Annotated in this window: 37 protein-coding genes and 1 tRNA gene; 24 read left to right on the top strand and 14 right to left on the bottom strand. The window is 53.3% G+C overall.

Annotation, left to right across the window (positions count from 1 at the left end):
• Nucleotides 1-76: 76 nt before the first annotated feature.
• The 4 genes from Pla22_RS06065 to Pla22_RS06080 form a co-directional block, all read right to left on the bottom strand.
• Nucleotides 77-2,464 (bottom strand): ribonuclease E domain-containing protein, encoded by a 2,388-nt coding sequence (locus Pla22_RS06065; RefSeq protein ID WP_146515262.1) that lies wholly within the window; start codon nucleotides 2,462-2,464, stop codon nucleotides 77-79.
• 271 nt (nucleotides 2,465-2,735) lie between these two features.
• A complete protein-coding gene (locus tag Pla22_RS06070; RefSeq protein ID WP_242631829.1) occupies nucleotides 2,736-3,377 on the bottom strand; it encodes a hypothetical protein in 642 nt (213 codons plus the stop codon).
• A gap of 203 nt (nucleotides 3,378-3,580) precedes the next feature.
• Nucleotides 3,581-4,276: a PAQR family membrane homeostasis protein TrhA gene (gene trhA / locus Pla22_RS06075; protein ID WP_165440537.1), complete on the bottom strand. Its 696-nt coding sequence runs from the start codon at nucleotides 4,274-4,276 to the stop codon at nucleotides 3,581-3,583.
• 118 nt (nucleotides 4,277-4,394) lie between these two features.
• The gene (locus tag Pla22_RS06080; RefSeq protein WP_165440538.1) at nucleotides 4,395-5,228 is read right to left on the bottom strand and encodes an alpha/beta hydrolase; all 834 of its coding nucleotides are present in this window, start codon (nucleotides 5,226-5,228) and stop codon (nucleotides 4,395-4,397) included.
• Nucleotides 5,229-5,506: 278 nt separating this feature from the next.
• Here Pla22_RS06080 and Pla22_RS06085 point away from each other — a divergent pair, with 278 nt between their 5' ends.
• Nucleotides 5,507-6,838, top strand: a complete 1,332-nt coding sequence (locus Pla22_RS06085; RefSeq protein WP_146513820.1) for a hypothetical protein — start codon at nucleotides 5,507-5,509, stop codon at nucleotides 6,836-6,838.
• On the opposite strand, the gene Pla22_RS06090 is transcribed toward Pla22_RS06085, so the two are convergent.
• Nucleotides 6,807-7,613, bottom strand: a complete 807-nt coding sequence (locus Pla22_RS06090; RefSeq protein ID WP_146513821.1) for a tRNA (5-methylaminomethyl-2-thiouridine)(34)-methyltransferase MnmD — start codon at nucleotides 7,611-7,613, stop codon at nucleotides 6,807-6,809. The two genes, Pla22_RS06085 and Pla22_RS06090, sit on opposite strands and share 32 nt — an antisense overlap.
• 312 nt (nucleotides 7,614-7,925) lie before the next feature.
• Here Pla22_RS06090 and Pla22_RS06095 point away from each other — a divergent pair, with 312 nt between their 5' ends.
• The 3 genes from Pla22_RS06095 to Pla22_RS06105 are packed head-to-tail and all read left to right on the top strand — an operon-like array spanning nucleotide 7,926 to nucleotide 12,395.
• Entirely contained in the window at nucleotides 7,926-8,855 is a 930-nt protein-coding gene (locus tag Pla22_RS06095) for an AAA family ATPase (protein ID WP_242632022.1), read from the top strand.
• Nucleotides 8,856-8,883: 28 nt separating this feature from the next.
• Entirely contained in the window at nucleotides 8,884-10,146 is a 1,263-nt protein-coding gene (locus Pla22_RS06100) for a DUF58 domain-containing protein (RefSeq protein WP_165440539.1), read from the top strand.
• Nucleotides 10,143-12,395 carry a transglutaminase-like domain-containing protein gene (locus Pla22_RS06105; protein WP_146513823.1) on the top strand — a complete coding sequence of 751 codons (2,253 nt, stop codon included), beginning with the start codon at nucleotides 10,143-10,145 and terminating at the stop codon, nucleotides 12,393-12,395. The genes Pla22_RS06100 and Pla22_RS06105 overlap by 4 nt, the downstream gene beginning before the upstream one ends.
• Before the next feature lie 165 nt (nucleotides 12,396-12,560).
• On the opposite strand, the gene Pla22_RS06110 is transcribed toward Pla22_RS06105, so the two are convergent.
• Nucleotides 12,561-14,333 (bottom strand): FHA domain-containing protein, encoded by a 1,773-nt coding sequence (locus Pla22_RS06110; RefSeq protein ID WP_146513824.1) that lies wholly within the window; start codon nucleotides 14,331-14,333, stop codon nucleotides 12,561-12,563.
• A 197-nt stretch (nucleotides 14,334-14,530) separates the two neighbouring features.
• On the opposite strand from Pla22_RS06110, the gene Pla22_RS06115 reads away from it, so the two are divergent.
• The 10 genes from Pla22_RS06115 to Pla22_RS06160 all read left to right on the top strand — a co-directional run bounded on the left by Pla22_RS06115 (nucleotide 14,531) and on the right by Pla22_RS06160 (nucleotide 28,484).
• The gene (locus Pla22_RS06115; protein ID WP_146513825.1) at nucleotides 14,531-15,559 is read left to right on the top strand and encodes an AAA family ATPase; all 1,029 of its coding nucleotides are present in this window, start codon (nucleotides 14,531-14,533) and stop codon (nucleotides 15,557-15,559) included.
• Nucleotides 15,560-16,077: 518 nt separating this feature from the next.
• The gene (locus Pla22_RS06120; RefSeq protein ID WP_146513826.1) at nucleotides 16,078-17,400 is read left to right on the top strand and encodes a homoserine dehydrogenase; all 1,323 of its coding nucleotides are present in this window, start codon (nucleotides 16,078-16,080) and stop codon (nucleotides 17,398-17,400) included.
• A 311-nt stretch (nucleotides 17,401-17,711) separates the two neighbouring features.
• Entirely contained in the window at nucleotides 17,712-18,299 is a 588-nt protein-coding gene (locus Pla22_RS06125) for a hypothetical protein (protein WP_146513827.1), read from the top strand.
• Nucleotides 18,300-18,310: 11 nt separating this feature from the next.
• Nucleotides 18,311-19,771, top strand: a complete 1,461-nt coding sequence (locus tag Pla22_RS06130; protein WP_146513828.1) for a sodium:solute symporter family transporter — start codon at nucleotides 18,311-18,313, stop codon at nucleotides 19,769-19,771.
• A gap of 137 nt (nucleotides 19,772-19,908) precedes the next feature.
• A complete protein-coding gene (locus tag Pla22_RS06135; RefSeq protein ID WP_146513829.1) occupies nucleotides 19,909-20,994 on the top strand; it encodes an aspartate/ornithine carbamoyltransferase family protein in 1,086 nt (361 codons plus the stop codon).
• A 78-nt stretch (nucleotides 20,995-21,072) separates the two neighbouring features.
• Nucleotides 21,073-22,992 (top strand): asparagine synthase (glutamine-hydrolyzing), encoded by a 1,920-nt coding sequence (asnB, locus tag Pla22_RS06140; protein WP_146513830.1) that lies wholly within the window; start codon nucleotides 21,073-21,075, stop codon nucleotides 22,990-22,992.
• 11 nt (nucleotides 22,993-23,003) lie between these two features.
• On the top strand, nucleotides 23,004-24,233 hold the full coding sequence (locus Pla22_RS06145; protein WP_146515264.1) for a Zn-dependent hydrolase: 1,230 nt from the start codon (nucleotides 23,004-23,006) through the stop codon (nucleotides 24,231-24,233).
• A gap of 3 nt (nucleotides 24,234-24,236) precedes the next feature.
• Nucleotides 24,237-24,992, top strand: coding sequence for a cysteine hydrolase family protein (locus tag Pla22_RS06150; protein WP_146513831.1), 756 nt, complete (start codon nucleotides 24,237-24,239; stop codon nucleotides 24,990-24,992).
• Between the two features lie 451 nt (nucleotides 24,993-25,443).
• Nucleotides 25,444-26,235 carry an ATP-binding cassette domain-containing protein gene (locus tag Pla22_RS06155; RefSeq protein WP_146513832.1) on the top strand — a complete coding sequence of 264 codons (792 nt, stop codon included), beginning with the start codon at nucleotides 25,444-25,446 and terminating at the stop codon, nucleotides 26,233-26,235.
• The gene (locus tag Pla22_RS06160; protein ID WP_146513833.1) at nucleotides 26,232-28,484 is read left to right on the top strand and encodes an ABC transporter permease subunit/CPBP intramembrane protease; all 2,253 of its coding nucleotides are present in this window, start codon (nucleotides 26,232-26,234) and stop codon (nucleotides 28,482-28,484) included. Before Pla22_RS06155 ends, Pla22_RS06160 begins: the two co-directional genes overlap by 4 nt.
• Nucleotides 28,485-28,660: 176 nt before the next feature.
• Here Pla22_RS06160 and Pla22_RS06165 read toward each other — a convergent pair whose 3' ends face one another.
• Together Pla22_RS06165 and Pla22_RS06170 are read right to left on the bottom strand one after the other, a co-directional pair.
• Nucleotides 28,661-30,247 (bottom strand): vWA domain-containing protein, encoded by a 1,587-nt coding sequence (locus Pla22_RS06165; protein WP_146513834.1) that lies wholly within the window; start codon nucleotides 30,245-30,247, stop codon nucleotides 28,661-28,663.
• Between the two features lie 11 nt (nucleotides 30,248-30,258).
• Nucleotides 30,259-31,377, bottom strand: coding sequence for a lysylphosphatidylglycerol synthase transmembrane domain-containing protein (locus Pla22_RS06170; RefSeq protein WP_146513835.1), 1,119 nt, complete (start codon nucleotides 31,375-31,377; stop codon nucleotides 30,259-30,261).
• A 286-nt stretch (nucleotides 31,378-31,663) separates the two neighbouring features.
• On the opposite strand from Pla22_RS06170, the gene Pla22_RS06175 reads away from it, so the two are divergent.
• Nucleotides 31,664-33,292 (top strand): AI-2E family transporter, encoded by a 1,629-nt coding sequence (locus Pla22_RS06175; RefSeq protein ID WP_146513836.1) that lies wholly within the window; start codon nucleotides 31,664-31,666, stop codon nucleotides 33,290-33,292.
• Nucleotides 33,293-33,444: 152 nt separating this feature from the next.
• On the opposite strand, the gene Pla22_RS06180 is transcribed toward Pla22_RS06175, so the two are convergent.
• Complete coding sequence (locus Pla22_RS06180) at nucleotides 33,445-33,858, bottom strand: hypothetical protein (protein WP_146513837.1); 414 nt, start codon at nucleotides 33,856-33,858, stop codon at nucleotides 33,445-33,447.
• A 324-nt stretch (nucleotides 33,859-34,182) separates the two neighbouring features.
• Here Pla22_RS06180 and Pla22_RS06185 point away from each other — a divergent pair, with 324 nt between their 5' ends.
• The 3 genes from Pla22_RS06185 (at nucleotide 34,183) to Pla22_RS06195 (ending at nucleotide 39,689) form a co-directional block, all read left to right on the top strand.
• A complete protein-coding gene (locus Pla22_RS06185; protein ID WP_242631831.1) occupies nucleotides 34,183-37,572 on the top strand; it encodes a PVC-type heme-binding CxxCH protein in 3,390 nt (1,129 codons plus the stop codon).
• 192 nt (nucleotides 37,573-37,764) lie between these two features.
• A complete protein-coding gene (locus tag Pla22_RS06190; protein WP_146513838.1) occupies nucleotides 37,765-38,097 on the top strand; it encodes a hypothetical protein in 333 nt (110 codons plus the stop codon).
• Nucleotides 38,098-38,258: 161 nt separating this feature from the next.
• The gene (locus Pla22_RS06195) at nucleotides 38,259-39,689 is read left to right on the top strand and encodes a DUF389 domain-containing protein (protein WP_146513839.1); all 1,431 of its coding nucleotides are present in this window, start codon (nucleotides 38,259-38,261) and stop codon (nucleotides 39,687-39,689) included.
• A gap of 87 nt (nucleotides 39,690-39,776) precedes the next feature.
• On the opposite strand, the gene Pla22_RS06200 is transcribed toward Pla22_RS06195, so the two are convergent.
• Complete coding sequence (locus tag Pla22_RS06200) at nucleotides 39,777-40,385, bottom strand: lysophospholipid acyltransferase family protein (protein ID WP_146513840.1); 609 nt, start codon at nucleotides 40,383-40,385, stop codon at nucleotides 39,777-39,779.
• Between the two features lie 136 nt (nucleotides 40,386-40,521).
• Here Pla22_RS06200 and Pla22_RS06205 point away from each other — a divergent pair, with 136 nt between their 5' ends.
• Nucleotides 40,522-42,000 (top strand): cellulase family glycosylhydrolase, encoded by a 1,479-nt coding sequence (locus Pla22_RS06205; protein WP_146513841.1) that lies wholly within the window; start codon nucleotides 40,522-40,524, stop codon nucleotides 41,998-42,000.
• 43 nt (nucleotides 42,001-42,043) lie between these two features.
• On the opposite strand, the gene Pla22_RS06210 is transcribed toward Pla22_RS06205, so the two are convergent.
• Nucleotides 42,044-43,771, bottom strand: a complete 1,728-nt coding sequence (locus Pla22_RS06210) for a hypothetical protein (RefSeq protein WP_146513842.1) — start codon at nucleotides 43,769-43,771, stop codon at nucleotides 42,044-42,046.
• Nucleotides 43,772-43,932: 161 nt separating this feature from the next.
• Between Pla22_RS06210 and Pla22_RS06215 the strand changes: the two genes are divergently transcribed.
• Nucleotides 43,933-44,006, top strand: a tRNA-Arg gene (locus Pla22_RS06215).
• 516 nt (nucleotides 44,007-44,522) lie between these two features.
• On the top strand, nucleotides 44,523-46,196 hold the full coding sequence (locus tag Pla22_RS06220) for an apiosidase-like domain-containing protein (RefSeq protein WP_146513843.1): 1,674 nt from the start codon (nucleotides 44,523-44,525) through the stop codon (nucleotides 46,194-46,196).
• A 76-nt stretch (nucleotides 46,197-46,272) separates the two neighbouring features.
• Here the strand turns inward: Pla22_RS06220 and Pla22_RS06225 are convergent, their stop codons facing one another.
• Entirely contained in the window at nucleotides 46,273-47,640 is a 1,368-nt protein-coding gene (locus Pla22_RS06225; protein WP_146513844.1) for a carboxypeptidase-like regulatory domain-containing protein, read from the bottom strand.
• Between the two features lie 626 nt (nucleotides 47,641-48,266).
• On the opposite strand from Pla22_RS06225, the gene Pla22_RS25165 reads away from it, so the two are divergent.
• A complete protein-coding gene (locus tag Pla22_RS25165; RefSeq protein WP_165440540.1) occupies nucleotides 48,267-49,988 on the top strand; it encodes a DUF4886 domain-containing protein in 1,722 nt (573 codons plus the stop codon).
• 52 nt (nucleotides 49,989-50,040) lie between these two features.
• On the opposite strand, the gene Pla22_RS06235 is transcribed toward Pla22_RS25165, so the two are convergent.
• A complete protein-coding gene (locus Pla22_RS06235) occupies nucleotides 50,041-52,710 on the bottom strand; it encodes a carbohydrate-binding protein (protein ID WP_146513845.1) in 2,670 nt (889 codons plus the stop codon).
• 685 nt (nucleotides 52,711-53,395) lie between these two features.
• Here Pla22_RS06235 and Pla22_RS06240 point away from each other — a divergent pair.
• Complete coding sequence (locus tag Pla22_RS06240; RefSeq protein WP_146513846.1) at nucleotides 53,396-54,724, top strand: PQQ-binding-like beta-propeller repeat protein; 1,329 nt, start codon at nucleotides 53,396-53,398, stop codon at nucleotides 54,722-54,724.
• A gap of 57 nt (nucleotides 54,725-54,781) precedes the next feature.
• Here the strand turns inward: Pla22_RS06240 and Pla22_RS06245 are convergent, their stop codons facing one another.
• Nucleotides 54,782-56,239, bottom strand: coding sequence for a sulfatase (locus Pla22_RS06245; protein WP_146513847.1), 1,458 nt, complete (start codon nucleotides 56,237-56,239; stop codon nucleotides 54,782-54,784).
• A 343-nt stretch (nucleotides 56,240-56,582) separates the two neighbouring features.
• Here Pla22_RS06245 and Pla22_RS06250 point away from each other — a divergent pair, with 343 nt between their 5' ends.
• On the top strand, nucleotides 56,583-57,647 hold the full coding sequence (locus tag Pla22_RS06250; protein WP_146513848.1) for an alpha/beta hydrolase: 1,065 nt from the start codon (nucleotides 56,583-56,585) through the stop codon (nucleotides 57,645-57,647).
• Nucleotides 57,648-57,671 lie beyond the last annotated feature (24 nt).

The following is a 57,671-nucleotide window of genomic DNA, read 5'->3' on the forward strand; positions in this document are numbered from 1 at the left end:
AAAGAAAGCCCCGCAGCGTTTTCACACTGCGGGGCTTTCATGTTCCTCATGTCGAAAACGACATGGGAGAGCAAAACTAGTTGCCGCAGCTAGTGCAGCCAGCGCCGGTTTCCATTACAGCACCTTCGCTGTAACCGCTGTCCATGATGACTTCGCCACCATAGCTGCCGCCGTCACTGATGATTCCGCCTTCGCTGTAACCTTCGGTGCCAGCAGGAGCTGACATGATGGCTGGTGCTGCGTTGCCGTAGACCGGGACCGTGACGGTCGTCGGAACTTGCTTGCAGACCTGAACCTGAACGGTGCGAGTCGATTGAACAGGAACGCACACGGTGTAGGTCTCTGGTACTTCTTCGGTAACGTTATCGTAAACGGTAACATTGTACGAACGAGTACGAGTTTCAGGAACGTTGACGGTGAAGTTCACTTGACGGCTTCGCGTTTGCGATTCCATGCGAGTGCGTTGAACCGTACGGGTACGTTGCTCGGTCGTCATGGTTGTTTGTGGAACCATGCGAGTGCGAGTTTCCAAGCGAGTGCGAGTTACTGGCACCATGCGAGTACGAGTTTCTGTCGTCATCGTGGTAACAGGAACCGTTCGAGTGCGAGTCTCTTGACGAGTCTTTTGCACTTGGTACGTACGAGTACGCGTTTCTTGGCGTGTTCGTTGAACATTGACCGTTCGCGTACGAGTCTCGGTATTCATGACGGTGTAAGGAACCGTACGAGTACGAGTTTCGGTGCGAGTGCGAGTCACTGGAACCATACGCGTGCGGGTTTGCGTGGTCATCGTGGTCACAGGAACTTCGCGGGTGCGAGTTTCCGTGCGGCAACGTTGAACAGCAACCATACGGGTACGAGTTTCGGTGCGGTACTTGGTGACGGTGTAGTCACGAGTACGTTGCTCGGTACGGCAGCGTTGGACTTCAACGGCACGGGTGCGTTGCTCGGTGGTGTACTTGGTCACGTTGACGGTACGGCTACGAGTTTCGCTACGAGTGCGGGTTACAGGAACCATTCGCGTTTGCGTTTGGGTCGTGTAGCTGGTCACGGTGTAAGTGTAAGGAACTTGCTCACACTGGACTTGGTACGTCGTGCAAGGAACCTGTTCGGTTACCAAGTTCGGGCACCACACTTTCTTGTAGCAAACCGTTGGGCACGAAACGACTGGAGCACAGCCACAGCTTGATTCGCATCCGCCGCAACTGTCGCAGGACGATCCACAGCTCGATCCGCCACCGCAACCACTGCCACAACCGTGGCCGCCTTTGCAACCGAGAACTCCACCCAGTAGTCCGCCGAGAACGCCACGGCGAGCACTGCCGCCACCGTATGCGCTACCGCTGCTGGTGCCGCCACTGGTAACAGCAACCGTTTGGTAACTGCCTGCGTCGCGGGTCACTGTTCGCATGGTTGTCACAGGAACTCGCTTGCTAACGGTACGGTAAGCGGTGCGTTGTTCTTGGACAGGAACTCGGACAGTGTAGTTTTGAGCGACTTGCTCGGTGTAAGGAACTTGAACGGTGTAGTTCTGAGTTACTTGCTCGGTGTAAGGAACCGTTACCGAATACGGTTGTTCAATCGTTTCGGTGTAAGGAACGTTGACGTTATAGGTTTGCGTCATCGTTTCGGTGTAAGGAACCTGAACCGTGTAGTTCTGCGCAACTTCTTCGGTGTAAGGAACGCTCACTTGATACGACTCGGTGCGACTCGAGGTCACAGGAACTTGAACCGTGTAGGTTTGCTCAACGTTCTCGGTGTAAGGAACGCTAACGGTGTAGCTTTCTTCGCGAGTTTGCTGAACTGGAACTTGCACCGTATAAGCTTGCTCAACTTGCTCGGTGTAAGGAACCGTCACGGTGTAGTCTTGAGTCATCGTTTCGGTGTAAGGAACGCAAACGGTGTAAGTCTGTTCGACTTGCGACGTCTGAGGAACCTGCACCGTGTACGTTTGAGCGACTTGCTCGGTGTAAGGAACCGAAACTTGGTAGGACTGTTCGACTTGCGTCGTCACAGGAACCTGTACCGTGTAAGGAACTTCCTCGGTGTAAGGAACAGCAACCTGAACGGTGTACTCTTCGGTGCGAGTTTGAGTCTGCGGCACGTTGACCGTGTACTGCTGCTCACGAGTTTCGACTCGAGCGACTTGTCGAGTGACACTTCGCATGCGAGTACGAGTCTCTTGCTGATAGCTAGTCACAGGAACTTCGCGAGTCTCGGTGACCATTTGCGAACGCATCACAGTGCGGGTCTCGTAGGAAACCGATGGACCACAAGCTCCACCAGCACCCAAAGCACCACTGCCGTAACCGCTGTCGCTTCCAAGAACAACGCCAGAGCTAGCCGAAAGGCCAGCGCCGCCGCCGATGCATGCACCCGATCCGCTTGAACAGGGGGCGCAATTGCAATTGCCTGCTGCGCTAACGCTAGCAGTGGTCAGCACGAATGCCGACGCGTAGAACATTTTTGAAATCCACTTCACAGTAGAAATCCTCCTCGAGGGGACAGAAAGAATATGAGATGTGCTTTGGCCCGTGCTAAATACGTGCTCCAGCCTCCGCATCCCCCGAGCGGTTAACCGATACTAGAACAAAGGGATCGTAATACAACTTTGTTCAGGTCCGATTCCAAAAAAAAATCGGCAGGCCGTTTTGGCCTGCCGATTGAAGTGATTGATCGAGGATGAAAGGTGGCTTTTTTTGCCATTTCACCCGGTTTTCTATGCGGTTTTGAAGTTACCGAGTTCGGAACACCTGACCAGGCTGGATGTTGGTGGGGTAGCCTTGGTTAGTGATGGGTGTGCCAGTGGTGCTTCGGGTGGCCGAGCTACGAGTTGTGGTGCTGCGAGGGGCTGGGGCCTTCTCTTCGACCTTCTGGTTGACCAAGTTCCAACGCTTGCCATTGAGGCCCGATGCTGGATTCCAGTCCAATCCAGGAACAAACATGATCGAGGCAATGTTGCTGCCATTGATGGTGGCGGTGCCCCATTCGGTATCGACAGTGACCAGCTTGACATCGGTCGCACCGGTGATCGAGTCACCGTTTAGCATCACGACGGTGGTGCTGGCGTTCTCGGCCGAAGCAAAGCGGATGCCGGCAACTTCTGAAAGTGGAATGCTGGCTCCGCCGAACGAAGTTTGCATTTCAAGTGTCGTGGTGTCGGTCAGTGTGCCTTCGAGGCGCGTTTTGCTGAGCAAATCAACGGCAACGCTTAAAGGACGAACGGCTGGTGCTTTGGCACTTGAAGTAGCGCGAGCGACAGGCTTCGCCTTTGGAATTTCTTTCTTCGCTTCTTCTTGAGCCGAAACATTGCTGACCGTCAGGGCTGCAATGGCGAGTGCGGCAACGCAACTGCGGAGGGAAAACAACGATTTCATAGGTAGACTCTCTGTAAGGTGAGAACTGCGGTTTTCAAACATGGATGTTTCGAACGATGGCAAGACTCTGCCTTCGATGGATTCGACACTAGTTCGCAGTCCAACCTCGCTGACACGAATGCGATCGTGATCGAGCAATATTCCAGAGAGGGGGCGTTATAGTCGGCATAGCTTGTACAGCCCGACGATTCCCGTGGTAGAGGCTACGGCGTCAATGTGGCTGGCGCGACGTGGTTGAAGATCGTCCAGTAATGAGAGAACGCCGCGGTCATCACCATCAGGTGCCAACCGGCGTGCAGGTAACGGACTTTGCGATCGTTCACTAATAGTACGACCCCAAGCGTGTAGAAGATTCCGCCGATGAACATCCAGGTCACCACCACCGAGGGAACTTGTCCGAACAGCGGGATCGCAGGTAGCCAACCCAACAATAGGTACGAGATGGTTCCGCTTGAATTGACTCGGTGCTTCATCGCGACCTTGTGAAAGAAGCCAGCACCCGCGGCAATCCAAATCGCCCACAGCAACCACGTGCGGGTGCCATCAGTGGCAAACCGATAAACGATGGGGGTGTAAGTGCCCGAAATCATCGCGTAGATCATGGCTTGGTCCCAAGATCGCAACACGTTCAACAGCGGGCTGGGTTTAACCAAATGAGAAAGCGTCGAGAAGAAAAACGTCCCAAAAACCGAGGCAATGTACGCGGCACAAGCGATGGCCATTCCCGTGCTTTCCTGCTGCGCTCGCAGTACCAGGAAATAGCCCAGAACCAGTGTCGCAATTGCCGCGATGCCGTGCGTGATCGCATTGGCCCACTCTTGGCCGGCTTGCCATGGTGGTTCGCCAAATTCGTCTACTCGTTCAAGTTCGATCAAGGGAGAGGCTTGGTCGGTCGGCACAGGTAGCTTTCGTGAAGGCGTTGCGAATACAGTTGATTTGATGGCGATTGAACTAACTTCCAGCCTGGAATGTTGAAATCGCAGGCTGGAAGCTTACGCCTCTTTTCAAGTACGGCAACTATGGCGCGATCGCAACCGGTCGTGCCCAACCACGACTTCGCAACCAAGTCGCACACAAATCTGGCCAAGCGTCAGTCGGTTTGCCATCGGTGCGTCCACCAAATCCATGACCACCACTACCGAAGACATGAAGCGAAGCGGGAACCTTATTTTGGTGAAGTGCCGTGTAAATTGCCACACTGCTGAGCGCGCTAACATTGTCATCGGCGGCATGAGCAAGAAACATCGGTGGAGTGTTTTCGTTAACGCTTAGCTCATCAATCAAATCAGTTGTGCCTTCGCGGTTAAGCCACGCCGGATAGATTAAAACGCCAAAGTCGGGTCGTATCGAAACTTCATCAGACGAATCGATCGGTTCATAGTGTCGCGTTTCTGAGAATGCTGCTCTCGCCGAAGCGTTGCCGCCTGCCGAAAATCCTAATACGCCCACCGTCTTGGCTTGAACTCCTGAAATTTGTCCACTACGGACCAGGCTGATACTGCGTTGAATGTCTTGAACGGGAGCAAGCCATTTGACTTCCTCGCGTTTGGTGGGCACTCGATACTTCAAGACCGCCGCGGCCACTCCGATCTCGTTGAGCCACTGAGCGATCTCGGTGCCTTCCAAATCCCAGGCAAGGATGTTGTAGCCTCCGCCGGGGGCAATCAACACGATGGTATCGCTGGAACCGTGTTGAGGGATGTAAACGTGCAATTGAGGAACGGAAACGTTCCCGAGCCGAATCACGCTTCGCCCGGCAACATTGCGACCGTCGGGGCCCGAAGTGTCTTTTTCAGCTTCCGTAGGTGCATTCCATTGAGGCGGCGAATCAGGCCAAATCGGAATGACCATGTCGGCCTTTGGTTCGGTTTGACTGTTTGCCGTGGACGGTTGATCGGCTCTCACACTGCCGAAGCAGCAAGCACCAAGCATGAGTACGAAGGCAGGGAATCGATTTCGGTGGGATAGCATTAGGTGGGCTCAAACATAGGAGTTTCGGTTGGGTCTCGTACGCTCTCTTATTGTTGGTAGCACCACGGAAGGCACGCAACCCACCGACTTAACCAATTGAGATAAACTATTGGCTGCGAACATTTGAAGCGAAGCACGCGATCGTCCGGGGGGACGTCATGTCAAAGCATGAATTGGAGCGACGAGGGCGAATCCTTGCGTTGGACAAGGAATGGGGCAAAGAAATAGTGGTTGACGATCCCAAGGGCTGGCTTTCGACGCAGCGGCCTTGGCTCGGCATCACCAGTAGTAGACTGGGGCACGATGGCGAATTGCATCAACGTGTTTGTCGCTTTCTTAGTCGCTGCATTCTTGACGCCCGGTCCCGAAACGCTGTCCTGGTGATTGCCAAAGGCTCTGCGATTGAATCATGGGCGACTCGCGCTGCGGAGCTGTGGGGCGCCGACCTCATTCGTGTGTGCTGCGAAGCGAAATGTGTTTGTGTGTCCTCCGATGCACAGGCCAGAACATTGGATTTCTCGGGCTGTTGTGACGCCGAAGTGCATTTGGGGCTAAGGAAACCTGGCGATCTCAATCGTGACCAGTGTTTGATTGGTGTCGTCGATCGACTTGACGCTGTGTACGTTCGCACAGGCGGGACAATTGCCGCTTCCATTGAAGAGCGTTTAAGAGCGAGTCGAAACGGTGACGTCCGAGTGGTGATTTCGGGCGAAGGGAAATGCGCTGGCGCTGGCTTGCTAGCCGCAGGAGCGGTCGGGTGGTATTCGCCAAATGGAACGCAGCCCGATCGTTCAGAAAGTCTGGGTTCCAACCGCGCAGCGAGTCAGGGGGCAAACCTCGTAGTAAAAGGGACGTTGGAACCGTGGGCTGATACGGTCGGTGAGTGGTTGATCCACTGCACCCGTGGGCGACGCGGGCCTTGGCCCGACGAAACCGAGTCCCAGTATCGAGATCAAGTCATCTTAGGTACTGCCGAAGCCATCCGGCGTGGGCCGCTCGACGCACTCATTCGAATCTTGCGGACTGGACGTTTAACGGCATCGGCGGTCACGAGTGCAAAACTGTATCCGGTCGTTTGCTTCACGGCCGTTAGCTTGAATGAAATCCTTTCGCGGCGCTGCTTTCGTTCACACCTGAGCCGTTGGGATTATGAACCCTACGGCATCGCCATCCGCATGAATGCTGCTCTTGCGCTGGGTATGGAACCGGTCATCTATGGCCGAGCACCAGAACGCAAACTCATTGCAGAGCACGACCGGTATCGCTTTCATCCCATTGGCAATTCACAAGTCTGGCGACAAGAAAAAGAATGGCGTTCGCGTGAGACGATCGAACTCAACGATCTTGATGTGAAGGATGTCCGAGTCTTTGTCCGAGATTCTGAGGAAGCGAGACGTCGTTTGACGAATGTTCCCTTCGCTATCACGTGGATTGACCAAGTCGCGAATCCAGCGGACATCAATCCACCGGTGGCCAAGCCTTCGACTTAAGGTTCGCGTTTCCCACGGAACCAAGCTTGGTTTTGCTGGCCACCATGACTTGTCGTTTTCCACCGTGCGGTCCCGGAACGCGATAAACATCGAACCCGGACTGGGCGAATGTGTCGCGAACGTTCCGGTTGACGCAGTAAGTGGTCAGGTAGCCGTCGTCGGTGAGTAATTCGTTCGCGGCATCAGTGATCGCGGGCGTCCACGCTTCAGGACTTTCCGCTGGATCGAAGGGGTCAAAGTAAATCGCTTCGAAACGTTCGTTGGAAGAAACAAGCGACGAGACGGCAATCGCGAAGTCGTCAATCACGATATCGATTCGGCACTTATCATCGACGTGCCAAACGTGCCTTTGACCAGTCGTCCAATCACTGATGCTCGATCGCCACCGCGAGTATTGCTGGACCAAGTCCTTCTTCGCGAGACTTTGATCAAGGATTAACGCGGGCAACACGTCGGCCGATAGCCAGTCCCGGTCGATGGCGACGTACGTCAGTGGGGCATTATGGGACATCGCAACGTCCAGCGTCATGAACATTGCCATCCCGGTTCCCAGGCCAAATTCCAGCACTTGAGTGGGTTTTTGCAAGCCTAAACGCGTGGCGACCATCGAATTGTTCAGGTACACATGCCTAGTTTCGGCAATCGCACCGCACCCACTGTGGAAGGCGATCTGCGTGTCTGGATCCACCAATGTCCGGCTGCCATCGTCTGTAACCAGGACCTTGAGCGCGGGATGGCGCGACGGATATGTTGGTCGAATAGGTATTTGATTCATTCGCGAATTCGCCCGAAGGTTGCCTGGCAGCTTAAACTGCAGTCGGGATCTCGTTTCACTCCCGTGGTCTCTTCTCTTCTTTTATCTTCTCTACCGTTCGCACCCAGGAAGATCCGCGTGTACACACGAAACCAGTCCGATGAGTCGGGCACGATTGATGGCAGTGCTACCGAGGCTGCGACGGAGCTATCTGAATCGCATTTTTCGTCTCATACGGTTGCTGGTAACACCGCCGTTGGCACTTCGCTCCCTGGCACCAATGTATCTAAAGTCGATTCACAAGAAAATTCCTTTGATACATCGTTCAAGAAGTTGAATCTCGTCCGCGAGCGTTTGCAAACGATCATTCGCGGCAAGGTTGATGTAATCGACTTAGTGTTGACTTCGATGTTGGCCGGCGGGTCTGTTTTGCTTGAGGATGTACCCGGAGTGGGGAAAACCACGCTTGCGAAGTCATTGGCGTCATTGATCGATCTGAAGTTCGCTCGCGTGCAATGTACGCCAGATCTTTTGCCTGCGGACATTTTGGGTGGCTCGATCTTTAAGCCATCGACTGGTGAGTTCGAGTTTCGCCCGGGCCCGATTTTTTGTGACCTGTTGATTGCTGATGAAATCAATCGAGCTTCACCGCGAACGCAAAGTGCGTTGTTGGAAGCAATGGCCGAACTGCAGGTCACCATCGAAGGACATCAATACGATTTAAGGCAACCGTTCCTGGTGATCGCAACGCAGAACCCTAGTGGCTTCGAAGGAACATTCCCGCTTCCCGAATCGCAACTTGACCGATTCTTGCTGCGTCTTTCCATGGACTATCCGGACACCAATAGCGAGATTGATTTACTTGTTGACGATGACGGTCGTGGAGATGGCGACTTGGGCGATTCGCCTGCACCCTTGCAGCCCCTGATGAGCCGCGACGACTTGCTGACGTTGCAAACAGCCGTCAAGCAGGTCAAGGTCGATCGTAAAGTTGCGTCGTACATCGTTGCGATCGCGGATGCAACGCGTCACGATTCCAGAATCCGCGTTGGTTGCAGCCCGCGAGGGTCGAAGATGCTCTTGCGAGCTGCGAAGTCACGAGCCGTGTTGCAGGGGCGTTCGTTTGTCATTCCCGACGATGTGCAAATGCTGGCGGGACCAGCGATGTCGCATCGGATGTCGACACGTTCAGGGTCGGGCACCAATGAAGAGTGCCGAAAGATCATCACCGAGATCATTCAACGTACGGAAATTCCAGTTTAGTTTCGCCACCAACCTTCGGAGTGTTTCGATGTTTCGACGATTCGCGAAGATGGTCGGACGAATCTTGTGGTCACCGTTCTGGTTGATCTACACGATTCGGGGGTCAATGACCGGTGCTTCAGCAACATTGTTGCTTATCGCCATCATCTCTTTGAACATTGTTTGGGGGTACCCATGGCTGGGCATGTTCTCGGCGTGCGTGACGATGTTTGTCGTCGGCTTTTTGCTCAACCGCCTGTTTCGTCCCCAGGTGGATGTGGACTACGTATTGCCGCTTTATGTGCATGTGGGAAATGAGTTCACGCCGACCATCCATTTGACCCACCGCGGTAGTTTGGCAACGTTTGATCTTCACGTTGCGGCGGAACAAAAGCGTCGGCGATTTAGAAAGGTAGTTGCGACGAACAGCCCCATCACGATCGAATGCTCGGGGCCTCCGATTGCGATGATCAGTGGCGGCGAACGAGCGGACACGTCAATGACGATGAAGTCACATGTCCGTGGAATCCACAGGCTGCCTAAGTTCCAGGTCGTATCTTCGTTTCCCTTCAATTTGTTCCGGTGGATCTCACGCATTCACCCGAAAGTGAAGATTGCGGTTGCGCCTCGTCCGATTTCCGAAGACGATCGCAACGGAAGCCGGTTGACGACCGATCAGCTTGATCGTTGGACCAACCGCTGGTTGGCGGGCGAAAGTTTTGAGTACGCAGGCAATCGCGACTACGTGATGGGCATGGCCGTAAGACGCTGGGACTATCGGTCTTGGGCTAGGCTGGGACGACCTATCGTGCGTGAATTTCAAACACCCACGTTGCACGTCGCAAACATCATTGTCGACGCGGCGCTCGACCCATCGGTGTCACGCAGCGATGCGGACGCTTCGTTCGAGCTGATGCTAAGGTCCGTGGCAACCGCCATTGAGAACTGGCAGAAGCAATCGATCAACTCACGCATCTATGTGACCAGCGAGTCCATTGATTCATTCTTAGCCAACAATGATACGGGAAAGTGCGATCCATCGTTGTCGTTCGTTCAATTGGCTGGGGCCACAAACGTTGGCGGCAAAGTGAGTGATGGTCGTATCGTTGAGGCGGTTGAAGCGATCCGAGGAAGTCGAACGCTCGTATTTACCACACGCCAACTAGATTCCGTCGCGATCCAGCAAACCGGTGACATCCACGTAATGCGTATTGATCTTAAGGATCATGAACTGGCGGACTCTGAAACCGAAGGTGAATCGGATGATTCAGATCGTCTGCAAGAAGCATTGTCGACGGAGGTGTCGGCATGAAGTCGCTTGATTCACGATTCAAGCTTTCGTCATTCAGCCGAGTCAGCACTGTGCTTAATTCGGGCGAGACAGCACATCATGGTGTTTTGACATTGGCAGGGTTGTTGATTGCCCAGGTCGCTTTCGTATCCAACACCTTTCGGGAATGGCATTCGGTTGGACTGATGTCGTTGGTGATCATCATTGCCGTCGTCGCGAGAGAGTTTTCGAGCGAGGAAGTTGCTACTCCTTTTGACCGTCGTTTGCCATCGAACTTCAATATCACCGTGGGGATTTTGGTGGTTTTAGTTTTGGTCACTCTTTGGCGTTTCCCAAAAACGTTAAGCGAGAATCCAAACTACATTCAAATCGGTGTTGACCTGCTATCGCATGCGTCTTTGTTTTCGTCCCTGTTGATCTGGGCGATGTATCCTCGCCGTGGGCACGTTTCGATACTGTTTCTCGGAATGTTCCAAGTCCTTTTGTGTGTTGCTGCTGGGGGTGTCAGTCGATCGTTGGCGGCTCAGACGACGGTTGGTGTGGTGTCGTGTTTAGGGTTCATCATCGGATCGCGAATCATTGTTTCAGCGGACTACTTGCGAACTCTTGATTCAAGCACGACGTCGCAGTGGGGAACCAGCGCAGACATCTTGGCTCGTCGTAAAGCCGCCTCAGAGAAGCGAACTCGCGCTGGTATCGCTGCGGTCGTGTTGCTGGCGATGACGACCGGAGCGGTGGCTAGCGTGACCGAGAAGATGCTGCCAAATATCCAAGAGCAATTACAGACGCGTTTACAGTCGTCCATTGAGGCTGCTACCCGACAATCGTTTGTCGGTGGAATGGGATATGTTCGTGGCAGCGAGCTTGGTGCAATTCGCTCGCACTTGGTCGACAATCCTCGTGGGATCGCGTTGCGAATTTACGCGGAACAGAAACCCGGCTACTTGCGAGGCACCATCTTTGATCGCTATTCGAATCGAAAATGGTCATCGGAAAGCGTTCGGTTGGGGCCGGAAGGTGATGACGTAGATTCATCGTTGCACGATCATCGAATCGAAGATGTCGGATTTGGAACGACAGAACTTCAGTCGGCATCAGGGACAAATCTGCGCCGTTTCAATCTTCGCCAACCCACTTCGGAACGTGTGACTCCCCTGGAAATTCGCGGTGATCCAATGCGGGGCACTATTGTTTTCTTGCCACTGGCGACGCGCTGGCTTGAAGCAAGTGGTCGTGAATTGACGTTGAACCACCATGGTCAGGTCAAAATGGGTGTCAATGGAAACGCACCGTATGTTGCAGGCGCAACGGTGCTGCCGCCACGTGAACAACTCTCTGAAGCGCAAAAGCAACGCATGCTATTTGTGCGAAGAAAACAGCGCGAGCAACTGACTCCTTTGGCGGAAGAACTTTGCCGAAATGCCACGACGACTCGTGACAAAGCTTCCGCGATCAGCAACTACTTTCAACGCGAGTTTACCTACGGCACGGATCTTCCCGAGCGGGCCGAGGAAGAAGATCCGCTAACGTTCTTTCTCGACACAAGGCATCCAGCTCACTGCGAATACTTTGCGACATCTACCGTGTTGCTGCTTCGATGTGTAGGCGTTCCCACTCGCTACGTCACGGGTTACGTGTCCGACGAGTTCGCGGATGTGTCAGATATTGAGGATCCGTGCTGGGTTGCTCGAAACCGCGATGCTCACGCTTGGACGGAAGCCTACGATGAAGTCTCGCAAACTTGGTTCGCCGTCGAGTCGACTCCTGGACGAAGTTATCACACCGTGGACCCAGGCTCACTGAATTCCCAAGTGGTAACCAATGGCGGCAAGAGCAACCGATCAGAAGTCGAAGAGTCCGAAAGTTGGTTGAGTCGAGCGATTGGTTGGGTCTTGTCTTCGCGGACCACAGACGTCTTCTTCACCACGTTTCGCTACTTGCAGATCGTGGTGTTGGTCGGACTGGTAGTGTGGTTGATTCGTCGTTATCGAAGTCGAGCCGATTCGGAGATTAGTTTGGTTGACCGCCAAAGTCGACGTATGCTGGCAAAGGTGGATCGCGTTCTACGACGTCGCGGATTCATTCGAGCCACCGATGAATCTCTTTACCAGTTTGCGGATCGATTGGCGGGTGAAGTAGAGGTCTCAGAAAAGTTAAAAGCGCACGAACGCAACTACCTTGAACAGGCTGCGGTGTGGATGCGGGCGTTCGCCGATGCCCGCTATCAAGGGCTCGTGCCACCTGGCTGGGAAAGTAACAAAGCTCAATGAGGCTTTGGTCGGCGCTTAGCTATCGCGTGCTTGATTCTTGGTCGGCGCATGATCAGCAGGGTATCAACAGGTGACGGGCGTGCCATTCACTGGACAGTACTGGTTGTGAGCGATCACTTGTTGATCAGCGACATAGGAATGGCCAACGTCTTTCTTTCGACGTTCTCAACCCAGTGTTTCGCGGAGTGCCAAGTCGGATGCTTGGGTGCCTCTTGGAGGCAATTGCAGGCGGAAGCAGGTGCCTGATTCATCCGCAATGTCAACGATCGAAATATCGCCACCGTGCTCTCGCATGATCTTTGCGCTCACGGGCAGTCCTAGCCCGGTGCCTCGCATGCCCTTACGAGACTCAAACAGCGAGAAGATTTTTTCGCGATCTTCGGGTAGCACGCCCAGCCCATTGTCCATCACATCGACTCGCCATCCATATTCGGAATCAAACTGAGTCCGGACACGAACATGCGGTTCCACGGACGTTGCGCTATCGGCGTCGTCGACGTCAAAATCTTCTTCGCGAGTCAGTTGACCCGAAGCGGCGTCGATCGCATTCGTGATCAAATTCAGCACCGCACGGTGCATGGCGTCTGGGTCGAACCATGCCATTGGCATAGATTCAGCCAATTCAGCAACAAGGCGGACGTCGCACTGTGATGCTCGCGTTTGCATCAAGTCCACGGCATCTTGTACTGTCTCGTTCAGATCGGCTTCCACCTTCTCGGGTTCGCGCTCCTTACTGAACGTGAGCATGTCCATCACCAGATTCGAAATTCGTTCCTGGTTGCGATCAACAATACCCCAACCTTTGCGAACGGCGTCGGTGTCGTCACGTTTAAGCCCAGCCTCGATCAAATAACTTCCGCCGCTAATTCCTTGCAAAATGTTTTTGATGTGATGAGACAGCGTCGCAATCGTCTGTCCCATCGCTGCAAGACGTTCGCTTTGCACCAGCGCCGAGTAGTACGTCGTGTCTTCGATCGCTAACGCTGCTTGATGTCCAATCGCAGTGATCAATCGTAAATGGTCATCGGTAAATCTTTGTTTGTGGCCGCTAGCTATTAATTCGCCCGGCGGTGTGTACGTATCGATGTACATGGCCCCCACAATTCCATAGCGGCCTTGCAAAGGCACGCACAACGCTTCGCGTACACCGGCGGTCACGATCGAAACGGCGGCGTCGAATCGAGTGTCACTACGAGCATTGCTCGTTCGCACTCCTTCTTTATGTTCCATCACATATTGCAAAATGGTTTGGCTGATGGAGATTGGTCGCGTTTCATGACGATCGTCGGATGTTTTGTCGCCCGCCTGAGTAGAATCACATCGAGCCGCTGGTCGCAATCGCCCCGATTGTTGGTCCTGCAGCATCACGCATCCTCGATCGGCTTCGACCCAGTCAAACACCAAACGCAGCACACGTTGAAGCACTTCACCAAGATCATCGGTGCGACCTACCGCGATGGCAGTCAAATACATCACTTCAAGCGATCGGTCCGCTTCTGAAATCCGCGCCTCGGAAGAATTAGAAACCACGACCGCGGGCGACGATTCGCTGGCGGATTGGGATAGCGAAGAAACGATACGACTGCCATCGTCGAGACTCTTTTCAACGATGTCGACGCCATGCGCGGCTTCGATCGCCTTGGGTTGATTGGTACCGGTGAAGATTAGCAGTGTTGAACCGATCTCGATTCGGTCACCGCTGCTTAAAACTTCTCTGCTGATACGGTTGCCGTTGACCCGAGTGCCGTTGCTGCTGTCGAGGTCAACGATTTCGATCTGACCGTTGTTGCCACGGTGGAGTTCGGCGTGGTTGCGAGATGATTCCGAATCGAGCAACTGAATGTCGCAAGTGGATTCGCGGCCAATGAGCAGAGTACTTTTTTGCAGATGGAAGTGTTTTCCTTGATCTCGCCCGCGGACCACAAACAGTGAAGCCATCGAATGTTCAGTCGTTCATGGAAGAAATAAATGGATGGATTCCCGAAAACGCATGCTTGGTTAACATCCTGATTCTGCATTTGTACTCAACGCAGAATGCAGATTGGAGGCTAACATAGATGACGTCGCGAGACTAAGTGACCATAATAGCACGGTCCCTGACCGGCCGCTTCACGAGTACTTTCACGAGAATTACCTTGGTTCAACCACCCCCCATCGAATCCCAAGACGACCTGCAAGCCGCTAAAGAACTCGTCGATGCCTGCGAACGAATTCGCCAACAGGTGTCTCGTGTGGTCGTCGGCCAAGACGAAGTCATCGAACAACTTTTGATTGCGATTCTTTCACGCGGACACTGTTTGCTTGAAGGTGTTCCCGGGTTAGCCAAGACGTTGATGGTGCGTTCGCTTGCCGAGTCGATGGATTTGACATTCAAACGAATTCAGTTCACGCCTGACTTGATGCCCGGCGACATCACCGGAACGGACATTATCCAAGAAGATCCTCAAACGGGGCATCGGCAATTCATCTTCGAAAAGGGGCCCGTCTTCACCCAGATGTTGTTGGCGGATGAGATCAACCGTACGCCGCCAAAGACACAGGCCGCCTTGCTTGAAGCGATGCAGGAACACGAAGTCACTGCGGCGGGCAAGACTTACCGACTCGATGAGCCATTCTTTGTCTTGGCGACTCAGAACCCGATTGAGCAAGAAGGGACGTACCCTTTGCCCGAAGCTCAGCGCGACAGGTTCTTGTTCCACGTGGTCGTTGAGTACCCTAGTCGGGATCAGGAAGCGGAAATCGTCGACCGGACCACTTCCACGTTTAACTCGGCGATTGAGCCAGTGGTCACGGGTGAAGAAATCATTCGCTTCCAACGAACCGTTCGTCGCGTTCCTTTGCCACCGCACGTCAAAGACTGGGTGCTTGATGCGGTTCGTTCGGTTCGTCCGAAGGAGGCTGATTGCCGACCGTGGGTGCGCGAGTTGGTGGAATGGGGACCTGGTCCACGAGCGAGTCAGCAACTCGTTTTGGCAGCCAAGTCGCGAGCTCTGCTAAAGGGGCGAACTCACGTCACGCTTGACGATGTTCAGGCGCTTGCCCATCCCGTTTTGCGTCACCGGATCGTTCCGACCTTCGCCGCCGAAGCCGACGGCATTACCGTCGATGATCTGATCACGCGAATGATCCGCGATCATGCCGGCGCACCGGCTAAGGTGCTGTGATCTCAATGGATTGTGATCTCAATGGATCAAGTGCTCAGTGTTCTTCGCAATGTCGTTCCCCGTTGACTCGTTCTTCGTGAAACGATGAGTGGCAAAGGTCATCCAAAGATTTGGCTTGGACACGATTTGACGCATGATGCTAGAGTCAGAGCGATGTGTAACACGCGTACCTTTGTAACACGCGTACCTTACGGTGCTCCATCAGAACTCTGAACCGCTGATGCGTTTGTTATGACGGACTCTCAATTATTGAAGTGATTGCTTCAACTATTCTGATGGAATCGCAACATTTTTCCAGGCTCGCTTAAGCGTCACTTTGTTTCTGCGAGGCGATGCAGGACACAGCTTCTGTCTATCTTCCAGCAACAGCAAGGTCGCTTTCCCGTAGGCCGAGAGTCCCGTGTTTTGCAGCAGCACTCCGCTGTCCATGCTGCTGTCTACGCTAGTTTTGCAAAGCCTTGTTGAATGACACGTTTCTTCGTCTAGTAGAGTTTGCCTCACTGAATTAACATCCTGGCATGGAAAAAACAAACGTTGCAATCGTGGGCATGGGAACCGTGGGTTCCGGCGTCGCCCGTCTACTTCTCGATCATGGTGACCGAACGTCTCGTCATGCCGGGCGAACGTTGTGGCTCAAGAAAGCGGTGGTTCGCGATCTTGCCAAGCCCCGCGACGTCGAATTGCCCGACGGCGTGGTGACCGATTCGATCGCCGATGTGATCAATGATCCCGAGATCGCTGTCGTGGCACAGTTGATCGGCGGCCTCGAACCCGCCCGCACGATCATGCTGGACTTGATGGAAGCCGGCAAAGACATCGTCACTGCCAACAAGGCTCTGTTGGCTCAGCACGGTCCAGAGTTGTTCACGCGGGCTCGAGAACTCGGTCGCACGATCGCATTTGAAGCCTCGGTGGCTGGCGGGATTCCGATCATTGCTAATATCAGCCAATGCCTTTCGGCGAATCAAATTCTTTCGCTTGAAGGAATTCTCAACGGCACCAGCAATTTTATCGTCAGCCAAATGGACGAGAAAGGTGCGTCCTATGACGACGTGCTCAAGAAGGCGCAAGACCTCGGCTATGCTGAAGCCGACCCGACAATGGACGTCGACGGTACGGATGCGGCTCAAAAGTTAGCGATCTTAGCGCACCTTGCGTTTGGTGCCACGGTGGATTGGTCGGACATCCCGCGTGAAGGTATCGATGGACTCAGTTCGCTCGACTTAGCTTATTCCCGCAAGCTTGGTTATCGCATCAAGCTGCTTGCCGTCGCAAACTTGGCTGAAGACGGTTTGGAACTGTCCGTTGGCCCGACGCTCGTGAAGTGCGGCACCCCGTTGGCCGAAGTGCGTGATGCGTTCAACGCGATTCGTGTGATTGGCGATGCCGTTGGTCCGGTGTTCTATCACGGCTTAGGCGCCGGTCAGATGCCTACCGCATCGGCTGTCACTGCCGACATCATTGACACAGCCGTGGGACGAACACGGTTGACCTTTGAAACGCTCGAGTACTTTTCGGTTGATCAACCGCCTCGCGTCAAACTTCGCGATGTTGACACATTGCAAGGTCGCTACTATTTCCGGCTGACCGTCGCCAATCATCCCGGCACCCTCGCGGCGATCACGAAAGCACTGGCCGAGGACAGCATTTCGATTGCTTCGGTAATCCAGCATGAACCGGAGAACGCGGATGTCGAAGGCCAGGACGCGGCCGATGAGACGGTTCCGTTGGTCGTGATGACTCATGCCGCCAGCGAAGGGGCTGCTCGATCAGCCACCGAGAAAATCGAATCGCTTCCCTGTGTCACCGGACCCGTCGTGCGATTGCGAGTGAAGCAATAGCCGGGGTATGGACAGGGACCCTATCGGACAGAAATCGCCGGATTTACCGGGCGTACTGGCTTGATTACCGGCGACGCGAGCCCGTCTGGTTTCGACAGAGCCGGTAACATGTTAATTTCTAGGGACAGCTCAAATGTGATCGCAATCGGTAGCTTTCTTGGCAATTGGGGTGTTGTTTTATTCCCCGCTAAAATGGCGATTATTCGCTGGGCGAATTTCGCAAATCCGAACACACGTATTGGAGACTGTAGTTTTTCCCGTCGGCCGTATAGGCGAACTAGCCATGACGGGCAATTCTTGACAATGATCGCATGCATTGTTCTTACTCTCGCCAGTCGACTTTGTTTTTGTGTCAGGTGGTGGCGTTTCTTGGCCACTTCACACTTGTCTCGGTGCCAGGTGTCTCGATGCCAAGCGTTTGGGCTCAAGATGTCGGGGACCAAGGTATCGGAGCTCAAGGTGTAGCGGATCCTTCATCGGAATCCCCACCTCCGGTTGCAAGCATTTCTTTTGTGCAATCGAAATTCGAGAACGTTCGAGAAGGCTATCAAGCACTTCAGTGGAACGAGATTGATGGAGCGGCCCGATATGAGGTTATCAATGCGGAAGGTGTGTCGTACTACGACGGAGCTCAGGCAGAGGCGTTCATCTCGGGTCTGCCGGACGGTCGCCACGTCTTTGACGTTCAAGCGTTTTCAGATGACGATGTTTTAATGGGTGCCAGCCAAAGCCCAGCAGTAATCGACGTTGAACATTGGTCGATGACTCAGGCGTGGGTTTCCTTTGGCGTAGGGCTAGCCGTGTTCATCTCGCTGATTGGCACGATCGCATGGGGTTCGCTCAGAAGTTTACGCGTTGGAGAACCGAGATCCGTTTCGCAGTCGGAGCCTAACTCATGATTTTCAATTGCATGACTTTATGTTTTGCTTCGACCGCTATTTTGTCACCCACCGCCGGCTATGTGATGCTAGCCTGCTTTAGCGTGCTTTGGATTGGTCTGGGCATTTGGTGGGGAAGACGAGCGAGCTCTTACGATAGTTTTGCAGTGGCAGATCGCAACGTCGGAATGGCGTTGGGGACGGCAACGGCCGTGGCTACATGGATTACCTCGAACACGACCATGTTAGCCCCCCAGTTTGCGCTGCAACTTGGTGTTTGGGGAGCGCTTGCTTATTCAACGGCAAGCTTTGGGTTGTTCGCGTTTGCGCCGATGAGTGGTCGGATCCGTCAATTGATGCCTAAGGGGTACACTGCTGTTGAGTTTGTTCGCCGCCGCTATGGATCGCTCGGTTCAGTCCCGTTCCTGCTGATTTCGATTTTCTATGCGTTGACTTGGTTGATTTCAATGTCGATGGCTGGCGGAAAACTCTTAGAGGTTCTGTCAGGCATTCCCTATCCCGTGGGCATGTCGGTCGTGGTTTCGGTTTGTGTTATCTACACGCTCTTTGGCGGGATGTATGCCGTGATCGGGACGGACTTCATCCAAAGTTTGATCATCTTGGTTGGTTTGGTGGTTGTCGCAGTCGCGGTCTTAATGCGAATCGATATTGCTGATGTGCATTCCAAACTAGAAACGAACCGACCGATGCTGCTGTCTTATTTGTTCCCTGCGGCATTGATGGCATTGTTCAACAACATGTTGTTTGGGTTCGGTGAAATCTTTCATAGCAATGTTTGGTGGAGTCGCGCGTTTGCGATGCGAGAAGGTGTCGGACCAAAGGCGTATGCACTCGGGGGCGTGCTATGGTTGCCAGTTCCAATCGTGGCCGGGTTTCTAGGTTTGGCTGCACCGGCACTAGGGATCGGCATTAGTCAACCCGATACGGTCGGGCCGTTCGTAGCAGCGACATTGTTGGGGACCGGTGGCGCCTTTCTAGTCTTTGTTGTCGTATTTTGCTCGCTGGCGTCCAGCATCGACAGTTTGCTAGCCGCGACAGCGGATTTGATCGTCAATGACATTGTCGAGCCGATTTCTCGCAAAGTGACGGTGACCGAACCTCCGACGCAGCTGTCGGATTCAGCAAAACGCCAAGCATCGACCATTGCCATCATTGCCCTTGGCGTGTTCGCGTGGGCGTTCGCTTTTCCCAACGTGGGAACGCTGGCGACAGTTTTGTTTTTTGCTGGTCCAATGGTTGGTAGTTGCGTGTGGCCGATTGTGGGCGGTTTATATTTTCGCAGTCCAGGACCGTTGGCGGCGGGGGCGGCGATGGTGTTCGGTACTGCGAGTGGCCTTTGGGCCTACTTTGCGATTGGATGGTTCGTCGCCTCGCTGGTGGGGGCAAGTGTTTCGGGCCTAGTGTTCGGCGTGATCACTTGGTTGTCGCCGAACAATTTCGAGTTTGAGAACCTCGCAAATGAGGCAACGTGAGCGGTGTTTTCCCTGTGGTTTCTTCAAGTATTGGTGATTGGTGCGATGGTGCTGATGTGTGTCGGCGTAGTCGCTCTAATCGTGTTCCTCTTTATTGATTCCCGTGATCAGCAAATCTGGTGAAAGCGTCGAGCAAAATGTCAGATCAAGTAGCAAGAGCGATCGCGTTGTCGGCCGCCGCAACAAATTCCAAAGGCCAGCATCTCAGTCCGACTGAGTTGCTGAACAGTTTTGATGGAAAGATTGACCGAGACGCGTTGAAGGAACTGGCTGGACAGTCAATTCTTGAGCCTCGGCAATTCGACCGTCGAACGGTCGTCGCGATCGCACAACTCTCGGCTCTGTTGGAATCCCGCAATGTCGAGATGGACAAACCGTTGGATGGCAAGATTGCCATCACGGCATTTTTCGAAGCCAGCACAAGAACACGATTGTCCTTCGAAAGTGCTGTCTTGCGACTCGACGGAAAGGTTCTATCGGTGCCCGACGGCCAGGTAACGGGTATCGCGAAAGGAGAATCGCTTGCCGACATCGGCGAGATGTTTAACACGTACGGTGACGTCGTGATCATGCGGCATCCGGACACGAATTGCATTGATGAGATTCGAAAGAATCTGCAGCGACCATTGATCAACGCTGGAAATGGATCCGGGCATCATCCTACGCAAGCCTTGATCGACTGGTACGCATTATTGAAGTGGCGGCCGGAATTGTGCAGTCCGAATTGCCCCGAGGAAAAACGAGTACACCTGGGAATCATCGGCACACCGGGATCAATGCGAGCGGTGAAAAGTTTCGTCCGACTGGCGCTTCTATTTACCGGCGCGGTGAAAAAGATCACGGTGATATCGGAGCTTGCCGATCCGGTTGGATTGGATCTGAATGAACCATTGGAAGAGTCTCCCATCCCGACGGAAATCGTTAATGATGTGCGTGAGGTCTTGCCGCATCTGGATGTGATCTACGTGAACTCAATTGCGTTCTTGGGTGACAGCTATCGCAACTTGGATACGCGATACAAGTTGGACCAAGACAGCGAGTTGAAGTCCGATGCGGTTATCTTGCACCCTCTGGCACGCAATGAAGAACTGAGCGAGTCATTGGATTGCACCGATCACAACCTTTACTTCGCTCAGGCTGCCGGTGCCGTCTTTGTTCGCCAGGCTTTGCTGGTATCCGTGCTCGATCGACTGGACCAAATTTCCGGCATCAGTACACCGTAACCGGCCGTTGGTCCTCTGCAAAAATTTGCAACTGAAACGTTCTTTCCCAATCCGATTCTCTCACCCTTCCCTTCATTCATGTGCGGCATCACCGGCTTTTGGAATCCTTCGCGAACTAACGAACGAGATCTTCGGTTTGCTCTCGATCCTATGCTCGACGTTCTAGACCATCGTGGACCTGACGAGCGGGGCAGTCGTTTCTATCGCGAAGAAGGCGTTGCGCTGGGGCATACGCGTTTGTCGATCATCGGATTGGATTGCGGACACCAACCAATCGAGACAAAAGACGGTGACTACGCGGTGACCGTCAACGGCGAACTTTACGGCTACAAGAAGGTTCGCACACAACTGGCGTGCGAGCAGTACGTTTGCGATGGCAAGAGTGACAGCGCGATCACATTGCCGATGTACCTGAAGGACGGATTAGGTTTCGTTGAAAAACTGCGTGGTGAGTTCGCGATCGTTCTCTACGATCGACGCGAAAAACGTTTGATCTTGGTCCGTGATCGCTTCGGAATTAAGCCGCTTTACTATCACGCTAGCGATTCCGGCTTGGTCTGGGGATCAGAGGTGAAGTCGATTCTTAAGCATCCCGATGTAACACCACGGCTTTGTCCCAAAGCGACGGTGCACCAGATGATGCAAGTGATGGTGCCCGGTTCGACAGCTTTCGAAAACGTTCACGCCATCAAGCCAGGTCATATGTTGATTGCCACTTTGCGTGGCGATCGCTTAGAGATTCAAACTCGCCGGTGGTGGGATATGGATTTTCCGCAGTCACATGAAACAGGCGTCGATCCTGCTGAGTACGTGCAGGGTGTTCAGGATCGTTTGATAGATGCGGTAGCCACGCGATTAGAAGCAGACGTACCCGTCGGTTGTTATCTGTCTGGCGGAATTGATAGTTGTTCAATTCTCGGCCTTGCTACTCAGTTGCAGCAATCTCCGATCAAAGCATTCACGATTGCGTTCGATAGCGATGAATACGACGAATCCAATATCGCTCGTCGGATGGCTGAAAGAACGGGTGCCGAACAAGAGCTCTTGCGATTAACTGAAAAGGAACTCTACGGACCTGCATTTGAGCGGGCAACATGGCATGCTGAACGTACTTTCTACAACACACTGGCAGTCGCTAAGTGGCATATGAGTCGCCGAGTGCGTGCCTGCAATTACAAAGCAGTGATCACGGGCGAAGGATCGGACGAGTTGTTCGGGGGCTACGCGTTTTTTAAACGAGATTGGCTTGGTCGCGACAAGGGCGATGCCATCTTGGCCGGTGCGATTTTGGCCGAAGAAGATCAAGTCCATAGTGCCTGGGAGGACCTCTGCGGTTTTACTCCCTCGTGGATCCAGCCTTGGATGATGGTTCTTGACCGGCTTAAACCTTTGCTGACTTCGGCCATGCAAGACATGCTCAACACCTATGATCCCGTCGCAGAAGTGGCTGCAGCGATTGACCCGAGCATGGTGCGAGGACGCAATCGTCTTGACATTTCGCAGTACACGTGGAGCAAGACGATGTTGGAGGGCCAGATTTTGACGTGGGGTGGAGACCGCATGGACATGGCCAATTCAATGGAAGCGCGACCTGCGTTCTTGGATCACCACGTTGCCGAGTACGCCACAACCATTCCGCCGGATGTTCGCATTCGCAACGGGGTGGAAAAGTGGGTGTTGCGAGAAGCAATGGTGAATGTTCTGCCACGCGAATTGTACGAACGCAAGAAGTTCGCATTCATGGCTCCGCCGGCACACACTGATCCGGTCAAGCGGGCGGCGGTTCAAGAGATGATCGATCACTGGCTGACGAAGGATCGTGTTGCTGCCGTCGGGCTGTTTAACTACGAGAAACTTCAGACTTTCGTAGCGGATGCTTGGAACGAGACGGACAACACGATCGCGCGACGAAATGACATTTTGATCAATCACACTTTGCAAATTCACATGTTGCACGGCCAGTACGTGGAAGGACTGCCGCTTCCCGCGGTGGATTGAGAATGGAACCGCTGCAAGTCAACCTACAACGCATCAAGTCAGACATCCTTGCGCTTGCTGAGATTGGACGAAACCAGACGGATCATGGCATTTACCGAATGGCGTTTACCGATGCCGATATGGAAGGCAAACGTTGGTTAAAAAGTCAGATAGAGGATGCAGGGCTTCCGTATCGGATCGACGGTGCTGCCAATGTCTCCACCAAGATCCAGGGCACTGAGGACGGACCTGAGATCATGGTCGGATCCCACATCGATACCGTGCCATGTGCTGGCGCGCTCGATGGAACGTTGGGTGTGATCGTTGGTCTAGAGTGCTTGCGTTGCATCAGCGACGCTAAGATCTCGCTCAAACGCACGATCGAACTGGTCGCCTTTAGCGACGAGGAAGGGCGATTCGGCGGAATGTTTGGTTCTCAGTCGATCTGCGGCGAAATCAATCCCGAGATGTTAGCCACGATGACTGACATGAATGGCGTTAAGCTGGAAGATGAGCTCCGACGACATGGGCTTGATCCGCTTGATGCTCTCGACGCGGCACGTGATCCTCATTCGATTGGGGAATACTTAGAACTGCACATCGAGCAGGGACCAGTGCTCGATCGGATGGGAAAGTCGGTCGGTATCGTCGACGAAATTACCGGTCTATTCACTTGGTCAGTGCGTTTTAAGGGCGAAGCGAACCATGCCGGAACAACGCCGATGGAGATGCGTAACGATGCGTTCATGGGATTAGCCGACTTTGCACACGAGATTCCTCGGATTCTGGACGAAAACGGCAGTGATCGCAGTCGAGCGACGATTGGGAAAGCGCAAATCCTTCCGGGTGCCACCAACACAGTTCCTGGTTTAGTGGAATTCTCGTTGGATGTTCGGGATACGTCCGATCAAGTTCTCGAAGAACTCGCGACCGCGTTTCGAAAAGCATTGTCAGCGATCGCCCGTCGACGCAGCCTGATCTTTGAATTCCAACAAAAGAGTTTCATCGCACCGGTTCACTGCAGCAAAACAATGATCGAATCGCTGCAGAGACAAAGTGACGTTCTTGGCTTAGAATCCAATTTGATGCCCAGCGGTGCAGCGCACGATGCACAAATCATGGGCAGAATGGTTCCGGTAGGAATGATATTTGTGCCCAGCAAAGGTGGGCAAAGTCATTCGCCGTCAGAGTGGACCGCTTGGACTGATATCGAAGCGGGCGCGAACCTGATGCTTAACACTCTTATCCAACTGGCAAGTTAAACGATGACATTCAGCGACGAGCAACCCAACCCTCAACTTGATCCGTTGTGGAACGCCTATCACGAATCTTTCATCGACAACCCGAAGCACATCGAGTTCTTAGCCGAACGTAATACCGCGTTGTTGTGCATTGATCTTCAATACCTCGATGCGGCACCCGGTTGCGGTGTTTTTGCTGATGCCGAGGCAAGCGGCGTGGCGCCAGAGGCGCAAGCGTATTACTTCGATCGACTCGAAAAACTCGTTTTGCCCGGAGTTCGTCAATTGCAGGATGCGTTTCGTCAGCATGGCTTGGAAGTGATTCATACTCGAATTCAATCATTGACCCAGAATGGTCGCGATCGCGGCAAGGGACATAAACGACTGCAGTTACTCGCATCGCCAGGATCTCGCGAGGCCGACTTTTTGGACCAGGTCGCACCTAGCCAGAAGCATGACGAGATCGTTATCAACAAGACGGCCAGCGGTGTTTTTTCATCCACCAACATTCATTACGTTCTGAAGAACCTTGGCATTGAGTCATTGTTCGTGGTCGGTGTGTATACCAACGAGTGCGTCGAAACTACGATTCGCGACGCTTGTGACTTGGGCTACCTCGTCACCGTTGTGGAGGACTGCTGCGCCACTGTGACGCCTGAACTGCACGAAGCGTCGTTGGCAACTTTGCGAGATCGTTACGCTCGAGTATTGACCCTGAAGCAAACGCTGGGCAACGTCGAACGGATCGTGTCATTGGTGGATGAGACTTCGGGGAAGTAAATCGGGCAAACGATCGGCCTCACATCGCCGCGATAAACGGCGTCACGGTCCCCAGTACGAAGCCGCTCATCCGACTTGACGCCGCTAAGCTTCAGCGCTTTTGAGGTCGTGGCTCTATGGGCCGTTGCAGGAAATGGACAGGCGGGCGGGGCAGCGAACTTCGCGGGTTTAGAATCGTTTGAAGCAAACCGATGCCTCGCCGATGCTCTACCCGTTCGGGAGATAACGGTTACGACGGGGGGGGCTTGGCTTTGCAGTGTGGTTCGTAGCGTTGAGTGGACTCCTTACCCGGCCCGCAAGCTAACTTCTGTTATTGGCGCAAGGTCTCTCACAAGGAAACTGCGCCCTCAATATCGTTATTTTCGGATTGTTCCGATCCACGGGCGGCTGTCACCATCAGGTGCGACCGGTCGTGTGTCGTTGCATCCGGTTCACGCATTAGCAGAAGCCAATGATCCACGTTCAACACCTCACCAAGACGTACGATGATTTGAGTCGAGGGAAATTCGTTGCCGTCGATCGGGTTTCGTTCACCGTTCGACCCGGCGAAATTTTTGGATTGCTTGGCCCCAATGGTGCTGGCAAGACAACCGTGCTTCGCATTCTAAGCACCGTATTGGCACCAACTTCGGGCATCGCTTCGGTCTCTGGCTACGACGTTGTCGCTGATCCCGCGGAAGTCCGTCGCCACATTGGTTTTGTCAGCAACAACACGGCGATCTACGACCGGATGACGGCTTGGGAAATGGTTGAGTATTTCGGGCGTCTGCACGGGATGACAAAGGAACACGTCAACGGTCGTCTGGAAACGCTATTTGAACAACTTCGGATGAACGAGTTCCGTGATACTCCCGGTGCCAAAATGTCGACTGGCATGAAACAAAAGGTATCGATCGCCCGTGCAATGGTTCACGACCCTCCGGTGCTAATCTTTGATGAAGCAACACTGGGATTGGATGTGTTGGTTGCACGTAACCTTCTTGGTGTGATCCGCGCTCTGCGTGAATCCGGAAAATGTTTGATCTTTTCAACACACATCATGAGCGAAGTGGAACGCTTGTGCGATCGAATCGCGATCATGCATCGAGGAAAAATTTTGGACACGGGAACTTTGTCCGAGTTGCGTGCTCGTCACGATCAACATGACTTCGAAGAACTGTTCTTCGGATTGCTAAGCCATCATGAACAAAATGAGACGGATGCCATCCCGGCTTCGTCACTAGCAGCGGGAGGAGTTCGATGAGCGAAAGGTCACAAAGATTACGCCGTGAGGCTAAGCAAGCCAACCAATCCCGATTGTCAGTGATTTGGATGATATACGCTCGCGAAATGCGAGACCAGCTTCGCGATCGACGAACTTTGTTCACGATTGCCGTCCTTCCGATCTTGCTTTATCCGCTGGTTGGTATGTTGCTGTTGCAGATTGCGCAGTTCACTCAGCAGCACCCAACGTCTGTTTGCGTGGTGGGAACAAATCACTTGACCGAAGGAGTTCCGCCGTTGGTGGGCTCGGAAGCCTTTGCCGATGAATTGGTTGAGAACCACGAACGCTTAGAGGTACTTTGTTATCGCTGGGATGATATCGGGCGTATTCACAATCACGGCAACTCGCTCGAGGACGTGCAAAAGACGACGACCAATTGGGTGCGGACGGGTGTCTTCGACGTGGTGTTGGTCGTGCCACCGAAGTTTGCGGATCCGGGATACCGAAATTCCGATTCGGAAGCTTCGATGCAATTGCTTTATAATGTTGCTTCGGACCAATCGATGGTCGCACGTGATCGGATCAACTCGATCCTGACGAACTGGCAAGCCGGTTGGGTCCGCGAACGCCTTGATCAAAATGGGGTGGATGTTGCATTGCTTTCGCCCTTCAAGCTTTCTGATATCGACATCGCGCCCGAGAGCACTCGTGAGGCCGCGTTCTGGAGCAAGTTGTTGCCCTTCATCATGCTAGTGTGGGCGATGACCGGCGCGTTCTATCCCGCGATTGATCTTGTGGCTGGTGAAAAGGAACGAGGAACGCTCGAGACTCTTTTGTGCAGCCCAGCCCTGCGTGGCGAAATTGTTTGGGGCAAGCTAGGTGCCGTGACCACCTTTAGCATGATGACGGCGATCCTAAACGCGGGCAGCATGCTGGTGACTAGTTCGTTCGTCTTTAAACAGATGGGAGTTGGTGGCGGAACGATTGGATCGCCGCCGATCGTGCCGATGCTTTGGTTGTTAGTGGCATTGGTACCTCTTTCGTCTTTGTTCAGTGCATTGGCGCTGGCAGTGGCCGCGATGGCCCGAAGCAGCAAAGAAGGGCAATATTATTTGATGCCGTTGATGATGGTGACGTTGCCGTTGGTGCTATTGCCGATGCTTCCAGGAACCACATTGACCGGCGGTACCAGCTTGATTCCGGTAACGGGAATGTTCTTGATGGTACGGTCATTAGTGGAAGGCCAGTACATGCACGCGATTTGGCATTTGCCGATGGTTGCGGGAGTTACTGCAGGATGTTTGTGGATGGCAGTAACTTGGGCTCGACGACAGTTCGAAGATGAGTCGGTTTTGTTTGGTGGTGGAGACCAATGGGAATTAAGCCAGTGGGTGAAGCATCTTTGGCGTGATCGTCAAAAAGCCGCCACTCCGGCTCAGGCGTTTGCTTGTGGCGCGATTATTTTGGTCGGTCTGTTCTTCGGCAAGCTCGTAGTAACGGAAATGCCAGACTCTCTAGCGGGAATTGCCAAGCTGATACTGTTGCCGCAGTTTGGATTGATCCTAGCGCCCACATTGATGATGGCGACCGTGCTCACTACCTCGCTGAAGACTTCGCTTCGAATTCGTTTGACGCATCCTGCAACATTGCCGATCGCGGTGCTATTGGGAATTTCACTGCATCCAAGCTACGTGATGTTGGCGGGGTGCATCAGCTATGCGTACCCGATCAGTGAGCAGGCGATGGCGGCCATGAAACCGTTCACCGACCAGATTAGTGCTGCACCTCTTGGCACCGTGATTCTATTGATGGCGGTCGTTCCGGCGATTTGCGAAGAACTGGCTTTCCGTGGATTTATCTTCGGAGGCCTCGTCCGCGATCGAGGTCGTTTGCGTGCCGTGATTGTATCCGCGATCATGTTTGGGATTTCACACGGCGTTCTTCAGCAATCAATTGCAGCCAGCGTTATGGGAGTGTTGCTCGGGTACGTGGCGCTTCGGACTGGTAGTGTTCTGCCAGGCATCTTGATTCACGTGACCAACAATGCGTTGTCAATCTCGATGGAACGAATCGCCGAGAGTACTCATCCGGTCACGCAGTTTATCGTAACGTCGACAGAAACCGGTCCAACGTATCAACCGATTTGGATTGTCGCGAGCATCGCAGTGGCGACTACGTGCCTGCTGTACTATGCAGCGTTACCAAGCGGTGACGAAGACGCAGAGGCCGATCAAATCGACAGTGAAGAGTTGATCTTGGATCCCACCGCATCGTTGTCGCCAGCGTGATCAAACGTGGCAGCTCAATAAAACGCGTAGCCCAAAAAACGTGGCTGCCCATTGAAGCTTGGGGGGCCAGTGAAGTTTGGACGCCCAGCGAAGTTTGGACGCCTACTGAAGTTTGAAAACCTTGAAGCGTGAGAACCCAGTGAAGCGTGGCAATCGTAGTGCGAATAGCTCTCGTGCTACGGTTTGGGAATGTGCCGGTACTGACCGCTGTTTTGTTTGGCAATGCGACTCATGATGCTAGCGCCTTCTTTGCTAAAGTAGCCAATCGTGTGCACGATGCTGACCGGCTTGCTTTCACCAAACAAGTTTTCGACTTGGTTTTCTTCCTTTAGCAGATTCAAAATTCCTTCCGGAAATTCGCCGTCGGAAAGCAGGAAAATCACATCCGGTTTTAGGCCCAACGCAAACTTAAGCGGGTCGTACGGAGCCTTACCGCGATCCATCTTGATACGCATTGCCCATCGCCGCAAAGCCGCTTTGTTTTCCGGCGTTGCATAAACGCTATTAGGTTCGTCCACACCGGGATTGCTGATCCGCATGAAGTCAGATTCCGCATCGAAGAACACAACGTAGAACCGTTGCGTCGGAGTGAGCACGTCGATTGAGGAAAGCAGAGCTTGGCGAGCTGATTCAAATCCATCGCCCATGCTTCCCGAACTATCAACCAAGTAGACAAAGTGGTTGCCACCGCCTTCGACTCCGCAGAATTCCATCTTCGAGTTGGAATTCGATTTCAGCGACATTGACGACGAAGACGACGATGCACCACTTGCCATCGAAGATGCGATCGAAGCCGCCGGTGCCGCTATGGAATCGGGCGAGATTTGGGCGACCTTCATCGTGCCGACCGGACTGAGTTCGTATTCAGTTTCGCTGATCGTCGGCTCGACGACTTCTTCCGGTTCAGTTTCCAATTCTGTGGTTTCGATTGAAAACGATTCCATCGCCACTTCGCTGGTCTCAGATGTCGATGCCGACAACGAAACTTGATCTTTGGGGCGATGGTTTTGAAGTCCAATCGCGGCCAGCAGCAACAACACCAGTACGTGGGTCGCAGCACTGACGAGCAATGCAATCGGTCGGCGCTTTTTTGATGATGGTTCCTGTTCATCATCGACCCAATCCGGCGAAATCTGGTCCGCTAATTCAGCATCGCTGACGTCAAAGGTCGGCTTGGTTGCCTCGCCAAGATCAAGTAAGCCCGCTGCTGCGACCGCGGGGGCAACGCTGGGTTCAACCGTATCGTCTCGATCCGGATCCGCGACGCTTGATTGGCTACCTGGCGACTTTGTGTCCGTCGGCGATCGAGACGACCGAGGCGCTGGCACCGATGGATGTTGATCATCGACTCGGAACGTCAGCGAATCTTGTCCGGGCAACGAATGTTTGGTGGGTGACGAATGAAAGTCAGTCGACGATGTAGTTGGCGAGTGGTGTTGCACACCATTGGTCGGAACGTCGCGAGAAACGCTACCGGATTGTGCCGATCGCACATCATCCCAACTTGCGAACGACTGCGTAGACTTTCGAAGATGACGCACTGGTGATGCAGGTTCCGAAGGGTCGGCTCGCTGCACTGTTGCATCTGGACTCTGGTGGCGCAGGTTGCGCATCAAGATTTCGATCTCGGCTGCTCTGGCTTCCAAACGAGCAGCGGAGGCTTCGTTGCGAGTTTTCTGTAGCTCCAATTCGAGCATCCGCCGCAAGTCTTCGCTATTGGCGCTGTCGGATGATGAGTTGCCAGGAGTGGCTGAATCGCTCATGAATTTGCCCTTCAATGCTTCCCATCGTAACTGTTATGGGCGTCTTTGCGTAACCATATCCAACTGACAATCGCTAGAAGTCCTTCGACGATGATAAAGATCATTCGCGCGGCGATCGCAGCAAGCAAGGCTCTCGTCGGATCGATTGAGATTCCCAAGATCGTGATCAGCACCAGTTCTCGTACGCCCGCTCCACCAGGTAGTAGTGATGCAAAGCCCAAAGCCATGGCCAAGCCAATTGCGGAAAGCGCAAGTGGATAGAGTGTCGAATCATTCGGTAATGGTTGCGAACCGGGCATCGCTGCAACGGTAATCGCGAAAGAAGCACCAATGAGCAACCAAGACGCGATTGAAAAGGTCCATACAGATGCGAACCAAGACCAACCCATTTGTCCTTTTGCCGTATCAAGTTGATCGGGTGATCGATCGCTCGATGGCGGGGGGGATCCGACCCGAGCGATCACGATCTTCATGATCGGTGGCAACGTGGGCGCGGTTGCGGCAATCGCCATCGCAAGCGCAGTCATGTTGATCCAAGAGGGGACAGGAATTTTCAGCGTGACGATTCCCGCGATCGCTGCACCCACGGCCATCATCATGAAGGTCTCCGCGAAGACACTAACGGTGCCAGCTAGCGGTTTGATTTTGTCGCGTCGCAGTGCACCAACACGCAAAACGACGACCATCGCCTTTCCAGGAACGTACTTCCCAACGTGGCCAAGCAATTGAGACGCGATCGAGGTGCTCCATCTCGGTCGAGGTCCAAATAGACCGCAATTCGTTCGCAGCACTGCCGCCGGAGGAAGCAAGCCAATCGCGTATATCAAAGCCGCCATCAACAGCAGGTCGATGCGGATGTTCTTCCATTCGGGTAACTGCGATTCGAGCACGGACCTTTGTTGTCGAAGGTTGTGTTGAGCATCAGGATCGGACTCGAGCGAAATTTGTCGGTCAAGTGTTCCGATCTCAGTTTCGATTCGTTGATGCTGCTGTGACCAGTTTTCAGCAGCCGATCGAGCCGCAAGCACTAGCCCGATAGCGACAACGATAGCGATCACAACTTTGGTGAGTTGCATCAGTAACGCACGACGTCGCGTCTTCGCCGATGGTGCAGTTTCGCGAGCGTTCATAAACTTTCTTGCTTGACGGTCGGTCGCGCCTCATTGGGCGGCATTGTGGGCCGTACTGAGTTGCTTCGCTGTTTCGTTTCGTTGAGTTGTTTCACGGGGCTGAGTCGCCGTAGTGTGTCGCTGGGCTGAGTCACGACATTAAATCGCTGGGTTACGTTCTCAATTACCGCGGACACTTTGATGCGTGGAGGCATGCGACGCGGCACTCTAGCGAACGCAGTCGAGGGCGAGCGGCGAGCTCGAGCAAGACTATTCACTGACAACTGCATGAGCCACAATAGCGACCATGACGAACCGAAAAAGAAAAAAACAGCACAACGATCCTGAATCTTCGCGTCCAACATCGGAAATGGATTCAGATAAGACGCGTGAAACGACGCCAGCACCCGCTGTCGATTCAGCACCCGCTGTTGATTCGACATCTGCTAGTGCCTTGTCGCCTACGGTTGGAATTTTGCCACCGCTTTCTCGGATCCTTTCCGTGGTGATGCTAATCCTGGGCATCTTGGTTGTTGGTGGTTTGTTTTTGAAGGTCATGGCCGGCTTCTTTGTGCCATTATTTTTAGCGGCTTTGCTGGTCGTGATCTTCCGGCCGGTTCATCAATGGCTGTATGCCAAGACGGGTAAGCGTCCGAGGTTGTCGGCTCTGGCCACGACTTCGTTGATATTGATGATGGTCTTGCTGCCCGTGATTGCGTTGATTTCGGTTGCGACGACACAGTTCACTTCGATTCTGACTCACGTGCGGTTTGACGATCTTGCCGGAACGATGGAAAGAGCGAGAACTCAGTTAGGTATCTCACTAGAGCACCCCGAGCAATTTCGTCGTCTCGATGAGCTAGCTGATTCACTCGATGAAAGTGAAGACCCCACCACGGGTGTGGCAACGTCGGACGGTGATCAAACCATGATCGCGAAGATTAGCGAAGCTCGTACACTGGTCGAATACTTGCATCGCGAAGTCGAGGGACCGCCTTCAGCCGACACGGACGCAGAAATCGCGATCACTCAGCTTCGGGATTTCGAGCAGGCGGTTCGTGATCACGTGAAGGATGAAGATGCCGATTTGGTGACTCGCGTGAACACCAAAGAACAGTTTGATCGGATGTCGGTGAGTGCTTCGGCTGCGATTCGAACTTGGATGCGAACCAAACTGGGCGGCACTTTCCGATCGCAAGTGCGTTTGTTGGCGAACCCACGAGCGGAAGATTTTCGTGATTTGCTTCGCAGCGGCAAGGATGTGTTGCAACCAAGGTTTGTGAGTGTGACCAGTGCAACGGGAAGTTACCTGGGTAAGCTGATCGTTGGGTTGATCGTCTTGGTCGTGGCGGTGTACTTTTTCCTGATCGACGGACCCTCGATGGTGCATACTTTGATGCGTCTCAGTCCGATGGACGACGCCTACGAGGCACGGTTGTTGTTGGAATTTGATCGCACGAGTCGAGCCGTGGTGCTGGCCAGTGTTGTCAGTGCTATGGCTCAAGGTGTATTGGCAACCATCGCATTTTGGGTTTGCGGATTCGATTCCCTGATTTTGCTGTTCTTGGTGACCAGCATGATGGCGTTGGTACCGTTTTTAGGCGCTGCTTCGGTTTGGGTTCCGTGCGCGGTTTATATGGCTGCGGTCGATCAACGATACATCGCTGCCATTGGATTGGCTGTCTTCGGCGTCGCGGTGATATCGACGGTCGACAACTTGATCAAGCCTTTTGTACTTCAGGGACGAACGACGCTTCATCCGCTTTTTGCATTGCTCAGTGTGATCGGTGGGTTGAGCGTGTTTGGCCCAATCGGAATTGTTGTCGGTCCAATGGTGGTCGTGTTCCTGCAGACGCTATTGGAGATTCTCAGTCACGAACTGGCTGAACGCGATGCAGTGGAGCAAGGCATCCTGGATGAGAAAGCAGCGACTTAGTAGCCCGCGGAAGTAGCGGTGCGTTGAGTAGATGTTAAGTAGCGGCGTGATGTTACGTAGCAGCGAGAGCGTGTACGCGGCTGCAGTCTGATCGCTATCGTACTGCGACGTGACCACTCCCGATAAGCCCGTGGCTACTCTGATGCTCGTGGCTACTCTAATGCTCGTGAGTAGCAAGTCAAAAAGAAGACCACATGGACCACGAGCAGACCGACTGAAAGATTGCGGAAGTGCGAGAACATTCCCATGATCGCGAGCACGCATCCCAGGCCTGCGATCAGGGTTCCACCCGATGGGAACCACCAAGCGGCCATCGCAGCGAAAAAGACCACCATGATCGCTGCCGAGACCGCACCCATCGCCGTATATCGCATCGGACCGACGTCATAAAACGTCTCGCCGGACGGTGCTGCAGCCAGCGGTGGTGGCGCTTTGGCAGTACCCTCGGCGAACGGCGAACCAACGCGAACGGTTTCGCCGGCGGCCTCTCGCTCGTTTTCAACTTCGATCCGCGGCGACGAGTCTTCGAGCGAGTGGGTCGGATCGGTGGGTTCAGATTCTTTCATAAGCCTTTTTGTCGGCAATTTGAGGTCTGATGGCTGAGTTGAGGCGAAACTTCGTTGCCACATTTGCCATGCCCTGACTATCTTATAGGAATATGTCAGCGGATGACTCTGTACCGTGTCGAAAGTTGCGAGTGCTAGATATTCTCCGCGTCAAACGATTTGACCCTCTCCCACCCTGTCGATTTTCCTTGGTGATCACGATCGGCGAAGTTTGCCACGGGGTGGTGCGTCGAATGAACGAGTGCCCTTCCCTGCCCCCGGTATCTCGATCGTCGCAAAGTCATGAAAGTTCTTGAAAACACTGCCAATCCCCGGAAAGAGTGAATGCCTTCATCTGAAACCCAACGTCTCTGGATCCAACCACACGGATATCTGCTTCGGATGTTCGCCTGCATCGTCTCACTCGCGTCCTTGGGATTCGTTTCGCATGCGGTTTGGGCTGCAGATTTCGAGCAGCCTGAGGCGCTCGAGCCTGCGATTGCCGAAGCAAGCAGCGAAGCTGAAGACGGTTTAAGCGGGATCAAGATTCGCGACGGCTGGGAAATTAGTTTGGTGGCTGCCGAACCGGATGTTGCGAATATTGTTGCCTTCGATATCGACAATCGTGGCGTGTTCTACGTTTGCGAATCGTTTCGCCAAAGCCGCGGCGTGACGGACAACCGAGCTCACGACGAACAGTGGCTGCTCGCTGACTTGGCGTCTCAAACGGTCCAGGACCGAATCGACTATCACAAGCGATTGCTCGGCGATGCGGCGATCACCTACGCTCAACATGATGACCGAGTCCGCCGCTTGGTCGACACCGATGGCGATGGGCGAGTCGATCAAAGCACGATCTTGGCCTCCGGATTCAATCGCATCGAAGAAGGCACGGGAGCCAGCGTGCTCGCTCGCGGCAGTGACATCTACTACACGAATATTCCCAAGCTGTGGAAGCTCGTTGACAAAGACGACGATGGAATCGCTGACGAACGAATTGTTTTGTCGGACGGCTATGGCGTTCGCGTGGCTTTCCGAGGACACGACTTGCACGGCTTGGTCATCGGGCCAGATGGTATGCTTTACTTTTCGATTGGCGATCGCGGGTATCACATCACGACTAAAGACGGTCGCGTTCTCGCGAACTCTGAATCGGGTGCTGTGTTCCGCTGTGAACTTGACGGGACCAACCTGGAAGTCGTCGCTACCGGTATGCGGAATCCGCAGGAACTCGCCTTCAATGACCAAGGCGATTTGTTCTCGGTCGATAACAACAGCGACAGTGGCGACCAAGCTCGCATCATCCAAGTTCTTGAAGGTGGCGATTCGGGATGGCGGATGCACTATCAGTACCTTGCCGATCGCGGTCCGTTTAATCGAGAACGCATTTGGGAGCCGCTGCACACCGAGCAACCCGCTTACATCGTTCCACCAATTGCCAACTTCACGGACGGTCCGAGCGGTTTGGCTTATTATCCAGGAACCGGCTTCGGCGATCAGTTAAAGGATCAGTTCCTGATTTGTGACTTCCGCGGTGGACCAGCCAACAGCGGCATTCGATCATTCCGGCTCGAAGCAGATGGTGCTTACTACAAGGTTGCTGAAGATTCCGATCCAATCTGGACCGTTCTGGCAACTGACGTTGCGTTTGGCCCCGATGGTGCCCTCTATGTCAGTGATTGGGTCGATGGTTGGGAAGGACTCGGGAAAGGACGGATGTATCGAGTTTGCGACCCCAAGGAAGCGGATACTCCAATTGTCGAAGAGGTTCGTGAATTGCTCGGCAGCGATTGGTCGGCGATGGCTAACACAGCCTTGGTTGATCTTCTTTCGCATGTCGATCGACGTGTTCGCTTGGAAGCCCAATGGCAACTCGCTTTACGCGGTGATCTTGATTCCTTTTTGAAGCTAGCCAGTGATTCCTCGGCCGGCGGCTTAGGGAGGCTACACGCAGTATGGGGCGCCGGGCAAATCGCTCGAAAAGATTCGAACGCTCGATCCGCCGTTGCAACATCGCTTGTACCGATCTTGAAAGACAACGATCCCGTGCTTCGCGCTGCGGTTGCCAAGTTGTTGGGGAACTACGGGACGGTAGAGCTTGCCCCAGCAATCGCGACTTTGATGGCCGATGGCACGCCTCGAGTGGTTTACTCAGCGATAATGGCGCTCGCAAAGTTGAAGAGCGACTCGGCGTATGACCTTGTCGTCAAGCAACTCGAAGTCGCCAATAACCAAGACCCTGTGCTTCGCCATGCTGGGGTTATGTATTTGGCGTCTGCGGTTTCCGCTGACAAGGTTGCTAGTCTTGCCGCTCACCCGAATCCATCAGTGCGTCGTGCTGCCGTGGTCGCGCTACGGCGGACGAAGAGCGACTTGATCGCAAAGTTCCTTGATGATTCTGAGTCGCTTGTCGTGTTGGAAGCCGCTCGTGCCATTCACGATCTTCCCTTGCCAATCGTGATGCCGTCACTGGCCGCATTGATCGACAAGCCGATGTCGGATCCCGAGTTAATCCGTCGAGTGATCAATGCTAACTATCGACTAGGAAAGCAATCCGGCGCCGATGCACTCGGTCGCTACGCCGCCAATGTCGCTGCTCCAGAAGCCATGCGAATCGAAGCTCTCGACAGTCTGGCGAATTGGTACGAACCGGATCCTCGCGATCGAGTCTTGAACAGCTATCGCCCATTGTCAACTCGCTTGGAAGATGAAGCCGCCAAGGGACTGGAACCTCATATCAATTCCTTGATGACGGCGAAGAACACCATTCGTGAAAAGACGATCAGTGTCGCCGCTTCTCTGGGGATAAAGAAGATTGCGCCTTCTTTGGTGGCTCGCGTTTCCGATAAGGATGGCCAAGCTAGCGAACGTGCTAACGCACTCGATGCGTTAGCCAAACTTGATTCCGCGAAAGCCGTTGAGCTAGCTCGTGGCGTCAAGCTTTTGCCGTCGAGTGAACTTGTGCTGGCCGCGTTGAAAGTCTTGGCTAAGCATGACCGTGTGGGATCTCTAAAGGTGTTCATCGAAGCGGCTGATAGCCGGGATGGACAAGTGAGCGGACTTGGTTGGGATATCTTGGCCACCGTCAGCGATCCCGCGGCCGATGCCAAGATCGCCCAAGGAGTTCAGCACTACCTCGACGGTAAGCTTTCCGCCGATGTTCATCTCAATGTGCTCGAAGCGGCCAAGGATCGCATTGCCGGTCCTTTGCAGCAAGCACTGTCGAGTCACCAAGAACAACTCGCTCAATCGGATCCTCTAGCTCCTTGGCTGGCATCGCTGCAAGGTGGCGATCCTGCTAAAGGCGGGGCGTTGTTCACTGGGAAAACAGAACTCTCTTGCGTGCGATGCCACAAAGTTGATCGCGCCGGAGGCGAGGTTGGTCCGAATTTGACGGTCATCGGGAAAGCCAAGGATCGTCGCTATTTGCTCGAGGCTATTGCGATTCCCGATGCCAAGATTGCTGAAGGTTTCGAGACTGCCGTGATTGCGAATGATTCCGGCCAAGTGTTCACTGGGATCGTCAAAACAGAGGACGATGAGGCAGTCACGTTGATCCAAAGCGATGGAAGTGAAGTCCGCATCTACACCGACGAGATTGTGGCTCGAAAGAAAGGGAATTCGTCCATGCCATCGGATTTGACCAAGTACATGACGGCTCGTGAATTGCGAGATCTGGTCGCTTATTTGGCGAGTTTGCAGGTCGATTCTCGGGCCGCGACGGATACCGAATAAATCGCCAAACTGCCAACTATGGGGACTGTCAAGCGAATTAAGTGCTCGCTTTGACGTCCACAGTGGGCAAGACAGCAAAAACTTGTCGTCACAGTATGCTAAGCCGTGTTTTGTAACCTACTGTTCAGTAGTTCGTTCACCAGACACGCCGCTGTTTCTACTTTTCACGTGGGGGAAAAGAAGAGGACCGTGATGACTTGCCACCAACTTGCCGAGCAGCTTGAAGCACTCGATCCGGGGCTCGCACCCGTCGATGTTGCGAGACTGTCACTAATGATCCTGTCCCAATACGGTGACACTGAACAATTTCACGACCAAGCAAAGCTTGTCTCGGCATGGCGAAACGCCAGCTTCCGAATCAACGCCGCTTCAGACCAGCACGCGGCGGTTGCCGATGAGCTTGATCACATGTGTTCGGCCGGCCCGCTCGAATTTTCGCCTGACCAACTTTGGGTGCTGCTTCGAGCAGTGAAGGTGCAAAGCCAGATCTTGGAACTTTACACGGACCAACCAGCGCTCGCTTGATCCATGTCTAGGGGCATCCATGTCTAGGGGCATCCAGGTCTAGGGGCACGCGGTGACATTGTCCGTCATGTCCCACGTGGAATCCCAAGCGGTTAGAATCGGCTGCGCATGATAGTGAACGTTGCCTGTCATGGTTCAGTGTTGTTGGGGAGTCATGCTAGGTGAGCGTCCTTTTTCTAGTGGATTCCCAATCGGAGTTGCAGGCTGGCCTGCCTTGGATCGAAAAGATCTGCGAGCAGGATTCGAACCGTAGACCCGCGCTGGTATACGTGCTCGGAACGGATCGTACATCGCTCTTAGCTTACGCGCGCGAAGTAGCCGATAAGTGCAAATTCATCGGTTCCGTCGATCCGATTGAAGAGAACACTTCGGCAATCATCGAGATCACTCGCAAGAACCGTGACCACACCGTCGTCTTGGTTTCCGATGGCGACCAAGATGACAAACAACAAGAGATCTTCCGCAAGTCAGCGAATGCGGTGGTCTGGTTTCGAATTCATGGTGACCCGCCTACATCATCAAAGCAAGTGTTCGGTCTTGATGCTGCGAGTCTGATCACGACGCCATCCTTCGTTTCTCGACTCTTAGGCGTCAGTCCCGAACACAATTTGATCGAACCATCGGATTTGGCGGTGTCGGATGATCGTTCGATCTCAGACATCGTGATCGGCGCTTATCAAAAACGATGCGATCCGGGTGACCTACTATGTTTGGACTGGTCACCTTCTCTTGATAAGCAACAGTCGGCAGCTCGCTTAGCTTTGTTTCGGCAGGCAAGTCACGCGTCGATCCTGCTATACCATCCTGGTGAAACTTGGCTGGAACAAGTGGCTTCGCGGTTCCGAGGTATCGCGTCGGTTGTTGCCAAACCGATGGATCGCGAGCAACGCATAGAGCTTTCAGAATCGCTTCAAGAGGGCTCACAACCGAGTTTCGAGTTCCTCGGTTTGATCAGTGCGGCAGCGATGTTGGCGGCCTTCGGGCTGCTGCAAGACTCCGCTGCCGTCATCATTGGTGCCATGTTGGTCGCTCCTCTGATGACACCGATCTTGGGTGCGGGAATGGCACTCACTCACGGTAACCGTCCGCTATTTCGTAATTCGCTGATTGCGATCACGATTGGTTTTGTGGGAGCCTTGGCGTCCAGTTTCATCTTTGGGCTTCTGGTACGGACGATGCGCGACATCGAGATCACCCCTGAAATGTGGGCTCGGTGCAATCCGTCGCCGCTGGATTTTTGCGTGGGGTTGGTTGGCGGCATCGCGGCGTCGTATGCAAGAACGCGAAGTCACTTATCGTCAGCCCTGGCCGGTGCCGCGATTGCGGCGGCACTGGTGCCGCCATTGTCGACGGCAGGATTGCAACTTGCGGGCGGTTTCTTTGAAGCGACCGATCGTGGCACTCCGATTGTTGGACCGATACTACTGGTCACGATCAACGTGCTAACCATCATGGTTGGATCGTCGTTCGTGCTGTATTTGCGTGGATTGCAGAGTGATCCGAGTGTCCTTCGCAGAGATCGCTGGGGACTACGTATGTTTGTGTTGATTTCGATACTGGCCTGCTTCGTGCTGGCGTTCATCGTTCACTGACAACATCCACGTTCACAGACAAGATCGACGTTCACTGATAACACCCACGCTCACGGACAACCGCCACGTTAGTACGAGGTGCCCGGACTACTTTTCCTTAAGTCTTAGCACGGCGGATCTGGCTCGCGCGAGAAATAAATTCTTCGGTTCCCCCGCTTCCAAGAAGATGGGCGGACCAATGGTGATGCACGAAAGCAGCGGCACGGGCAACACTTCACCGCGGGGAAGAATTCGATTCACATTGTCAATGTAAACAGGAACGAGCTCTAAGTCGGGGCGTTTCTTGGCCATATAAAACAACCCACTCTTGAAGTCGCCCATCTCATCCTCGTTGGCTGATCGGCCACCCTCGGGGAACATGATCAACGAATAAACATCGCCCATCTGATGCAGCATGATGTCGATCGGGCTTTTGTGGACTTTGATCTCTTTACGATCGACCAGCAAAGCGTTGAAACTCTTGGCCAAATGAGGCTTCAGCCAGCCCTGGGACCAATAGTCCTTTGCCGCGACTGGGCGCGTCACCGCTCGCAATTCGCGCGGCAGGGAAGACCACAACACGACGGCGTCGAGGTGGCTAGTATGGTTGGCAAAGTAAATGCGTTGACAGGTGTCCGGCTGGCAATCCACCCAGCGAACTGTAAATCCACTGAATAGCTTGGCCAATAACACAATCGCATGGCTGGTGAGCGTCATGCGAATAGTCTAGTAAGTCGGTACTCTGGTGACAGGTGACAACCGTTCGATAATCGCCAACGTAAAATGCAGTCGCCGCACCAGTCATTTGCCGCTTGATACCTCAGTCCGAAAACCTCAAGACCTAGAACACCTCATGCTAGCTTCATCGCGTTTACTTGTCCTCGCTTTGCTACTCTGGGCGGGGAATTACGCCTGCTCGAGCGTTCTCGCCGATGAACCAATCCAGGTCCACCCTAGCAACTCATGTTGGTTTTTGCACCAGGGTCGCGGCACGGCACTGATCACCGCCGCTGAACATTACGGCGCGGTCATCAATCTCGATTTTGACTACGAGCGGTACCTTCGATCCCTCAATCGAGATGGGATGAACTACACCCGAATCTTTGCGGGAAGCTACCTCGAACCACCAGGGGCCTTTGGGATTCTACGCAACAATCTGGCTCCCCAGCCCGATCGCTTCCTTTCACCGTTTGAACTTGAAGGAAAAGACGGATCTGGTCGCTACGACCTCAGCAAGTACAACCCTCGGTACCTACAGCGACTCAACAAGTTTGTCTCACTAGCTGACGAACTCGGCATCGTGGTTGAATTGACATTTTTTACATCGATCTATTCTGACAAACAGTGGGCCATTCACCCGTTCAATCCTAGCAACAACGTCCACGAATACTCAGTTGAACGTTATCAAGATTTGCAAACAGATAAAGCTCCCAAGATCGCCCAAGACTTGCAATCCAATTGGGTTGCTCATCTGGTTCAAGAGCTTAACCACCACAACAATTTGTTCTTTGAAATCCAAAACGAGCCATGGTCTGACAACCACGTGATGGGTGAAAAACTCATGGCGGCGTGGGTCGATCGAAACCGTTTTCCCAATGTGATCGAACTCACCCAACCAACTTCGATCCAATGGCAACGCATGATTGCCGACCGTATTACCGAAACGGAAAAAACGCTACCCAAGAAGCACCTGATCGCCCAGAACATTTGCAACACTCGATTGTCCGTTGGGCCCGATGACTTGGTTCCTCAGGCATCATTGTTGAATTTTCACTATGCCACTGCCGAGGCCGTTCAGTGGAACCGCGGAAAGGGACGCGTGATTGGCTACGACGAAACAGGGTTTGCAGGCAGCGATCCCGATGTTTATCTGCAGCAGGCATGGCGATTCGTGATGGCGGGCGGCGGACTATTCAACCACTTGGACTATTCGTTTTCGGTGGGACACGAAGACGGTGATGATTCCGACAACAAAGCCCCCGGTGCGGCCAGCCCTGAATTGCGATCGCAACTTCGCACTCTCAGCGAATTCGTTCACAGTTTCGACCTTGTGTCGCTGCGTCCGATGCCTCAAGCAGTCCAGCAGCAATACGCGGTCAACACGCAAACACTTGGCGATGGGCGTTCGCAATTCGCGATCTATGCCGAGGGACGCTCGCCAGCTTCGGTTGTGGTCCGCGTGCCCCAGGGAAATTGGCAAGTGAGTTTTCTGAATCCTGATTCTGGCCAACGATCAGAACCGATTTCCCTTCAAACGAAGCAGGACGCACTTACCATCGAGTTGCCTTCCTTCGACGACGCGATCGCGATTGATATTCGCAAGTCGAAGTGACTATCTCCAAAGTGACTATCGTCCGAGATGACAACAGTGCCGTTCAACGACCTTCGTGTTGCTTCACGAGCGTAGCGAAGGTTTCCAGGTCGTCGTAGTTCTTTTCCCAAGTCGTGTACATCCAACCCCGGATGTCATCTTTATCACTGATCGCCTGACACCAACGGTCAAAATTCGATTTTACGTCGCCATCGTAGTAGGCCGAGATGATCTGGGAATGTGAGCGGCCCGTAAACCATTCCAGTGCCTCTTTCGATTTATTGTTGTTCCAGTTCATCACGGTGACGGACGGATTGAGCCCCTCCCAGGATCCCTTCATCGTTTTGGCGGTGAGGTAGTACTGATCGACAGCGTTGTGATTGGGATCGAACATGTCGGACCATACGACGATGTTCTTCGGTGCCGTGCCTTTGCGAGCGGAAGACTTGTCGACGAGATCGATGCAGCGACGAATGTTATCGCGAAGCAATTCGCCAGAGGTTCTTCCCTTGGCGAATTGATCATGACCCGCCACGCGGATTTCATCGTGTTGCAGAAAGAGTGTTTTTGGTGACCATTTCTGGTCGATCACATTGAGTTGCGATTGATAAAGATCGTAAAGCTTCTCGGCGACAAGTGAGCATCCCACTTGCCCGCGGTGGATGAGAACCGCGTGATGAAACGACACCCACAAAGGTTCGTTTTCCTTAATTCTCGAGTTCTTGGTCAGCACCAAGGGCGGCGCTTCGTGATCGTCGTCGTACTCACCGATATACGGAACTCTGCCCAACTTAGGATCTTCCCATCGTTGGAAGTCTTTGCCTTCTTGGTACAACTTTCCCGAAGCTGCTGATCGAACAGCGATGGGACATCCGTCGCGTCGAAGCAAGTTCACCCCTGCGGCGACTTCTAGTCGAGCATCGTCGAGCCACAGCGTTCCCTTGTTCCCGGACCAAACGCCTAGGTAAAGGGTCAGTTCGGTGTGTTCAAAGCTGTTGAACAAGATGGTGTGCTTAGTCCAGGGTTGGTCCGAAGGCGTCACGAATTCCGAATAGCTGATACGTTTGCCATCGCCCATTGGCATGAATTGAACCAGATCAGCATCTAACCCCGAGGCCTTCGACCAAAATGAGAACTGGTAAGCGTGATACGGCCTTACCGTGACCTTTTTCATCAGTCGAGCGTTGCCAGCGTCTTGACCTTCTCGGAAGTTGGTCAGTTTCAAGCAGGACTTGCCCCGTTTGGGATCTGATGAATCAAGCGAGCTCGAAACGTTCCATCCGTCGATCCAGTCCCATCCTTCGGGAGCATTCTTGCCAGCCTGTTCGAAGTCGCCTGAGGGGATCAAGTTCTCTGATATAGCAGTCGCTTCGCCATTACGCACAAGGAAGCGACAATTCTTCACCGGCAAGCCCGCAGCCAAGTTGGGGTCATTTTGCAAAATTGGATTGGAGTACCCCACTGGCATCACGCAGGGAATAAGCTCGACATCGGCTTGGGCAGCGGCTCGGCGGATTCGCTGCATACCTTCGAAAAAACGCTTTGGCCGATCTTCAAAATTGCCAAACTTGTGATCCGTGATCACGGCCCCGTTGTAACCGGCCTTGGCGGCTCGTTGGATTAGCGTCTCAAGCCGGTCAACTTCTTTTTCGACTAAGAAGTTGACGGGTGCGTAAAACCAAAGTCGCCCTGGTTCGATCGCGTAGGCTTGGAACCCCATCGAGGCTAGAAGCAGACCGAGGAGGGCCGCAAAAAGACGTCGAGATTGGGGGACAAGATTGACAGAACCCATTGAAATTTCCGTTAGATTGAAGGCGAATCGTCCAGCAGCCTTAGCGAAGACGGCTCTTAAGCTAAACACATCACGAAGCCACTAGAACTCAACCAGAAAACCATTAAACTAATCTTCTCGCGAGGAGACGCCTCTTAGGGGCGACCCAGTTCCTCGCAAATGCACCCGTGGCACAATTGGATAGCGCATCGGTCTTCGGAACCGAGGGTTGCAGGTTCGAATCCTGCCGGGTGTACTCTTTTGAAGCGTCGGACTGGCTCTTGGTGGTCAGATTGCTCTTTGAAATTTTCTTTTGGTCCTGCTGGCCGATCGCTCGGCTTTGTTTTACGAGCGTTTTGTAAGATTCGGTGCGGTTTCCAAATCCCTGGTTTTCATTTGGACGGTACAGGGTTACATAGTCCCACGGGTGGCAAGGATTTTTGATTGCGAGCGATGGGTGTCTCGGGACGCAAAGTAGCTGACAATCACCACATCGTTCGTCTCTGCCTTCACCGGACCCAAGCTTCGCGAGTGGTTTAGGTGACGGTGAAGTCGCTCCACTGCAGGTTTTCCGGGGCTCTTCGCGACCTGGAACCTCATCCCTAAGGGATTTGAACCGAATACGATGTAGAGCATCGGTAGCGGTGGGACTGGTCTTTTATTGCGTGTTAGGCTTCTCGTTGGTCTTTTTGGTATGAAGGGGCGTGGCTTGCTTGAAGCCTCAATCAATCATCACACTTCTTAACTATCACAGCTCGGTGGAGAGATTCGCATGTTTCAATTTTCCTGGACAAAGGACGTTTGCCTTGGGCTTGTTTTGACGGTGGCGAGCACGGTGGTGGCGTCCTTGTTGACGGAACCAGGCAACGTTGCTGTTGCCCAGGACGTTGTGAGTCAGGCTCCGCAGTGGCAGGAGATTGAAATCGCTTTCAAGGCAGAACGCGAAACGGCTAGTCCCTATACCGACGTCGACGCCTGGGTCGATTTTGCTCATGAACGTGGCCAGACGATTCGTCGCCCGATGTTCTGGGATGGTGGTCAGACCTTCCGAGTTCGATTTGCCTCAACCCAACCCACCGGGACATGGACTTGGACCACCTCGGATCGTGATGGTGATCCTGGGCTTCACGGAAAGTCGGGGAAGTTTGAAGCGGTCTTAGCTTCATCCGATGAGCCAACCGTGTTCACGAAGCATGGTTTTTGGAAGATCCCCGAAGGCGGACGCAATCTCGTTCACGCCGATGGAACGGCTCGTTTGATGTGTGCGGATACAGCTTGGGCATTGCCATGGCGAGCAACCGTCGATCAAGTGCAAACCTATGCGAAGGATCGTCGCGACAAGGGTTACAACGCTGCGTTGTTGATGACTGTCCAACCCGATCAACGTGTCACAGGGCCTCGCTCGCGAACCGAAGACGGCGGGTTCGATGTTGGCTTTGAGGATCTTCCAGAGGGGAAACTTGAAAAACTGAACCCCGAGTACTTTCAAATGTTCGATCGGTTGGTGGATGTATTGACGGCTCACGGGATCGCGCCGGTTTATCAACCCGTCTTTCATGGATATGGATGGAAGGGAGGAGGGACGGCGGGCAACACGGTGAGTGCTGACGACTACTCCCGATATTGCCGATACCTCGTTGCTCGATACGGTGCGAGACCAGCGATTTGGTTAGTTGGGGGTGATGGACCAGCCGTTGACCCGTCGATCATCGAACAACTCGATGCGGCTGGTCGAATGATTCAGCAGTGGGACGCCTACGGTCAGCCGACGGGGATTCACTATTCACCGCACGCACTTAACCGCACCCACCAAGACAAAGCGTGGTTGGATTTTCAGTGGTGCCAGACAGGACATAACGGTGAACACGTGCCCGAACGTGTGGCCGACATGTGGCGTAACCTGCCCATCAAAGCAGTCGCCAACGGTGAACCCACTTATGAAAACATCGGACGAACTGGAAATGGATCAGGTTGGTGGCAAGGGCACGAGGCATGGTGCAACCTAACGGCCGGAGGAACGATGGGAGTCGTTTACGGAGCTGGTAGTTTATGGCAATGGCGGCTTCACGCTGACGAGCCCGATCATGCCGATTGGTGTACCGCACCGGGGGCAGGTTGGCGTGAGGCACTCGACTTTGACGGAGGAAAGTACCCCGGCATCGCGGCAAAGATTTTCAACGGATTGGACTTCGCTGGCATGCAGCCTGATTGGGTTTGCACCTACGGAAGACGTGGGCTGTTGGTGCCCGGGAAGCTTTTTGTTTTGTATCTCCCCAACGGCGGAGATACTGCGATTATTTCGCAAGAAGTGCCGCGGACGTACCGAGTTTATGACCCGCAGACCGGTGAAGTTGTGGGGCGTGGAAAGTTGGAAGACAAACCGTCCTCGCAAGCCAAAAGTTTTTCTCCTGATCAACCACGGGTGCTGGTGTTCGCGTCGGAATAGACACACTTAACCACAAGTGGATGCAGCTTGACCTTATCTCAAAATCGGCAGTGGTTATCAGTTGAGTATGCGTAAATTACTTCGTGTCTTGAATGTCCGACACTTCTAATTTGACGCAATAGGGCGATGTGTTGTAGCCCGATTGTCGATCAGTGTCTCCACGAAATCCACGAATGATGATTACGCTTCCCTTGGATATGCGGGGGTGCCGATGAGCCATCGCTGGCGGTTCGCCGGCTGCATCAATCGCGTCGAAGTTCGTATTGGTTTCAAGGCTCGTGAATGCAATGGGACCCCGTCCATTGCTCAGATAAATTTCTCCATCTTTAACATGCAATCGAAGCAACGTGTCACTAATGAACGATTGCATGTGATCATTGCTAACAGAAACGGTGTCTCGCCAAAATGCATATTGACGTTCAAAGTTGATGGAAAACTCACCCGGCTGAGAACTCTGCGCGCCAAACGAATCATTATTGAGATCGCTTATCACGTATCTGAATGAGATAGTTTTAGGCCGAAAGACGTAGATCGTTTGCTCTACTTTTTCGGGGCTGTTGTTGTCGATCAACAATTTGTGAGGAACGCTGCCGTGCTTATTAGCTGATGCCACCAACTCGTATTCGCCGATGCGGACATTCTTGAATGTATAGTTCCCGTTCGAATCAGTTGTTGTCGATAGGCGGCCCATGGAAACCGGGCACTTCGACATAGCATTGTTATCCAGGTCCACTACTTTCCCATGGACCATGAATTTCCGATCTTGCTTAACGGCTTTCATGGGGATGACGCCGAGATTGGTAGGTTGGCCGGGGACCAATACCACGTCGATGCTCACCTTTTCGTACCGCGGTCCAGCATCGAGAACGATCTTCCGAACTCCAGCGTTTCGCGATGCATTTTGCTCAATCGTTGCCCAAGGTGCCTGCGTATTGAATCGGCGAATGCCGCTGTACCCGCCGCCTTGATAGCAGCGGTAGGTAACTTCGACGGGGCCGGAAGCTCCGGCGGCTCGAACGACTAATCCAACTACTGCCGAGTCCGAATCGGATTTTGATTCACGCGCGCTAACGTTTTCAATCGCTCTTGCGATGAGACGTTTGTCGGCGACCGAACCTTGGGAATCGTCGAGATCATTTGACGACTTTGATGCAGGTAAGGGTTTGTCGTTCGTCTTTGTCGAAGTCTCGAAATTGATTGAGCGAATAACGGCAATGCTTCCCGAGATTGTCTTTCCATTGTCTTGGACAATCGTGATTGTCCCGTTCTGATATTGAGTGACCTCTCCGTTGACTATTTTCCCATTTTTGAAGTGGATTTCGTCGGCGAATGCTAGGCAGTCAAACCGAGACAGAAACATCATTCCTATGGCAAGTTTGAGGAAAAGTCCTGCGGTAATAGCCCAGTGGAAATTGCCGATTTTCGAAAACGTGTTCTTGCACATGGTCGTCTGTTCGGTTGCGCGGATCTAAGTCTAGTCTTGCTAATCAAAGAGAATACATGCTGGTCGATCCAGTCATTCCCATCGACTGGAAACCTTTTCCAGGATATCGGAAATCTCGCTGGAATATAGAGACGCCAAATCGTCATTCCTTATTTCGTGAGCAATTGACAAACCAGGATTAGATACTCGGTATCTCTTGCGATTCAGGTTTATGGAAAACTCCGGTGCACAGTCGAATACTAACGGGCACGAGAAAAGACGGATGCAGTTCTGCGCTGTGATCTGCGCTGCGATCTGCGTTGTGATCTGCGCTGCGACCGGGTTCCCGGTACCGCGTGGTCGAACCCGCGATGAGATCAATAGCTTCTTGGTCTTTCTGCCTAAGTGGTTGCGTCGATGTCGTAGGGGCCAGTGTTAACAATCGCTTGAACTCTTTCCTTGGATGACGCAACTTCGTTCGAGTGGCGTTTAGTCGATCCAAGAGCACCGCGTAGGCTTGTGATAGAATAGGTCGGCCTTCGCGGGGCCAGAGCGGTCTTTGCGTTCGCTACTGGCTGGTGGATTCTGTCATCTTGGAATCACCGAGTTGGTACCACATCCTCCTTCCTCTTTATCTGAATCTCGCCATGCGATCTCTCCGCGTTTTGCTTCTTCTTCTCACTACGGTGACTCTTTCTTGGTCAGCGCCCACGGTCTCGGCTCAACGTGAAAAACGTGCGATCAGTTGGGTGAACCCACAGATTACTGACATGGAAGGGCTAGAGCACAAAGTGTTGGACAGTAAGTCGCTCGGGCATGATGTGGGCTACGCGGTTTGGACTCCCGCGAGCTATTCGGACCGCGGATCCAGACGTTATCCCGTGGTGTACTTTCTGCATGGTGCAGGCGGGACAGAAGCCTCGGATTCCGGTGGTTTTTCATCTCGTATTGCCAGCAGTATCCGCAAAGGCAAGTTTCCGGAAGCAATCTGTGTGTTCCCCAATGGCGGAATGAGTGGTTATCGCGGAGAGGTGGAATCGATGATCATCGACGAGTTGATTCCGATGATCGATCGTGAGTACGCGACCAAGGCGGAGGCATCCGGTCGAGTGTTGGCAGGCTTTTCGATGGGAGGAGCGGGTTCAGTCCGGTTGTCTTTACTTCACCCTGAACTTTTTTGTGCAGCAGGAAGTTGGGGTGGGGCGCTCTCTCGCCAAGGCAAGGGCGAAGACAGTCCGTTGTTACCCGCTGCAAAGTCGAGTGCATCCAGTCTAAAGAAGAACAATTTTGCGTTACTGACCATCAACGGCGATCAAGATCATCCCGAAGGTTTTTCACCTCTGAACAAGGTGCTTAGTTCATTAACCATTCCGCACAAGGTTGTGACGCTCAAAGACACCCAACACAATCTCGGTCACTATTACGATCGCTCAGCCGACACGATGATTGCGTTTCTTGCAGAGCGGCTTCGTGGCGAGAAGGCTCATCATGATTCCATGCGAACCGTTCGCGTGCTGACCATTGGAAACAGTTTCGCCGAGAACGCTTGTAAGTATTTGAAAAATATCGCGGCGGATGGAGGCGTCGAACTAGTAATCGGCACCGCGAATCTTGGCGGTTGTACGCTTGAAAAACACGCAAAATTGGCTAAGCAGTCTGCCACGGATCCGGATAACAAGCCGTACCCATTTTCGAAGGCGGGAGAACGTCGAAAGTTGAGTCTGCAAGACTATCTCGTTGCTGATCAATGGGATTATGTAACCGTTCAGCAAATGAGTGCACTGAGTTTCAAGCCAGAAACCTTTCATCCCCATATCGATCAACTGGTGGAGATCATTCGGGAACTTGCCCCCAACGCTAAAATTCTGATCCATCAAACCTGGGCCTACCGACCTGATTCGCCACTGCTAAAGCAATGGGGAATGAGTCAGGATGAAATGCACGCAGGAATTTTGCAAGCTTACGAAAGCGTCGCGAAACAGTTCGATGCAGCGATTATCCCAGTAGGATCGGCATTCCATGAAGTTCGCACGTCACCGGGGCGTCAAGTCGTTGTGCCCGACCCGAACTATGACTTCGACAATCCTGTTCACCCTCAACGTCCCGACCAAACTAACTCATTGGTGGCGGGCTGGTACTGGGACGTTGCTGACGACCGAGAACCAAAGTTGAAGCTCGATTTCAAGCACGCGAACGAAGCGGGATGCTATTTAGCTGGGTTGGTGTGGTACGAGTCGTTAACGGGGAACGACGCGCGTGAAATCACTTACGCGCCTCATGCCGTCAAAGAAGCCGACCGCGAGTTTCTACGAGAAGTCGCTCACTCTGTATCTCGCACTCGTTCACCAGAGCCAGATCAGGTGCGATGACTTGATCTGCGAAGTTAACCGCGGCACCTAGCGTCTTTCCTCATGCAAATCGCTAACGCAGGACAACGTACATGGCCTGCTTTGGCAAAACGACTTTCATTAGTCCTGGTGATGTCGAAACGTTGATTTTTTCGACCGCAACTCCGTTTGCGTCAAGCAGTGTTGCTGTCTGAAGGGATGAATTTGCAATTGTAATCTTGAGCTGCGTGTTCTCCATGTTCCATGGGCTGCTGCCGAGGTTGGTGATGCGTAGTTTGTCGTCGTCCAATGATTCTGTCTTCCAACCATAGGGCCGGGCCGTGGTTCCGATTTGTAGCAGTACCTTGCTGGATGTTGTCAGTGGTTGATCATCCATCGACACGACTAGTACCGACGCGTATTCGTTGTTGCTGGTCATGGTGATTGTGTCGAGTTCAATGAGGCCGGCCGACGCCAGATCACCGGTGGCTCCCTGGGCGTTGGGAGAATTCAACGTGCAAACGCCATTGCCATAGTGCCACTTCAGTTGCCCGGTGTTGCTTTGAACGGTCTTCGTGTCGGAACTGATCAGCGGACGCAGGTCTGCGACTTCGGTTTTGCCATCCTTAAAATCAACCTGAACAGGTCCCGTTAAGTAAGCCAACGGAGTGACTGTTCCGTTCATTGCAGCCGCAGCCTTTGTGGCTGGGGCTTGGGAATCCCGATTGGGGTCGAATCCTGATTCTTCAGGAAGCAACGGCGATTTTCGAGACCAAACGTCTTGGGGAGAACGTCGCTCAACTAACGCGGGCGTACCTTGCTGAATATCGCCGCGTCGAAACATCAAGGCTGCTGCTGGAAACATTCCAATCTGGGCCGGTGTCGATAATTGCCACTTTCCCATCGGTGGACCAAAGCCGATGTCATCAGTCGCAAACCAGTAGAAAATGTCGAAACCCGTCAAAGCACCATAGGCCGCGACCAGGAACGGACCTTCACTTTGGTATCGCAGCGGTGGCACCCACGCGCTTTCGGAGATGATCATTGGGTGGCCTGCAACTTGTCGCAGCGTCAAAGGAAACGCCCACGGTTGCTTCAATGCCGATTGGCCCGAAAACACGTCGCCCTGACTAACCAAGTATCCAGATCGTGATTTGTCATTTGGATTAACATGGCTGCCACCGTTGTAATAGCGATTGACGCCGATCACGTCATTGGCCGAATAAGCGAAGCGTTCTGCATCAAACAACTTCGCCGCATCGGCTGTTCGCCAATTGCCTGCGTTGACGAGTCCTGGGTAGCCAAGGTCGTCTTTCAAGAAGCGAGCGATCTCGGAATTGAATTCGTACATTAGCCGAACGTAGAATTCCAGTTGGTCGTTCAGACGGTTTGCCAGTGGGGCTTCTTGATCTTGAGTGAGGTGGTAGATCGTATGAGGCATCACGAGACCGCTACCAAAGTCGTCGCCTTTGTTGGTTGCTTGACCGCCCCAGGCCTGAGTCGCTTTGCTGAGCGAACCATATTTTTTTTGAAGCCACTTTCCGAAGTGACGTCCCAGCTCGATCCGTTGTTCGCCTTGAATTGCCTGTTCGGTCCAAAAAAGTAGGCTGTCTTCGTTTTGGATCTGAAAGATGGCGACTGTGGGATCTTCCGCCAACGGCATTCCAGTGTGCGGGTTGGTTCGGGTCAACAACTCTCGCAACCATCCCTTGTATGCATCCTGAAGCTTCTTGTCGAAGAAGATCAAACCGGTCAGGTTGTCTCCCCCAGCGTCTTTGAGTCCCCACGACGGATTGTTTTTCACACTGACGGCCCAGTACGGAGACAGCGTTACATAGATGCCTTGTTTCTTCATGGCTGCCACCAATCGCCAGGCGGCATCGATGTCCTTTTGGTTGACATCCGTCAGTTGGGAATCGCGATCCGGTGCAAGGTGTCCGTGGTGCCGAACCATATTCACACCGCGCTTTGCCAGCCAGCGAGCATGTTCGTCGAGTGTGTCCATGTCGTCGCGATATTGAACACCCGTGTTGACGGCCCAGAAGCGTATCGGTTTGCCAGACCCGTCCACGAAGTCGGCTCCGTCGGATGAACGGGCGATTCGACCGCGCTTGCCAGCGGGTTTTTCGTTCAGCTCGCTAAGATCCAAAAGGGAGTCCGGCGTGAAGCGGTCTCGGTCGGGTTCAAATGCCCACGTCCCTTGATCAGCATGACCGGTCTTTTGCCCCGGCTTGCGATTGCCTTGTGGAAGGAAAGGTTCGGCGCTAAGCACGAAACAATCCAAGCCTCCGTGCAGGTTGTTGTCGCTTTCAAACCGAAATTCGACCGAGTTGATTCCTGCATCAAGCACGACGGGTTGTGCCTTGACCCAGGCCACAAACCTTAAGTCTGGTTTACCATCACTGGCGATATTCAATTGTTGTTCATTCTTGGCAAACGAAACCTTCGTCCAGTCGCCACCGTTGATTCGCACCGACATGGCCGCAGCGATGGGATTCGCTCGCAGCCAAAGTTCATGCTCGCCGCTGGTTTTCGCCTGAACATCAAATTTCGCGACCGGTAATTCGCCAGTACCGAAATGCGACAGCCACTGCCCGCCCGACAATTCACCCCGCTTCACCGAATTATACCAGCCGTGTTGCTTCATCGAATGAGTCACCGCGTCTTCGCCCTCTACCCAAATGAAGTCGTCGGCGTTGACCTGAGAAAAGTTGGCAATGACAAGTGCCAAACACGCAAGGGAGCAAACAAATGACAAACGCATGGCAGTACCGAATCAGGTCAGAAGGCGGGGACGTTAACCGGGGCGGGGACTCAGGCGACTGAACCGGAAAACCAAGTCAGTGAAATGCTGGTTTGTCGATCTGTCGCGTACCTTAATGTAACGATTGGGATCGCCGTGTTGCGAGTCGGCGGCCTGGAATGCAGGATGTTGCTGTCGAGATTCCCCTCGCATTGGAGGTCCCGATTCTTCGCAATGAACGATTCTTCGCATTGAACCATTCTTCGTGTTGAACGAAGCTTTGTTAAACAAACGTGGATCGAGATCCGCTACTCTGCCGCGGTGATGACAATCGCTTTGGTAGGTCAATCGAGAACGAATAGCCTTTTCTTCGCTACTATCCTACTGAAATGTTTGCCGACCTTTTGCGGAAAGCAAGCGTGGAGCCGCCTTCATGATCAACTCACAATGTTCCAACGCTCGTGGTAATCTTCTGAACGTGCGACGAATAAGGCGGGTAACATCGCAATTACGGGAACGCTTCGCCAGCGGCATGGTGTTGTTCATGGTGATCATTAGTGGAGCGATGGTCCCCACGGTCTCACGCGGTCAATCTGTTCGTTAACCTGCTGCATGGAATGGGTATCGAGGCGGATGCATTCGGAACCAGCAGCGGCGTGTTGACCTTCTAGGTTGCTTCACTTTTATCAACAAACGAAAAATCCATATGAATCTTCGTGTCGTAATGTTTGCCTTTGCCGCAAGTCTACTGTTGCCAGTTGCATCGAGAGCTGAGCCTATCGATGAAAATTGGCACCAATGGCGAGGTCCCGATGCAACCGGCGTATCTAAGACCGCGAATCCACCGATTGCCTGGAGTGAAGAAGAGAACATCAAATGGAAAGTTGCGATCCAAGGCCAAGGCACATCGACACCGATCATTTGGGGCAACAAGGTCTTTGTTCTTACAGCGATCAACACCGGCGAGAACGATCCGGCCATTCCAGATCCCCAAGATCAACCTAAGACGAACTACTTCGACATCAAACGCCCGAACGCGCGGCATGAGTTTGTGGTGTTGTGCCTCGATCGAAATACCGGCAAGGAGATCTGGCGTGATATTGCGACCAAGAAAATTCCTCACGAAGGAGCGCACAACGACAACGACTTTGCTTCGGCATCACCGACTACCGATGGCAACCAGTTGTATTGTTGGTTTGGGTCGGCGGGATTGTTTTGCTATGACTTAGATGGAAACCAGTTGTGGGAACGAGAGTTAGGCGAAGCGCGAGTTGGATCGAGTCTTGGCGAAGGTTGTTCACCCGTGGTTCATCAGGACAAGCTTGTCATTGTGCGAGACCACAATCGACAAGGGGCGATCGAAGTCTTAGACACCAAGACGGGAGAAACGCTTTGGAGAAAGGCTCGCAACGAAGACAACGCATGGGCAACACCACTCGTGGTCACACACAGCGGAAGAACTCAGGTGGTTACGGCCGCGTCCGACTTTGTTCGCAGCTATGATCTCGACTCCGGTGACATTATCTGGCAATGCAGCGGCTTAACGGGCAACGTTACTCCTTGCCCGGTGGTCGAAGGAGACCACGTGATTTGCATGAGTGGCTACGAGGGATACTCGGCGATGGCGATTCCACTTACCCAAACGGGAGACCTTTCGGGCAGCGAGAAGATTCTATGGAAGAAGAACAAAGGGACGCCGTATGTCCCCTCACCATTGCTCTACGACGGCCTCCTTTATTACAGCCAATCCAACCAGTCGATTCTTACTTGCCTTGATTCGAAAAGCGGCGAGGTCGTTTTCGGACCTGAGCGAGTTGGTCAACTATCAAACATCTACGCCTCGCCCGTAGGCGCGAGTGACCGTGTTTACATCACCGGTCGAAACGGAGTCACAGTCGTGCTCAATCGTTCGTTGAAATTTGAGTTGATCCAAACTAATCAGCTTGATGAGCGTTTCGATGCCTCACCAGCTATCGCTGGCAATCAATTGTTCCTTCGCGGTGCTGAGTATCTGTATTGCATCGAAGCAGAATAGAGAACGCGAGATGCGTATGTTGGCATCCGATAGCACCGGCTGCCGAGGCATTCACCGTTATAGCCGATCGGGATTGATGGGGGCGGTTGGTTTTTTGCCGGATGCTTTCGAACGCAGCAGGGGCTGCAATAGTTTGATCGTCGCAGTGACTTGTGCGTCAGGTTTGATTGCGAGGTTATGGAACTCGTTTGGGTCGGTGTGGTGATCGTAGAGTTCAACGCCGTGTTTACCTTCACCCCATTCGGTGTAGCGATACCGATCGGTGCGAATGCTGCATCCCATCACAGGATCGGGCAGACGGTCGTCTGCTGGACGCATGACTTGCGTGACTGCAAACCCATCCCAGGTCGTTAACGGATTCTCAAGCAACGGACGCAGGCTGCGGCCGGCTAGATCGGACGGTGATGGGATTCCGGCGAGGTCGGTCAGTGTCGGATAGATGTCCACGAACTCGACCACACGCTGGCAAGTACTGGTCATTGGTTGCTTGGAAGCTTTTTGTTGGTGGCTGCGAATGATAAGAGGAGCACGTGCGCCCTGCTCAAAAAGAGTTCGCTTTTGCCAGACGCCATTGTGTTCACCAAGGTGATAGCCGTGATCGCTCCAGAACACAACAATTGTGTTGTCGGATAACCCAAGATGGTCCAGGGAATCCAACAGCCGACCGACTTGGGCGTCAATGAATGATACGCACGCGTAATACGCCTGCGTTGCTTTAAGCAACGTCGTCTCGTCCAGACTGTAGTGCGGGACCGGACAATTATGAGCGAACGCTGCGGTGGGGATGTCTTCGCGATCATCTTCGGGCGCGTATGGCAATCGCAGCGACTCGGTGGGGTACATGTCGAAGTACTTCCTGGGTGCGACATAGGGAGTATGCGGTCGGAAGAAACCAACACCTAGAAAGAACGGTTCGTTCTTCCGTTCACTCATGATTTTGATCGCTTCGGTCGCAACCATGCCATCGGTTTGTTCCTCGTCGCCGCCATCCGCAGCAAGCCAACTCAATGAGCCACTGATCTTTCGGTGAGGTTCGGCATTGAACACCAACGATTCATCTGTTTTGTCGCGGCCCTTCGGATTGACGGTTTGATTCCACGATGGTGGGTCGTCGAAACCATTGGTGCCAATTGAAGCAGGAACGTTGTAGTGGTAAATCTTGCCGACGCGAGCCGCGAAGTAGCCGGCGTTTTGAAACGATTGAGACAACGTTACAACGTTGGGGACCTCGTCACGGAAGTGACGGTCGAGATCGTAGACCTTGATTTGATCGGGGCGTAATCCTGTCATGACGGAAGCACGAGTGGGATTGCAAAGTGGCAATTGGTTGTAGGCTCGTTGGAAGCAAACTCCAGTAGCCGCGAGCCGATCAATATTTGGCGTCTTTGCAACCACATCACCAAAACACCCAAGCGCACATGCCAAGTCGTCGACGGCAATGAACAGAACGTTTGGCTTTGAACCGCGACTTGACTCTTCAGCGATGCAGCATAGCGACGCGTTGAGAAGTCCCATTGAAAGAGCGATTCTTATCACGAAGCCGAAGTTAGTCGCGGGGCTCATGTGCTTCCAAAGTTGTGAGTATCATGCAGGCTAAGTTTTCCCGCGGCGGGTTGCGAGATTGCCACCAAAGGGTTTGCGAAACCACTAACATAGCCGCTACTAGATTTGTCCGTCGGATCAATCTTAATTCAAGCTTGGTGTCGTCTGGGTGTTTCGACTTGTTGACCTGTCCAATTCAGAAGCTATACGCAGGCGCTACGACGCAGATAGTCAGTGATTCCATTGCTACCTCTGGCGCACCTAGACTTTCAGTCCTGCCGTTTTACCGAAAATACATCCTCGAATGAGCCAACCTATGTTCTTCAAACTGCTGTCTCTGGCCTTCATTGGTGTCTGTTGTTTGGCGTTGTCGGGTGGAGGGGCCGCGAAGGTAGCCAATGCCGACGATGTGTATTCCGAGTCACCCGGGACAGACGGCAACGGTAATTTCACGATCGGCCCCAACTACACGATCGATCCCGACTTGACGGATCTTGGAAATCCTAAAGGTCGGTATTTTGAGTTCTCAATGCGACTGGCAGACAGCAGGATATTTCGAGGCGACGACTCAACACTGGATCCAAAAAAAGATGTCCGCAAAGAGCGAAAGATTTTCGTCTACATACCTGCCGCCTACCAAGACGGTACGAAGGCACCGGTACTTGTCAGTCACGATGGCCCGAGTCGAATGAACTTGATCAGAAACGCGCTAGACAACTTGACGATTTCCGATGAACCTAATCGCAGGTTGCCCGCGTTCATTGCGATTGCTGTTCAGAACGGGGGCGACGATAGCTACGGAAGTCAGCGGGGATTGGAGTACGACACGATGTCGGACCGGCTTGCCCGCTTCATCAATGATGAAGTTCTTCCAGCGGTGCTTGCGCATCCCGAAATCAAAGCGGCCTATCCGAATATCGCATTCACTGACAATCCTTGGGGCAAAGCAGTGATGGGGTGCAGTTCCGGAGGCGCAGCGGCGCTCACGATGGGCTGGTTTCGACCCGATTTGTTTCGCCGATTGATCACCTATTCGGGGACCTTCGTTGATCAGCAAGATGACGATGCCGCAGAGGAGGAAGCTTATCCACTAGGTGCTTGGGAATATCATTCAAGCATGAAGTTAATTGAGAATTCTGCGAAGAAGCCGCTTCGCATCTTTACGCATGTCTCGGAGCATGACAATCGTTCGAAAGATTTAGAGAGTACCTATCACAATTGGGTAATGGCGAACGAAAGAACAGCCGCAGCATTGAAAGCCAAGGGCTACGACTACCGTTACGTGTTCAGTCGAGCGACGCGACACTGCGATAAAAAAGTGTTTGAGCACACACTCGCGGACACGCTTGTCTGGATGTGGCGAGGCTACCAAGCGGACTAGCATTTAATCTTGTTCGCACGAGCA

This window comes from Rubripirellula amarantea (assembly GCF_007859865.1).
GTDB lineage: Bacteria > Planctomycetota > Planctomycetia > Pirellulales > Pirellulaceae > Rubripirellula > Rubripirellula amarantea.

What these genes read in the sequence shown, in the direction of transcription:
- Pla22_RS06065 (WP_146515262.1), bottom strand. Translation starts at nt 2,464, where the DNA reads ATGTTCTACGCGTCGGCATTCGTGCTGACCACTGCTAGCGTTAGCGCA.
- Pla22_RS06070 (WP_242631829.1), bottom strand. Translation starts at nt 3,377, where the DNA reads ATGAAATCGTTGTTTTCCCTCCGCAGTTGCGTTGCCGCACTCGCCATT.
- Pla22_RS06080 (WP_165440538.1), bottom strand. Translation starts at nt 5,228, where the DNA reads ATGGTCATTCCGATTTGGCCTGATTCGCCGCCTCAATGGAATGCACCT.
- Pla22_RS06085 (WP_146513820.1), top strand. Translation starts at nt 5,507, where the DNA reads ATGTCAAAGCATGAATTGGAGCGACGAGGGCGAATCCTTGCGTTGGAC.
- Pla22_RS06090 (WP_146513821.1), bottom strand. Translation starts at nt 7,613, where the DNA reads ATGAATCAAATACCTATTCGACCAACATATCCGTCGCGCCATCCCGCG.
- Pla22_RS06100 (WP_165440539.1), top strand. Translation starts at nt 8,884, where the DNA reads ATGTTTCGACGATTCGCGAAGATGGTCGGACGAATCTTGTGGTCACCG.
- Pla22_RS06105 (WP_146513823.1), top strand. Translation starts at nt 10,143, where the DNA reads ATGAAGTCGCTTGATTCACGATTCAAGCTTTCGTCATTCAGCCGAGTC.
- Pla22_RS06110 (WP_146513824.1), bottom strand. Translation starts at nt 14,333, where the DNA reads ATGGCTTCACTGTTTGTGGTCCGCGGGCGAGATCAAGGAAAACACTTC.
- Pla22_RS06120 (WP_146513826.1), top strand. Translation starts at nt 16,078, where the DNA reads ATGGAAAAAACAAACGTTGCAATCGTGGGCATGGGAACCGTGGGTTCC.
- Pla22_RS06125 (WP_146513827.1), top strand. Translation starts at nt 17,712, where the DNA reads ATGCATTGTTCTTACTCTCGCCAGTCGACTTTGTTTTTGTGTCAGGTG.
- Pla22_RS06130 (WP_146513828.1), top strand. Translation starts at nt 18,311, where the DNA reads ATGACTTTATGTTTTGCTTCGACCGCTATTTTGTCACCCACCGCCGGC.
- Pla22_RS06135 (WP_146513829.1), top strand. Translation starts at nt 19,909, where the DNA reads ATGTCAGATCAAGTAGCAAGAGCGATCGCGTTGTCGGCCGCCGCAACA.
- asnB (WP_146513830.1), top strand. Translation starts at nt 21,073, where the DNA reads ATGTGCGGCATCACCGGCTTTTGGAATCCTTCGCGAACTAACGAACGA.
- Pla22_RS06150 (WP_146513831.1), top strand. Translation starts at nt 24,237, where the DNA reads ATGACATTCAGCGACGAGCAACCCAACCCTCAACTTGATCCGTTGTGG.
- Pla22_RS06155 (WP_146513832.1), top strand. Translation starts at nt 25,444, where the DNA reads ATGATCCACGTTCAACACCTCACCAAGACGTACGATGATTTGAGTCGA.
- Pla22_RS06160 (WP_146513833.1), top strand. Translation starts at nt 26,232, where the DNA reads ATGAGCGAAAGGTCACAAAGATTACGCCGTGAGGCTAAGCAAGCCAAC.
- Pla22_RS06165 (WP_146513834.1), bottom strand. Translation starts at nt 30,247, where the DNA reads ATGAGCGATTCAGCCACTCCTGGCAACTCATCATCCGACAGCGCCAAT.
- Pla22_RS06170 (WP_146513835.1), bottom strand. Translation starts at nt 31,377, where the DNA reads ATGAACGCTCGCGAAACTGCACCATCGGCGAAGACGCGACGTCGTGCG.
- Pla22_RS06175 (WP_146513836.1), top strand. Translation starts at nt 31,664, where the DNA reads ATGACGAACCGAAAAAGAAAAAAACAGCACAACGATCCTGAATCTTCG.
- Pla22_RS06180 (WP_146513837.1), bottom strand. Translation starts at nt 33,858, where the DNA reads ATGAAAGAATCTGAACCCACCGATCCGACCCACTCGCTCGAAGACTCG.
- Pla22_RS06185 (WP_242631831.1), top strand. Translation starts at nt 34,183, where the DNA reads ATGCCTTCATCTGAAACCCAACGTCTCTGGATCCAACCACACGGATAT.
- Pla22_RS06190 (WP_146513838.1), top strand. Translation starts at nt 37,765, where the DNA reads ATGACTTGCCACCAACTTGCCGAGCAGCTTGAAGCACTCGATCCGGGG.
- Pla22_RS06200 (WP_146513840.1), bottom strand. Translation starts at nt 40,385, where the DNA reads ATGACGCTCACCAGCCATGCGATTGTGTTATTGGCCAAGCTATTCAGT.
- Pla22_RS06205 (WP_146513841.1), top strand. Translation starts at nt 40,522, where the DNA reads ATGCTAGCTTCATCGCGTTTACTTGTCCTCGCTTTGCTACTCTGGGCG.
- Pla22_RS06210 (WP_146513842.1), bottom strand. Translation starts at nt 43,771, where the DNA reads ATGGGTTCTGTCAATCTTGTCCCCCAATCTCGACGTCTTTTTGCGGCC.
- Pla22_RS06220 (WP_146513843.1), top strand. Translation starts at nt 44,523, where the DNA reads ATGTTTCAATTTTCCTGGACAAAGGACGTTTGCCTTGGGCTTGTTTTG.
- Pla22_RS06225 (WP_146513844.1), bottom strand. Translation starts at nt 47,640, where the DNA reads ATGTGCAAGAACACGTTTTCGAAAATCGGCAATTTCCACTGGGCTATT.
- Pla22_RS25165 (WP_165440540.1), top strand. Translation starts at nt 48,267, where the DNA reads ATGCGATCTCTCCGCGTTTTGCTTCTTCTTCTCACTACGGTGACTCTT.
- Pla22_RS06235 (WP_146513845.1), bottom strand. Translation starts at nt 52,710, where the DNA reads ATGCGTTTGTCATTTGTTTGCTCCCTTGCGTGTTTGGCACTTGTCATT.
- Pla22_RS06240 (WP_146513846.1), top strand. Translation starts at nt 53,396, where the DNA reads ATGAATCTTCGTGTCGTAATGTTTGCCTTTGCCGCAAGTCTACTGTTG.
- Pla22_RS06245 (WP_146513847.1), bottom strand. Translation starts at nt 56,239, where the DNA reads ATGGGACTTCTCAACGCGTCGCTATGCTGCATCGCTGAAGAGTCAAGT.
- Pla22_RS06250 (WP_146513848.1), top strand. Translation starts at nt 56,583, where the DNA reads ATGTTCTTCAAACTGCTGTCTCTGGCCTTCATTGGTGTCTGTTGTTTG.